Origin of the sequence: Streptomyces sp. NBC_01591, assembly GCF_035918155.1 — a bacterium.
GTDB lineage: Bacteria > Actinomycetota > Actinomycetes > Streptomycetales > Streptomycetaceae > Streptomyces.
This window is the reverse complement of record NZ_CP109327.1, coordinates 1,037,862-1,095,532: the sequence shown is the minus strand read 5'-3', so window position 1 is coordinate 1,095,532 and position 57,671 is coordinate 1,037,862. Positions and strand designations below refer to the sequence as shown.

Below are 57,671 nucleotides of genomic sequence, written 5' to 3'. Positions count from 1 at the left end.
CGGCGTTGCCGCGGCGGCCCCCGACATCCAGGGCGCCGGCCAGCTCATCGGCGCCGACGGCAGACCCATCGGCGGTCAGGGCCCGCCGACCCTCGCCGGCAACTGGATCGACGACCCGGAGCTCAACCCGTACCGGCTCGCCGCCGGACGCGCCCCGGCCGCCCCCGGTGAGGTCGTCGTCAACCGGGGCACCGCCGACCGGGGAGGGCTCAGGATCGGCGACAGGACCGTGCTGCGCACCCCCGACCCCGTACACGTCACGATCGTCGGACTGGCCACCTTCGGCGGCCAGGACGGCATGGGGCAGGTCACCTACACGGCCATGACACAGGCCGACGCCGAGAAGTACCTCACGCCGAAGCCCGGCGAGGCGTCGGCCATCCAGGTCCGCGCCGGCCCCGGCATCAGCCAGCGGGAACTCGTCGACGCGCTGCGGCCCGTACTGCCCGCGGGCGTCGAGGCCATCACCGGACAGGCCTCGGCCGCCGAGAACCGGGACATGATCTCCGGCGCCTTCCTCGGCCTGTTCACCACACTGCTGCTGGTGTTCTCCGGGATCGTGCTGCTCGTCGCCACCTTCTCCATCCACAACACCTTCGCGATCGTCGTCGCCCAGCGGACCCGCGAGAACGCCCTGCTGCGCGCCCTCGGTGCCGTACGCCGTCAGGTGGTCGCCTCGACCCTCGTCGAGGCGACCGCGGTCGCCGTGATCGCCTCCGCCGCGGGTCTGGCCGGTGGCATCGGCATCGCCGCAGGACTGCGGGCCCTCTTCCCCGCCGTCGGATTCCCGTTCCCCGACGGGGCGCTGGTGATCGGCGCCGTCTCCCTGCTGCTGCCGCTCGCCGTGGGGATCCTCGTCTGTGTCGGCTCCGCCCTGCTGCCCGCCGTCCGGGCGGGACGCACCGCTCCGCTCGCCGCCCTGCGCGAGAGCGCCGTCGACGACTCCGGGGCGTCCCGGACACGGGCCCTCGCCGGGCTCGTACTGCTGGTGGCCTCGGTCGGGGTCATCCTGACCGGGGCCCTGGCCGTCCCGTCCGTCTGGCTGTCGGCCGCCGGTGCGGTATCGGCACTGGCCGCGTTCGTGGTCCTCGGCCCGGTCGCCGCCACGTACGCGGTACGGGTCCTCGGCGCCCCGCTCGACCGGCTGCGCGGTGTCACCGGCCGACTGGCCGCGCGCAACGCGCTGCGCAGCCCCCGGCGGACCGCGTCCACCGCGACCGCGCTGATGATCGGCGTCGCCGTGGTCTCCCTCTTCACGGTCTTCGGCGCATCGCTGAAGGCGACCATGAACCAGACCGTCGACCGCTCCTTCGCGGGCGATGTCGCCATCAGCGCCCCCGCCTTCGGGGCGGGTGGCAGCGGCCTCAGCCCCCGGCTCGCCCCGGCCGTCGACCGGCTGCCGCAGGTCGCGACCGCCGTCGGCCTCGGCAAGGGGGTCGCGGAGGTCGACGGTGCGGGGCGCGCCCTGACCGTGACCGACCCGGCCGCGCTCGGCAGGGTCTTCGACCTCGGCCGGGTCGACGGCTTGCTGACGGGGCTGGGTACGGACGGGATCGCCGTCTCCGGCACCGAGGCCGCGAAGCGCGGTCTGCACCCCGGCTCCGTTGCCCGGCTCGCCTTCACCGACGGCACGCAGCGCGACTTCACCGTCCGCGCCGTCTACGAGCGGTCGGAACTGGCAGGCGACTACGTCATCACCCGCCAGGCCTGGGCCCCGCACCGTGCGCAGGACTCCGACTCGCTGATCGCCGTCTCCTTCGAGCCCGGCGTGTCCACCGCCGACGGCAGGGCGGCGGTCGCGAAGACCGCGGCGGCGTACGGCAATCCGGAGGTGCAGACCCGGAGCGAGTACGCGCAGTCCTCGGCCGGCGGCATCGACATGATGCTCACCCTGGTCTACGCCCTGCTGGCACTCGCCGTGCTGATCGCCCTGCTGGGCATCGCCAACACGCTCACCCTGGCCCTCCACGAACGCACCAGGGAGATGGGCCTGTTGCGGGCGGTGGGACAGACCAGGAGCCAGTTGCGCTCGATGGTCCGCTGGGAGTCCGTCCTGGTGGCCGCGTTCGGCACGACGGGCGGACTGCTGCTCGGCGGCTTCCTCGGCTGGGTGCTGGTCGAGGCGTCCGCGGGCGACACCGCAGTCGCCTTCGACCTGCCGCCGCTGCGACTCCTGGCGGTCGCCCTCGTGGGGATCGCCGCCGGAGCACTGGCGGGGCGGCGCCCGGCCCGCCGGGCCGCACGGCTGAACGTGCTCCGCGCGATCGCCGCCGAGTAGCGCACGGCGGGGGAGGGACGGGACGCCGTCCGGCGCCTCGCCCCTCCCGTTCCGCCACGGGCGCCCGTCGGGACCGGGCAGGTCAGCCGACCACCGCCGACCGTGCGACGGAAGGCGTGCCGCTCTCCAGGTAGGTGATGCCGTCCAGCTCGAACGGCCCGTCGGTGGTGGCCCCGTACACGGGATGCGGCGGAAGCGGGGCGCACCGGAGTGGCGCCGGAAGGGTGAACCAGACAACCTTCCCGGCCCCGCCCCTCGGACGGACCCCCCAGCTCTCGCTGACCGCGGCGATCAGTGCGAGCCCGCGCCCCGATGTACTGGACGCGCTGGGTTCGCGCACGGTCGGCAGCCGTGGATCGTGGTCGTGGACGGAAACCGTCAGCCGTTCGAGCAGTAACTCGATCTCGACGGTGCATGATTTGTCCGGCTGGGCATGCCGGTGGACATTGGTCAGCAGTTCGGTGACGCCGAGCGCGGCCTGGTCGACCAAAGGATCGAGATGCCAGTAGCGCAACTGCGCCGAGATGATTCTGCGGACCTGACCGATCCGCGACGGCAGGGCCTGGAGCTCCACCGTGCAGTGCCTGCTTGGCTCGCTGATCACGGCTGCGACTCCCCGAAATAGGTCCGGAAGAAGACGAAGGAACGGATCCAGCAGCTGGCCGGCTGCTGATTGGCGCCCCGACGGCGTGGATCACAGTGTCACCGCCGGTTAACCATGAGTGACGTGTCCAATGTCGCCCAGGGTTCACTGCTCCGCAACTCGCGGTCTCCCGGTGCCGCCGCCCGCGTCAGGTCATCCGGCCGCCCGCGCTGCGCAGCGTCTCCAGGAACCGGCGGGCCGGCCCGGCCCGGTCCGGACCGCGGTTGCGCTGGCCCATGGTCAGCCGGTACCGCGTCCCGTTGAGACGGGCCACGGCCGCTCCGGCGCCGGCGAACCACGGCCTGCCCGCGCTCACCGTCACCACCGGGGCACTGTCGATCTCCCGCCCGCTGCTGGTCAGCAGGGCCAGTCTGCCGTCCTTGACGATCACCTGCCCGGCCGTGGTGAGCGAACGGGCCCACCGCTCGATCCGTACCCCCGTCGCACTGAACTCCGTTTCCGGCATGGCTGCTTCGCCCCCTTCGTGACACTTCTGATGGGCAGTGTGCACAAACCGGGACCGACGCGCCAGGCCGCGTCCCGGCCCGGTGCCGCGGTGGCCGGGCCCGTCGACGCCAAGGCAGGGCTATGGAACATCAAAGTGAACGTTTGTGCAGGTAGGGGGAATAGGTTGTGGGTGGAGAGTGACGGTGACACGAGGAGGAACGCGCTGATGGGCACCGAGAAGCACGGACACGAAGGCCGGGCCGCGGCGACGATCGACATCGACCGCTCCGACCCCGGGTACCGGGCCTGGCTGAAGGAGGCGGTGCGCAAGGTCCAGGCCGACGCCAACCGCTCCGCCGACACCCATCTGCTGCGCTTCCCGCTGCCCGAGGCGTGGGGTATCGACCTCTATCTCAAGGACGAGTCGACGCACCCCACCGGCAGTCTCAAGCACCGGCTGGCCCGCTCGCTCTTCCTCTACGGGCTCTGCAACGGCTGGATCCGGCCGGGCAAGCCGGTGATCGAGGCGTCCAGCGGTTCGACGGCCGTCTCGGAGGCGTACTTCGCCAAGCTGATCGGTGTGCCGTTCATCGCCGTGATGCCCCGCACCACCAGCCCCGAGAAGTGCCGGCTCATCGAATTCCACGGCGGCCGCTGTCACTTCGTCGACGACTCGCGGAAGATGTACGAGGAGTCCGCCATGCTCGCCGAGGAGACCGGCGGCCACTACATGGACCAGTTCACCTACGCCGAGCGGGCCACCGACTGGCGCGGCAACAACAACATCGCCGAGTCGATCTACCAGCAGTTGAGGCTGGAGCGCTATCCGGAGCCGACGTGGATCGTCGCCACGGCGGGCACCGGCGGCACCTCGGCGACGATCGCCCGCTATGTGCACTACATGCAATTCGACACCCGGATCTGCGTGCCCGACCCGGAGAACTCCTGCTTCTTCGACGGCTGGACCCACCATGATCCCCTGGCCACCAGCGACTGCGGCTCCCGGATCGAGGGCATCGGAAGGCCCCGGATGGAACCGAGCTTCGTGCCCGGGGCCATCGACCGGATGATGAAGGTGCCGGACGCGGCCAGTGTCGCGGCCGTGCGCGCCCTGGAGAAGGCCATCGGCCGCAAGGCCGGCGGCTCCACCGGCACCGGACTGTGGAGCGCGTTCAAGCTGGTCGCCGAAATGGTCGAGCAGGGCAGCACGGGCAGCATCGTCACCCTGATCTGCGACCCGGGCGACCGCTACCTCGACAAGTACTACTCCGACAGCTGGCTCGCCGGGCAGGGCCTGGACATCGCCCCGTACACGGCGACCATCGACTCCTTCCTGGCCGACGGCAACTGGCCCTGACCGCAGGGCGGAACCGGGTGCGCGCGGCGCGGCGGACCTCAGGCCGCGGATCCGGTCAGCCGCCGGTCGAGATTGCGTACCGCGTCCCGGAAGGACCGGCCCATCCCCGACCGGGCCAGCCGCAGGGCGAACCGGAAGGGTGCGGAACCGTCGGCGGCGAACGTCCACCGCACCCGTGTCCCGGTCCCGGCCGGGGTGAGCCGCCATTCCTCCAGCAGGGCCCGCATCCCGGGGGCGTTGGTCCGGTCGGCCCGGTAGGCGTACCGCGTGCCGGGCTCCGCCGCCATGATCGTCTCGCGGATCACGAAGCCGCCTTTGAGCCGGACCTCGCGGCCCGCGCCCTCCTCGGTGGTCCGGGCGGCCGTCACCGCCGTGAACCAGCCCGGCCAGCCCGGCACATCATCGGCGAGCGCACGGTAGACCACCTCGGGAGCCGCGGACACCTCGGCGGCGAAGACCAGTCGCAGCGGAGCGGAATCGACGAACTCGAGTTCCACGGAACGGAGCCGGCGTGGCATGGAACGCACCTCCCGTGCGGTCGGGGTCGCGCACACCATAGCTGACGTATTATCAGATGTCGCTGTTCGCACCGGCAATGCGGTGTCGTGCGCCAGGGCGTGCCACAGGCTACGGACGGTGCCGCGCCGGACGGTCCAGCATGCTGTCGAGCACCCGGCCGAAAACCCGGCGACCCGCTCCGGCGATCAGCGGATCGCCCCACCGCGGCAGCAGCCGGAGGCCCAGCTCCTCCACCCACACCACATGGGAACCGGAATCCGTCGGATACACATCGATCGACGCCCGGCCCAGCACCAGCGAACCGCGCTTCTCCAGCCGGCAGAGCCCCGCACGCCCGCCGGCGGGCGGCGTCCACCGCACCACTTCCATGGGGTCGTCGAACGCCAGCGGCCCCACGCCCGTGCGCGCCACGAAGACGGTCCCGACCCTGGTCGGCAGCCCCGCGGGGACGGTGATCGTGGTCAGCGGTACATGCGCGGCGTGCCGTTCCCAGTCCGTCACCCGGCGCCAGGACTCGGCGGCGGGCAAGGAGGTGAAACGCTCGATCCGGAAGACGGCCACACCACGATCCTAAAGGCTCGACCGCAGGGCCCCGGCCCCGTGCGCCGCCCGGCGCGAGCCGAACGGAATCCGCGCACGGTCCGGCGGCTCAGGAGTCGCTCTCCGCGACCGGGCCCGTCACCACCAGGCCCGGCAGATGCTCCTCGATCTCCTCGCGGGCGGCGGCCGACAGACCCGCGTCCGTCACGAACGTGTCCACCTGCTCCAGCGTCGCGAACGAACTCAGGCCCACCGTGCCCCACTTGGTGTGGTCGGCGACCACCACCACCCGCCGGGCCGACTGGACGAAACGGCGATTGGTCTCGGCCTCCGCCAGATTCGGCGTCGAGAGCCCGGCCTCCACCGAGATCCCGTGCACCCCGAGGAACAGCACATCGAAGTGGAGGGAGGCGATCGCCTGATCGGCTACCGGACCGACCAGCGAGTCCGAAGGAGTCCGCACCCCACCGGTGAGCACCACCGTCGCGGCCCCGGGCCGTGTCCCGGCCGCGCCCCCCGGCCGCTGGGCGGCGTGGAAGACATCGGCGACCCGTACCGAGTTGGTCACCACGGTCAGATCCGGTACATCCAGCAGCTGCTGGGCCAGCGCGTACGTCGTCGTGCCGCCGGAGAGCGCGATCGCGCTGCCGGGCACCGCCATGGCCGCCGCCGCTCGCGCGATGTCCTCCTTGGCGGTCAGCTCCAGCGCCGACTTGGCCTCGAAACCGGGCTCGTGCGTACTGGCCTCGACCACCGGAACGGCCCCGCCGTGCACCTTCTCGATGACCCCCAGGCGGGACAACGCGTCCAGATCCCGGCGCACCGTCATGTCGGAGACATTCAGCTTGCGGGTCAGCTCGTTGACCCGGACCCCGCCGCGTCTGCGCACCTCGTCGAGGATCAGGGCGCGCCGCTGCTCCGCGAGCAGGTTCTGATTGTCGCTCAACGCCGGGTCCGGTCCTTCCCTCTGGCCGTGCAGCAGTCCCTTCGAACGGGGTCATCCTGCCACGCGGTGTCGCCGGCCGCCGCACTGGGGAGATTTCGGTAAGAGCGGTGCGGCCACCGGCCCCCTTCCGCGATTCTGGTGACCGCGCAACGACACTCCCCCCACAACCGAGAGAGCGAGTCACTCCAGTGCCACCTGCCACCCAGACCCCGCCGAGTCCCGGGCCCGCGCTGGAACTGCTGGTCCACGGCGTGGGCGGCGCCACCCCCCAGGAGATGCTCGACGATCCTCGTACGGTCCGGATCACCGGCGACGCGACCGCCGCCATCTACCGGCGGGCCGGGGACACGGACGCCGAACAGCACCCGGAGCGGTACCGCGACCGGCCCATCGCCGAGGCCTACTGCTGGTCCAACCTGACCTCCGGCAACGGCTCCCGCGCCCTGTGGCTGCTGCTGCTCCCGTTCATGGTGGTCAACCTCGCCCACTGGATGCGCCCCACCGCCCGGTCCCGCACCCGCACGGTGCGCTTCTACGGCGTCCTCGTCCGGCTCATCGCGCTCAGCCTCACGGTCCTGCTGACCGCGGCGGCCTGCGAGGTCGCGCTCGACCTGACGGCCTGGCAGTGCGCGGGCGTGCAGGACTGCTCGAACCAGCGGTCCTGGCTCGGCTTCCTGTCGACGGCACAGGGCGGCTGGTGGTCCCAGCCGGGCCGCAGGCTCGCCCTCGCCGCACTGGTGCCCACCGCCCTGGTGGCGCTCCTCTGGTTCCTCTCGAACCGGACATGGAGCGCGTACGAGTCACAGCGCCCGCTCACCGGAATCGAACCGGACGACGGCCTCGACCCCGCGCCCGCACCCGCCCCGGCCACCACCGGCACCGCGCCCGTCGTCCGTCCCGCCCTCGGCCGGCCCGGATTCTGGTACGGCCGCCGGCTGGTCGCCCGGCTGCGCGCCGCCCACACCGCCGCCGGATTCCTGACCGTCGCCGCGTCGGTCGCGGGCGCCGCGGCCCGCCACGACCGCGCCGCCGGCGGCCCCGTGCCCGACATCCTCGGCCGGCTGATCGAGGCGGCACTGGTCCTGGGCGGAATCGTCGTGCTCTGGGTGGTCTGCCGCCGCGGCCGCAGCGAACGACGCCTCGACAACCGGCTCGACCGCGCCCTCATCACCTATCTGCCCGGCGCGGCCCTCGCCCTGCTCGTCCTCGCCGCGGCGTACGCCGCCTGGTCCCGTCCCGACTGGATCTCGGCCGGCGCCCTGCCCGGCGACGTCACCTTCAGCGTCATCGCCCTCGGCCAGGGGACACTCGTCGTCGTACTCGCCGCGGTGTCACTGGATCTGTACCGCCGGACCCCCGAACCCCGCACCGTCATGTACGGACTCGGCGGGCCCGTGGTCGCGATGCTCGCCTGCGCCCTGGGCGGCGTCATGAGCGGCGGGGTCTCCCAGCGGGTCGCCGACTGGCTCGACGGCCCCGGCACCCCCGGCATGGGCCGGGGCTCCGCCATCGAGGGGCCGCCGGTGCTGCTCAGCTGGCAGGCATCTGTCATCCCCGTCCTCCTGGTGCTGCTGGCCGTCCCCGCCCTCCTGCTGCTCGTACGGACCTGGCTCGCCGCCCGCGCCCTGGAGCCCGGGATCGACCGGGCGTACGAGGAGGAACGGCCGGACCCCGCCCGGACCCGGCAGATCGCCCGCATCCAGGCCACGGCCGCCCTCACCGACTCCGCGCCCTGGATCCTCGGCCCGGTCTGCGGTGCCGCCCTGCTGCTCGGCGCGGCGGCGGTCTGCGGGGCCTGGGTGAGCGGAGAGGTTCCCGGGCTCGCGATGAGGGGCAGCGGCCCGTTCATCGAGTCCATCGCACAGGCCGCGCAGTCGACCGGCTCCTGGATGGTCGGCCTCGGCTTCGTACTCTTCGTCACCTGGGGCCGCCGCGCCTACCGCGACGCCTCGGCCCGGCGCACCATCGGCATCCTCTGGGACGTCGGTACGTTCTGGCCGCGCGCCGCCCACCCCTTCGCGCCGCCGTGCTATGCCGAGCGGGCCGTCCCCGACCTGGCGTCACGGATGTCCAGCTGGACCGCGCTCACCCGCGGCAGGCTCGTCATCTCCGGGCACTCCCAGGGCAGTGTCCTCGCCGCGTCCGCGGTCTGGCAGCTGCCCGCCGAGACCCGCAGCCGGGTCGCCCTGCTCACCTACGGTTCGCCGATCGAGCGACTGTACGGGCGCTGGTTCCCGGCCTACTTCGGCCCCGGGCCGCTGCACGCGCTGCACCGGTCCGTGCACTGCTGGCGCAACCTGTGGCGGGCCACCGACCCGATCGGCGGCCGGGTCCGGCTCGACGAGGCACCGGGGCCCGAGGTGGACCGCGGGCCACTGAAGGACCCCCTGGCGTACGGGCGGACCCGCGAACATCCGCTGCCCGAAGCCGTTCTGGGGCACTCGGACTACCAGGCCGACCCGGTCTTCGCCCAGGAGCGGGCCGCGCTGCTGGAGCGGCTGGATCCGGTCCTGCCCCGCCAGGCCGGCGGGGAGGACGGTTCCGAGGCCCCGCGGACTCAGGGCAGTTCCGGCAAGTCCTCGGGGTAGAGCAGGGTGAGGTCGTCCGTGCTCGGCTCGGCGAGCTGGGCGACCCGGCCGGCATGCCGCTCCACCATCGACTCGAAGGTCTGGCGCGCGGTGCGGCCGTTGCCGAACGCCGGACCCTTGGGAAGCTCGGTGAAGTACTTCAGCAGCGCCTCCCCGGTCCCGGAGGCCAGGCTGTACTCGTGCTCGTCGGACTGCTGCTCCACGATCCGCAGCAGTTCGGCGGGCTCATAATCGCTGAAGGTGATGGTCCGCGAGAAACGGGATGCCACACCGGGGTTGACGGTGAGGAACCGCTCCATCTCGTGGGTGTAGCCGGCGACGATGACGACCACCGCGTCCCGGTGGTCCTCCATCAGCTTCACCAGTGTGTCGATCGCCTCCCGGCCGAAGTCCCGGCCGGAGTCCTCGGGCGACAGGGCGTACGCCTCGTCGACGAACAGCACCCCGCCGCGCGCCCGGTCGAAGGCCTCCTGGGTACGGATGGCGGTCGAGCCGATGTGCTCGCCGACCAGATCGACGCGGGACACCTCGATCAGATGGCCCCGCTCCAGCACCCCGAGCGAGGCGAGGATCTCGCCGTACAGCCGGGCCACGGTGGTCTTGCCGGTGCCGGGGGAGCCGGTGAAGACGAGGTGGCGCCGGACCGACGCGGCCTTGAGCCCGGCCTCCCGGCGCCGGCGGCCCACCTCGATCATGTCGGTGAGGGCGCGCACCTCCCGCTTGACGCTGTCCAGGCCCACCAGCGCGTCCAGTTCCCCGAGCACCGCGTCCGACGCGCGCGCCGGCTCGGTGGCGGGCACCTCGGCCGGGGCGGGCTCGACGGCGCGCTGTCCGGGAACTCCGCCGAGCAGTCCGGGGGCCGACTGGGTCGCCGTCAGCACGGTGGGCGCCGGGGGAGCGGGGGAGCGCAGCGCGCTCTCGTCGCTCGTGCAGTCCTCCACGACGGGGCCGGTTCCCGGGCCGTCACCGTGCGCGGCGGCCGGCTCGGCGAACTCGTATCCGCCGCGTGCGCACCGCTCGGTCCGGCAACGCGTCAGCGTCGTACGGCAACCGTCCATCACATGGAAGCCGTAGCCGTCGCTGCCGGTGACCCGGCAGCTGTTGAACGTGCCGCGGCCCTCGGCGGAGACGTAGAAACCGGCCTCGGCGGGCGAGGTGACCGTGCAGCGCTCGATCGTCGGGTCGGCGCCCTTGGTGACGATCACTCCGGTCTGTGCCATGTCGATGGTGCAGTTGTTCAGCGTGCCGCCGCTGCCGTGGTCGCGGAACCAGGCGCCGGTGGACGCCTCGCGGATGCGGCAGTCGTCCAGCTGCGCGGTCGCCCCGTCGCTCACCGACACCGCGGTGTTGCGGACCTGGGACAGATCGCTGTCGACGACATCGGCGCGTGAGCCCCGGTCGAGCACGAAGATGGCGTCCGGCACGTCATGGACCCGGCAGGAGTCCAGTATCACGGTCGCCCCGTCGCTCACCCAGACCGCCGGGTAGTCGCCCGTACTGTCGTGGATCTCGCACTGGTTGGCGTCGACACGGGTGCCGGGATCCCAGACCGAGAGGCCGTTGCGGCCGAAGCGGCGCACTGTGGAGCGGGTCAGGGTGAGGACCGAACGGGAGCGCAGATCCACCGCGTTCTCCGGGATGTCGTGGATGTCGCAGTCGGCGAGTGTCAGCACCGCGTCGGTGTCGAGCGTGACGCCGTCCGCCGAAGTGCGGTGCACCGTGCAGTCGGTGAGGTGGGCGGCCGCGCGGGCGGTCACCTGTATCCCGCTGCCCTTGATCTCGTACACCTCGCAGCCGACGCCCTCCAGGCCGCTGCCCTCTCCGGTGACGCTCAGGCCCGCGCCCGACGCGTGGTGGATCCGGCAGCGTTCCAGCCGCGGATGCGCGCCGTCGCGTACCGAGACACCGGACTGCCCGGCGGAGACGACCTCGCACTCCTCGAACACGCCGCCCGCGCCGTCGAGTACGGCGATGCCGACCCCGGCGGGGTTGTCGACCGTGCAGCGGCGCACGGTCGGCCGGGCCGCGCCGCGCACCTCGATCCCGGCGGCGGAACGGGTGACGATCCGCAGATCCGCGATCTCCGGTGCGCAGTCCTCGATCAGCAGCGCGGGGGCCGTCGAGTCCTGGCCCTCCACATGCAGGTCCGAGACGACGGCGGAGGCACGGACGGTCAGCGGCACGCCGTCGGCCGGCGCGATCCGCACGGATCCGACGGAACCTTCGGGGCCGCGCAGGGTCACCGCGCGGTGCAGGACCAGATTCTCCCGGTAGGTGCCCGGCGCGATGGTGAGGACATCGCCGTCGGCCGCGGCCTCCAGGGCTGCCGTGAGGGAGGCGTATTCGCCTGTGCGGCGCCGCCACCGCGATGTGCCGGTGTGCGTCACCTGGACCGTGCCCTGTGCCATGGCGCTGTTGTGCCCCCACCTCGTGCGTGTGTGATGCCCGGGTCACCGGCCTTCCGGCAGCGGCGAATCCAGGGACCGCCCACCGGGAAAGCGGGCGGGCCGGTCCACCGTAGCGCGCGCGGCGGGCGGGAGTTGCCCCGATCAGCAGCTGATCAGCTGCCGGCCCCTGTCCTGCCCCAGTCCGGACCGGCCTTGGCCCAGTCCTGGTCGATCCGGGTGTATCGCCCCCGCATCATGCGCCGGACGATCAGCCGCCGGCCGCCCTCGATCAGTCCGACGCCGAGCAGCGTCGCCCCGAACCCGGCCAGCACCGCATGCGTACGGGCCGTCGGGGCGTCCATGGGGCGCGATACGGGGCGGCCGTGGAGGTCCGTCCAGATCTCCACCTCGGAGCCGGGGCCGGTCTTCCGGGAGGAGGTCAGCACCGTGCCGCGGCGGTTCGTGCCGTCCGGGGCCTTCCAGCGCGCCACCACCGAGGTCTGCGAAGCGCGCTCCGAGGAAACCTCGGGGTCGGTGACGAAACGCGGCGCTCGCGGTGTCCGGCGCACCACGACCGCGGTGGTGGCATGACGCCCGGCCCGCTGGGCCCGCACCGACTTCTGCAGGGCGTCGTCGGTGTGCGACCCGCACAACCAACCCAGTGCTGGCGCCGCCAGCACCATGAGGAGCAACGCGACAAGAGCCACCCATGCCTCGCGCCGGTCAGTGGCGCGGCGCAGGGAATTGTGCCGCCAACGCCACACACCCGTAACCGCTCGTACAGTCCTGCACCCCCTTCCGTATCCGTCTTAGCCTGATACGGCACGCTTCGCGCGCTGAAGGGGTGAAGAGAGAGCAACTTCACCCCGGCCAACGCACGGACCACCCCCGTGAGTTCCCGCGCACCGGGCCGGACTGACGGCCCGTCCGGGGCGGGAACGCCGAAGTCGCCGTCGAGTCCCCATGGCTCGACGACGACTTCGTGCGACCGTGCGTGATGTCGGCTCAGTACCCCCGGCCCTGGTACGGGCGGTTGTACGGGTCCTCGTAGGGCGAGGGCGCCGGGGCCGGAGCCGGGCGCGGTGACGCCGGGCGCATCGCCTCGTAACCGGTGCCCGGCGCGGGCCGCTGCGGTTGCTGCCGCTGCTGTTGCGGCGGATAGGGCGCCTGGTAACCGCCGCGGGCAGCGGTCGGCTGCTGCGGGATGTACGGCGCCGGGGCGTGCTGCAGCTGCGCGGGCTGCATCGGCGCGTAACCCTGCTGAGCCGTCGGCTGCTGGTAGCCGTACGACGGATTGGGCTGGGAAGGTGCCGCGGGAAGAGCCGGCAGCGCCGCCGGGAGAGCCGGCAGATAGCTGTTGCCGGTGTCATAGGCGGCAGGCACTCGGATCGGAGCGATCTGAGGGGTGCCCCGCTCCGCGACCAGGGAGTCGTAGATCGGAGTGTCGGGGAACGACGGTGCGGCGTGGTAGCCGCCGCCGTAGGTCGAGCGGGGGGAGGTCATAACACCTAAGTTAAGCCCACGATGTGCTGGTTGGGGAGTCCCAATCTTGGGGTCATCCGTTTTGCGCCGGTTCTGTCCGCCTGACCTGCTAAAACATCGATAAAGGTTCCGTTAGTAGCGGGGGCTTTTTCGTTGGAGGGCCCTATGAACACGCCTGTGGAGAATTTCATCGCCGTCCCCGCAAGATCTGGGAGCGCGGTGGCCTCTTCCCTCACGTCCGCGTCCTGTTCAGCGAATGTCCCGTGCCGCCCGCGACAGCGGCGGCGGCAGACGGCTGTAGGCGGCTGTTCCTGTCCACGGCATACTGGGCCGCCGCGCGAACAGAAAGGCTCAGCGGTGACCCGACAGCACACGGAGTACGACGTCCTGGTCGTCGGAGGCAGTGGGGTGGACACCATCGTGCGGGTCGACGCCCTGCCCGTCCCGCTCGCCGACTCGGTCCATGTCGGGCCGGTCGAGGAATGGCCGGGCCACACCGGAGGGAACGTGGCCCTCGGCGCCCGGGCGCTCGGACTTGAGGTCGCACTCCTCGACTGCATCGGCGACGACTGGATCGGTGCTCAGGTGCGCGAGCGACTGGCCGCGGGGGATGTGGAGTTCGCCCCACTGATTTCCTCAGCGGGCACCCGCCGCGCCGTGAACCTGGTGGATGCGACCGGACGCCGGATGTCGTTCTACGACGCCCGCGACCCGGCCGATCTGAGGATGCCCCGGGATTTCTATCTGCCGAGGCTGCGGCGTACCCGTCACGTTCACCTGTCCATCATGAATTTCGCCCGCTTCCTCTACGACGACATCGAGGAGCTCGGCGTTCCCGTCTCCACGGACCTGCACGACTGGGACGGACTGGCAGACCATCACCGGGAGTTCGCACTCCGCTCCGATCTCGTCTTCCTCAGCGCGGCGGGCACGGGCGAAGGCGAAGGAACCTTCGCCCTGATGCGGGAGATCCTCCGCGAGGGCCGTGCTGACACCGTGGTCGCCACGGCGGGCTCGGGCGGCTCCCACGTACTCACCCGGGACGGCGGCTCCACCCCGCACCACATCCCGGCGACCGCCCCGCCCGCACCGGTGGTGGACTCCAACGGCGCGGGGGACGCCTACGTCTGCGGCTTCCTGTACGGGAGACTCGTCGGCCGGGATCCACTGGAATGCGCCCGCCTGGGAGCCGTGGCGGGGGCGTACGCCTGCACCGCGCCGGGTTCCACCGCCCTCGTCCCGCAGGAAGTCCTGCTGGCATCGGACCACGCCCGGAACGGGAGTTCGTAGTCCGTGCCGGCCCGGAGCGCCGTCCCTTCATCCACTACGGATCACGGCACCGCTCTCAGTCCCCCAGGCCCCGAGCGGTGAACCCCGCACGGCCGGCGAGCGCCGTCAACTCCTCGGCCCGCGCCGCGCGCAGACACACCACCGGGTAGCAGTCCGAATCGATGTCGAGGACGGCGAGCGCCGCGCCGACATCGCGATAATGCCGACCGCAGGCCGCCAGGAAATCGTCGGTCGGCAGGGACATCTCGTCGGCGTCGAACAACACCCAGGGGTCCACGGACGGCCGGGAGACGAGCCTCCCCAACTGGGCCCGGATCTCCTGCGGATCCTCCTTCCAGTCGAATTCCGCGAGCAGCCGGTGATCGCAGAGCGCATCCACGAGCGCTATCCATGCGAGGTCCGCGACGGGCTCGTCGATGCCGCGATCCGCCAGCCGGCCCGCATGCGTCCGCACATAGCCCTCGGGATCGTCGTGGGCGTGCAACACCCGCTCGACGACGTCCGGATGGGCCGGGGCGAGAAGCGATGCCGTGGCTTCCAACGACGTTCGGACAGTGTCGGTGCCGGACATGATGTGTGCTCCTTGGGCAGTGGTGCGGCTGAGGTCGTCGCCGAGGCGAGGACACCCTCTCGGGCGCTCATGAAGAAGCCTGGCACAGGGGTATGACAACGGACGCACAAGGCGGACGGCTACTCCGCCGTCATGGACTGGGAAATCCGCGCCCCCCAAACGCCGTCGTCCGCTGGGGCGCCACCTTCAACGCTGACGGCGCCGGCACCACCCGCTACAAGAACAAGGATTTCCCCGAGGGCTACACCATCGTCTTCCGCACCTGCCTCGGCCAGGTGAACGCCGTCCCCGGCGGGGCGGCGGGCAGCCCCCCGAACGACGTCACCGGCTGCGTGGCAGCCTCGGGCCCCACGGAGTGGTCCAGGACCAGCAGGTCGATCACGTCTGCCTCCTCGGTACCCCGGGCGCTGTCGGACGGGCGCTCCTCGCCGCACACTGTGACCATGCACCGGCACGCTACGGCGCATAGCTTCGTCGATGACCTAGCGAGGTCACCGGCGGATCCCGGGGACCGGACCGGACGTCTGTGGCACCTGTGACGGTCCGGGGGATTAGGTTGGCGGAGAAAAGTTTTCGGGCAGCCGGACTCGCGATGGGGGCGAGCATGACCATGCTAAAAGGAGCCAATGTTCCGGTGGCGGCTCAGGCCGTGCGGGTCGAATTGGGGTGGCGCACCTCCCCGGGGACACCGGACGTGGATGGCTCGGCGCTCCTCCTCGTGGCGTCGGGAAAGGTGCGCAGTGACGCCGACTTCGTCTTCTACAACCAGCCCTCCCACGCATCCGGCGCGGTGCGCCACGAGGGCAAGCGGACCGCCGGTGACGGGATGACGGACAACCTCGCGGTCGACCTGGCGCGCATCGAGCCGGCCATCGACCGCGTGGTCCTGGCGGCCTCCGCGGACGGCGGCACGTTCGGCCGGGTGACCGGGCTGTACGTACGGATCACGGACGCGGCGAACGGCCGGGAGATCGCGCGCTTCGACAGCGCGGACGCGACGGTCGAGACCGCGTTCATTCTCGGGGAGCTCTACCGGCGCCAGGGCGCCTGGAAATTCCGCGCCGTCGGCCAGGGATACGGCACCGGTCTCGAAGGGCTCGCGACCGACTTCGGAATTTCCGTCGATGAACCACAGCAGACACAGCAGCCTCAGCAGACACAGCCGTATCACCAACCCCAAACGCCTCAACAGCCTCAGAGCGCAACGCGGGTTGACCACCGGCCGTCTGCCCCGCCAGCACCGCCGATGGCGCCGTCGGCGCCTCCCGCACCCCCTCTCACCGCGCCCGTCCGCCTGTCCAAGGTGACACTCACCAAGGACGCGCCCTCGGTCTCCCTCGCCAAACAGGGCGGTACTTCGGGAGCGCTTCGCGTCAATCTCAACTGGGAAGTGCGCAAACAGTTCAAGGGCTGGGGAAGCAAACTCGGCCGAGCGGTCGCCAACCACTCGGACCTCGATCTTGATCTCTGCGCTCTCTACGAACTGACCGACGGCCGCAAGGGAGTCGTGCAGGCGTTGGGGAACGCGTTCGGCGCACTCCAGCACCCTCCCTATATCCATCTCGACGGAGACGACCGCACAGGCGCCATCGCCACCGGCGAAAACCTCACCGTCAACCTCGACCACAAGAACAAGCTGCGGCGGGTCCTGATCTTCGTCACGATCTATGAAGGCGCCCGGAGTTTCGCCGACCTCCATGCGACTGTCACTCTCCAGCCCCAGCACGGCGCGCCGATCGACTTCTCGCTCGACGAATGCACCGTCCCGTCCACCGTCTGCGCACTGGCGCTCCTCACCAACAACGGGGGAGATTTCATGGTGCAGCGCGAGGCCCGCTATCTCGTCCCCGAGCGCGGAGTGAGCCCGCAGCGCACCATCGACTACGCATACGGGTGGGGCATGAACTGGACGCCCGGCCGTAAATGACCCCCTGGCGGTCCGGCCGGCCCTGCGGCCATCGGCCCACCGCGGGCTCCGCTCACCGGTCCGGCGCGGCCTCGGGACGGGCGTACGTACGCCCCTTCCAGGCCGCGCCACGGCCCCGGTGGTGCTGCACCGCCGAATCGACCGTCATCAGCAGATAGAGCACAGCGGTGAACGGCAGCAACGGCGCCTGCCACAGCGACTGCCGGTAGTAGCCCAGCATCGGCAGATACGTCCCGGCCATCACCGCCCACGCCGCGCCGCCCGCCCATGCCGTCACCGGGTCACCGGTCAGCAGCCCGGTGACGAGCGCGACCGGCGGCACGAGATAGACCAGCGCGAGCCCCAGCACCGTCCCCAGCAACAGCGCCGGACTGTGCCGCAACTGGGCGTACGCGCTCCGCGACACCATCCGCCACAGATCCGCCAGCCGCGGATACGGCCGCACGCTGTCCACCCGCTCGGCGAGCCCCAGCCAGATCCGCCCGCCGCTGCGCTGTACCGCCCGCGCCAGCGACACGTCGTCGATCACCGCCTGCCGGATCGACTCCGGCACCCGCGCCCGCTCCGCCGCCCCGGTCCGCAGCAGCACGCAGCCACCGGCTGCCGCGGCCGTCCGCGCACCCGCCCGGTTCACCCACCGGAACGGATAGAGCTGCGAGAAGAAGTACACGAAGGCTGGTACGACCAGCCGCTCCCAGACACTCGACACCCGCAGCCTGGCCATCTGCGAGACCAGGTCGAAGCCGCCCGACACGGCAGCGGCGACCAGCTCCCGCAGACTGTCCGGCTCATGCGCGATGTCGGCGTCCGTCAGCAGCAGATACTCCGGCTCCCTGGTCCGGGCCAGGGACATCCCGTGCCGGACCGCCCAGAGCTTGCCCGTCCAGCCCGGCTCGGGCTCACCCGGCGAAACCACCGTCACCGGCAGTCCTCCGTACCTCACGGACAGCGCACGCCCCACGTCCCCGGTCCCGTCCTTGCTGCAGTCGTCGACGAGGAAGATCTCCGCTCTCCCCGGATAGTCCTGCGCCAGCAGCGACGGCAGACTCACCGGCAGCAATTCGGCCTCGTCACGTGCGGGCACCACGATCGCGACGGACGGCCATCGATCGGGGGCCTCCCGGCGGGGCAGCCGCTGGGCGGTCCGCCAGAAGAACCCCTGTCCCAGCAGCAGCCACACCCATGCGGCCAGCGAACCCACGGCGATCCAGGCAACGGCGCTCATTCGCCGCAGTCTGCCCCACCGGGACGGAACCGCAAGGGCGGTCGACTATGGTGACCGGGTGAAGATCGCGCTCATGGACTCAGGAATCGGCCTGCTCGCGGCAGCGGCCGTGGTACGCCGACTGAGGCCCGACGCCGATCTGGTGCTCTCCTCGGACGCCCCCGAAGGCATGCCCTGGGGACCGCGCACGCCGGAGTACGTGACCGCCCACGCGCTCGACGTGGCCCGCGCGGCCGCCGACCATCGGCCGGACGCACTGATCGTCGCCTGCAACACGGCCTCCGTGCACGCCCTGCCGGCGCTCCGCGCCGAGCTCGAACCCACGCTGCCGGTCATCGGCACCGTCCCCGCCATCAAGCCATCCGTGGCCGGTGGCGGCCCCGTCGCGATCTGGGCCACGCCCGCCACCACGGGCAGCCCGTACCAGCGCGGACTCATCGGCGAATTCGCCCGCTCCGTCGATGTCACCGAGGTCCCCTGCCCGGGCCTGGCCGACGCCGTGCAGAACGCTGACGAGACCGCGATCGACCTGGCCATCGCCGCAGCCGCCGCTCGCACCCCGCGCGATGTCCGGGCCGTCGTCCTGGGCTGCACCCACTACGAACTGGTCGCCGAACGCATCCGTGCCGCCGTGCGGCAGCCGGGTCTGCCGCACGTCGCGCTGCACGGTTCCGCCGGTGCCGTCGCCGCCCAGGCGTTGCGCCGGATCGGGGCCGAACCCGCTCCGTCGGCCGAACCGTCCGGCGGTCTCGCCGTGCTTCTCGGCGGCCGGCCCGCCGACCTGCCGACGGCCGCTCTGGCCTACGCCGAAGGGCAGCTGCTGGGGGCCGTCAGCCCGGCCCGCTGACCCGGCGGAGGCTGTTCGACCCATCCCCGGCGTGCGGAATCTTAAGTACGCTGCTTGACATGAGGGACCACCTCCGAAATCCCCGACACACGGGAGCCGACCCCCACTCCGCCGTCTGGATCGGCCGGGCCACCAACCGGGCCCAGTGGGTACTCGCGGCCGCGGGCGCGGCCTGTCTGGCACTGGGCATCCAGCTGGCCGTCACGTCCAACTGGTCCTCTGGGATCGCCCCGCTGCTGATGTCCGTGATCGGCTGTGTCGCCGCCGGACTGCTCATGCTGTTCGGCACCCTCGCCTTCGTGAACGTCGCCGTCCGGATCGACGGGGACGCCCTGGAGGTGCGCTGCGGCCACATGGGCCTGCCGCGCCGCCGGATTCTGCTCACCCATGTGGTGGGCGCGGAGTTCGCACCCGAGGTCACCCCGCGCCAGTGGGGCGGCTGGGGCTACCGCTGGCGCCCCGAGCAGGGCACGGCCGTGGTGGTCCGCAGGGGCGAGGGCTTGGTGCTCCGGCTCGGTGACGGCAGGACGTTCACCATCACGGTCGACGACGCGGAGGCGGGCGTACGGTTCATCCGCGAACGCCTGCACCTGCCGGCGACCGGAGCGACGGCCGGAGCCTGACACCGGGACGGCAGGGAACCGGATCTGTGCGGGAAAGCGACGGAACGATCCGGTACGAAGGGTTCCAGCAAGCGGGCGGGGCTGCCGGACCCACAGCTGACCACCGTAGACTCCGCCGGGTGAGCGCCACCATCACCCCAGTCGAAGCCGCGCAGCCGGCCTCAGCCCCCGTTTCCCGGAAGCGGCGCCTGGTACGGCCCGCCGCCGCCCTGATCGCGGGTGTACTGCTGTATCTGAGCTTCCCGCCGCGCCCTCTGTGGTGGCTGGTTCTGCCCGGTTTCGCCCTGCTCGGCTGGGTGCTGCACCGACGACGGCTCCGCGCCGGGTTCGGGCTCGGCCTCCTCGCCGGGCTGGGCTTCATGCTGCCGCTGCTGCACTGGACCGGCGAGGAGGTCGGACCGGTGCCGTGGCTGGCCCTCGCCGCCGCCGAGGCGCTGTTCATCGCGGTCGGCTGCATCGGGATCGCCGCCGTCAGCCGCCTCACCTGGTGGCCGGTGTGGGCCGCCGCGGTCTGGGCACTCGACGAGGCGGTCCGGGCCAGGGTGCCGTTCGGCGGCTTCCCATGGGGGAAGATCGCGTTCGGACAGGCGGACAGCGTGTTCCTGCCGCTCGCGGCCGTGGGGGGCACGCCGCTGCTCTCCTTCGCGGTGGTGCTGTGCGGCTTCGGTCTCTGCGAAGCGGTACGCCAGTTCCGCGCCTACCGCCGTACGGGCACGCTGCCGCGGGCGGCCGTCGCCGCCGCTGCCGCGACCGTCCTCGTACCCGTCGCCGGTGCGATCGCCGCGCTGCCCCTGGTCGACGACTCGGCGGAGGACGGCACCGCGACCGTCGCCGCGATCCAGGGCAATGTGCCGCGGCTCGGACTCGACTTCAACTCCCAGCGCCGTGCCGTCCTGGACAACCATGTGCGCCGCACGGAACAGCTCGCCCAGGAGGTGAAGGAGGGCAAGGTCCCGCAGCCGGACTTCGTCCTGTGGCCCGAGAACTCCTCCGACCTCGACCCGTACCGGAACGCCGACGCCCGGATCGTGATCGACGACGCGGTGAAGGCGATCGGCGTGCCCACCGTGATCGGGGCGGTGGTCGAGCCCGACAGCGGGAACCTGCGCAACACCCTCATCCAGTGGGATCCGAAGAAGGGCCCGGTCGACACGTACGACAAGCGCCACATCCAGCCGTTCGGCGAGTACATGCCGATGCGCTCCGTCGCACGGATCTTCAGCTCCGACGTGGACCGGGTGCAGCGCGACTTCGGCCCCGGGAAGAAGGTCGGGGTCTTCGACCTGGCGGGGACGAACGTGGGGCTCGTGACCTGCTACGAGGCCGCGTTCGACGACGCCGTACGGGACACCGTCATGCACGGCGGCCAGCTGATCGCCGTACCCAGCAACAACGCCACGTTCGGCCGCAGCGAGATGACCTACCAGCAGCTGGCCATGTCCAGGGTGCGGGCGGTCGAGCACAGCAGGTCGGTCGTCGTCCCCGTCACCAGCGGGGTCAGCGCCGTCATCCGCCCGGACGGGAAGATCGTCGAGAAGACGAAGCTGTTCACCCCGGACGCGCTCGTGGACGAGGCGCCGCTGAGGTCCTCGCTGACGCCCGCGACCCGGATGGGCACGCTCCCCGAAGGAGTGCTCGTGCTGATCGCCGTGGCCGGGCTCGGCCTGGTCACCGTCCGTTCGGTACGGAGCCGGCGCAGTCGGTGACTCCCCGTTGCGCCACGTAGGGTCGGACCATGGCTACTCCTGATTTCATCCGCGAGATCCGCGCCACCGCGGGCCAACAGCTGCTCCTGCTGCCGGGAGTCACCGCCATCGTCTTCGACGACGAGGGCAGAGTGCTGCTCGGACGCCGTTCCGACACCGGTAAGTGGTCGGTCATCGGCGGCATCTGCGAGCCGGGCGAGCAGCCGGCGATGACCGCGGAGCGCGAGGTGTACGAAGAGACCGCCGTGCACTGCGTGGCGGAGCGGGTGGTGCTCACCCAGGCCCTGGAGCCCGTGCAGTACGCGAACGGCGACCGCTGCCAGTACCTCGACGTCACCTTCCGCTGCCGGGCGACCGGCGGCGAGGCGCGCGTCAACGACGACGAGTCGCTGGAGGTGGGCTGGTTCCCGGTGGACGCGCTGCCGCCGCTGAACGAGTTCGCGCTCTTCAGGATCAAGCAGTCCATGACCGACGGACCCACCTGGTTCGAACCCACCGCCCGGCAGTGAACACGGTTGTCCGCCGGACGGGCCCGGTCTCCAGGCCCGCCCGGCGGACAACGTTCCGACTCAGACGGTACGGGCGTCGGCCTTCAGCGCCCCGGAGGCGTCCGGGGCGGCCGTGGAGCCCTCGATGTCCGTGAGATCCCGGTGCCTGGTCTCCTTGGCACACCCGACCGCGAGCAGCGTGATGAGCACGGCGGCGATGACGTACAGCGAGATGGGTACCGAGCTGTCGAAGTCCGCGAGCAGCGCGGTGGCGATGAGCGGCGCCGGAGCACCGGCCGCGACCGACGCGAACTGCGCGCCGATCGAAGCGCCCGAGTACCGCATCCGGGTCGCGAACATCTCCGAGAAGAAGGCTGCCTGCGGTGCGTACATCGCCCCGTGGAAGACGAGCCCGACGGTGACGGCGAGCAGCACACTTCCGAAGTTCCGCGTGTCGATCAGCGCGAAGAACGGGAAGGTCCACAGCCCGACACCGATCGCGCCGACCAGATAGACCGGCTTGCGCCCGACCCGGTCCGACAGCGCGCCCCACATCGGAATGACCGCAAAGTGGACGGCCGAGGCGATGAGCACCGCGTTGAGCGCCGTCTGCTTGCTCAGATCCGCTGCCGTGGTCGCGTAGACGAGCACGAACGCCGTGATCACGTAGTAGCTGATGTTCTCCGCCATCCTGGCACCCATGGCGATCAGCACATCGCGCCAGTGATGCCGCAACACGGCGACGAGCGGCATCTTCTCCGTCGCCCCGGCAGCGGACCTGCGCTCCTCGGCCTGCGCCAGCGCGGCCTTGAAGACCGGTGATTCATCGACGGAGAGACGAATCCACAGACCGATGATCACCAGGACACCGGAGAGCAGGAAGGGGATTCGCCAGCCCCAGGCCCCGAAGGCGGATTCCGACATCAGCGCGGTGAGCGCGGACAGCACCCCGGTGGCGAGCAACTGCCCGGCCGGCGCCCCCGTCTGAGGCCAGGAGGCCCAGAAACCGCGCCGCTCGGCGTCCCCGTGCTCCGAGACCAGCAGCACGGCCCCGCCCCACTCGCCCCCGAGCGCGAAGCCCTGCACCAGCCGCAGGATGGTGAGCAGTACGGGGGCGGCGGCCCCGACCGTGGCGTGCGTCGGCAGCAGCCCGATCGCGAACGTCGCCCCGCCCATCATCAGCAGACTGAGCACCAGCAGTTTCTTGCGGCCGAGCCGGTCGCCGTAGTGCCCGAACACCAGGGCACCCAGAGGGCGGGCGGCGAAGCCGACCGCGTAGGTGAGGAAGGACAGGAGCGTTCCGACGAGCGGGTCGGACTCGGGGAAGAACAGCTTGTTGAAGACCAGCGCGGCGGCTGACCCGTACAGGAAGAAGTCGTACCACTCGATGGTGGTGCCGATGAGACTTGCGGTGACGATGCGTTTGAGCGAGCGGGTGGTAGGCGGGGCGGATGCCGAGGCAGCCATGAACACCACTTCCGGGCGGTTGGCGGGGACGGTTTCGTGTCGCCACACCGTAGGAATGGGCAGGTCAGAGGCACATGTGGCGGGACACCATAGTTCTCGGGCCGGGTGTGCGCGGGGCCACTATGACAGGCACGTCGAGACTGCTTCGAGGACCGTATTGAAGGCCGGCAGGCGCCTGTCAGGATTGCGCTATTAGGCATGGTTTATTGCCCTGGTGCTGACTCCCGTGCTGGTTTGGTGCTGACCTGAAACCGTATGTCAGCACCCCTGATCACCTGTCCCGTGCTGACTTGGTGCTGACTTGGTGCTGACTACGCAGCGTTGAACTTCGGCATTCGGGGCGGATCGGGCGGGTAGTGTTCTCCCCTTCCGCGCGCCTGCGGTCGTCGGCTCGGAGCCGAGGACGTCCAACAGCGAGACATGCTGTACGAGGTGTCCGTCACCGCCGTCCAGGAGGGTCACCGCATTGTCGAGGACGGTGAACCGGCCGTGGTCCACGGTGATCCGGCGCGGTGCCTCGGTCAGCACCAACACAGTTCCGTCCGCACGGATGTGGAGGTCATGATGGGCGGACACGTCTGCCTGCCACAGCAGTGTCGAATCCCGGTCGAGCCTGAGGAGTGCTCGCAGTGGGACCTGGGCGAACAGGCCGCCGTCCGGGGTGACTTCGACGTGGTTCCAGCCGCGCAGAAAGCTCGGCGGGTCCTCCTCTGCAGGAGGTTGCCCGGCGTTGTGGCTCCACAAGTGGACCTCTGCGCCGGACCGGTCGATCAGCCGTGCGTAGGGCTTGGGATACGAGGAAGCGGGGGAGTAGACGAAGTGGTCGACGGCGCAGGCTGCTTCGGACGCATGTGTACCAGGGCTGCGGGCGGGCAAGGGATGCTCCTTACGGCAAGGATTCGGCACGGCACACGTTGCTTCGGCACTGCGCGTGCTACTGGGGGTTGTCGGTATTGCCGGCGCCGTAGTCGGGCACCGCGGCTGCCAGGACGTCCTCGGTGACCTTCCAAAGTTCCGGGAGGTACTCCCGGGTTGCCTGACCGCGTCGCCGCAGGTCCTTGCTGTCGCGGATGCCCAGGTCGGCCAAGAGGTCGGAGAAGGCGGGGGTGAGTTCCTCGTGCAGGGCAGGGGCGTCGGCGGCGAGGATCTTATGGCAGCGGGCGAACGTGGCCACCAGCCAGAACACGATTTCGCGGTGGTCCCCGCGCTGTACCAGTTCGCGGCTCGCGTCGATCGAGATCGGCCGAGCAGCCGGCGTGATGTCGGAGCTGAAGAAGAAGGGGGTCCGGGCCACTTCCGCGGTGGCGTCGAAGGTGATCGCGAGCCGGTCGATGTGATGGGCAGCGCGCCGGCCGGTCAGTTCCTCGCAACCCAGTTGGCGCAGGACGGCCGGGTAGTGGTCCGCCAGGTCCAGCTCCGTGAGCAGCTGCCTGGTCCGCAGGTACCGCAGTCGTACGGTCGGGTTGCGCAGCGCGGCGACGAGCAGGAGGTGGGTGGTGATCCCGGTGGGAAACAGCCAGTTGGTCACCTGGTCATACCAGGGTTCACGGTCGTCCAGAGTCGCCAGCGCGTTGTCGATCTTGCCTCGGAGTCCGGCGCACCGGCGCCGTACCTGATCCGGTTCCGCGAACCGTGCGGCGACCTCTTGATGGAGCCGACGCAGTTCGCCGGTTGGATCGTCCAGGATCAGGCCGCGGTTGAGGCCGTGCGCGAGATGGTGGTTCTCCAGGGCCCGGTCGATGGGAGTGATCGCTTCGTGGGCCAGGTAGGTGACCTCCAGCAGCGCGCCGTTGTGTAGGAACTTCCCCAGCTTGAGCCCTGAGGGCGGCTGCCTGGTAACCAGCATGATGTCCACGTCGGTGCCGACGGGCAGTTCACTGTCACCCGACAGGGCCGTGGTGGATCCGCTGAGGTAGGCACCGAGGTATCCCTCGGTGGTGCGGCCCACCTGGTGCACCCAGTCCCGTGCGGCAGCACGGGCTTCGTCGATATTCATTGCTGCCTTACTTGCTTGGGGTCGGTCGGTGTAGATGCGTGCTACACGCCACGGCCGGAGCATTTGCGCAGGGCGTACTCCAGCGACGCGACCCAGAGGAGTGTCTGCTCAGGCCGTCGCCGGGCACTGTCACGTTGTTGGGTGTTTGGGTGTCTGACGGCTTGTCGGGGTGTGGTGGTGCCGGGTTCCGGGCCTGTGGTCAGGCCGTGGTGGGTCGGCTGGCAGCGCCGGTGACCTGGTCCCAGATGGTGAAGCGGACGGTCATCTCGGCTCGGTAGTGATGTGCGGTCATCAGGTGGCGGTGAGGCCGGAAGTGAGGCGAGATGCCGCTGAACGCGGACAGGAACCTTTGGGCCCCGCCCACGCTGCGGAAGCCCTTCCACGAAGGGCATGACCTCGCGGTGGGCGGCGGCGTAGGAGCGGAGCTTGTCCGTGACGACCACCCGCGGCACCGCCCGGGTCTTCTTCAACAGGCGGCGGAAGAAACGCCTGGCCGCGGCCTTGTCCCGCCGGTTCTGCATCAGGATGTCCAGCACGTTCCCGTCCTGGTCGACGGCCCGCCACAGATACTTCAGCTCACCGTTGATCCTGATGAAGACCTCGTCCAAGTGCCATTTATCCCCCGGCGGTGGCCGGCGGCGGCGCAGTCCGTCGGCGTAGGCCTGCCCGAACTTCACACACCAGCGGCGAACGGTCTCATACGAGACGATCACGCCGCGCTGGAGTATCAGCTCCTCCACCTCACGGAAGCTGAGCGGGAAACGGAAATACAACCACACGCAATGGGAGATCACCTCGACCGGGTACCGGTGCCCCCTGTATGACGGCGTGCCTTTCACGGACGACCCCCTCCACCATGACCAACCCGAAGACCATCTCACCCGGTCAACCAACGTGACAGTGCCGGCCCGCCGGATCACCGGGCGGGCGCCCGGCCCTCGACTGCTCGACCGACTTGAGCTGGCTACGGGCAACCCCCTGTACGTACGCGAGATCATGGACGCTCTCACGCGTGCGGGGGCGCTGGGGAACAACGAGGAGGAGACCGAACTCGGACCTGCGACCCCGGCCCGGTCCGGAACCGACGGAGGGTGGGCCGAGGTCGAGCAGATGTCGCTGTCGGAGGCGATCGCCGACCGGCTGGCCTTCCTCACCGCCGACACCCGCGACATGCTTCGCACCGCTGCCCTGCTCGGTCCCGCTTTCGGGATCACCGACCTCACGCTGCTGCTCGGCCTCCCGGCGATGGCATTGGCCGCACCTGTGCATGAGGCTGTGGCCGCCGGCGTGCTCGAACCGGCCGACGGGAACCGGCTGCGCTTCCGGCACGGCCTGATCAAGCAGGTGCTCTACCAATCCGTGCCCGCCGCGTTGCGTATAGCTATACACCGGGACGCAGCCCAGACGCTGATCGCTCAGCGGACTTCGGTGGAACGCGTCGCCGAGCTGCTGCTCTCGGCAGCCGATGCCGCGGATGGTTGGGAGGTGGACTGGCTGGTGGACAATGCCGCAACTCTTATCCGCCGCGCTCCCGAGGCCGCGACGTCCCTCCTCAAACGCGCCGTGGCGCACACCTCCGACGACGACGTACGCGTCGTGGAATTGCTGGACCACCTCGCCTCGGCGGCCTTCCTCGTCAGCGACTACGAGCAGGCCGTTCCCGTCGCACAACGGGTTCTGGCCCGCCACCGCGCCCCGGAGCGGAGGGGACGGACGGCCTGGATTCTGGCCTACGCCCTGCTGCGCACCGATCGGGCGGAGGAGTCGATCACCACCGTCGAGAAGGTGATGGCGGACCTGGAACCGGACACGCCGTGGCATGCGCGCCTGCGTGTCTTCGCCGCCATGGCCCTGCTGCATCTGGGCCGAGACGATGAAGCCGCCGCGCAAGCCGCTGCCGTCCTCACCACCGGCACAAGTCTGACCGACGCCATGTCGTCCGGCTACGCCCGGCACACGCTGGCGATGACGCACTGGGCCCGTCAAGACCCCGAGAGTGCCCTCGACCACGGCACACGTGGCATAGCTCTGACCGGCTCTGACCCCGAGTTGAGCGATCTGCTCCTGTTGATGCAGGGCAACCAGGTCTCCGTGCTGCTCATCATGGACCGGTTGACACAGTGCCAGGAGGTCCTCGCCGACACGCACGGTCTGGCGGAGCGGACGGGTTCCTTCCGCCTCGGCATGTTCGTGGCGATGGCCGGTGAACTCGCCTTCCACACCGGACGCTGGGACGACGCACTCACCGCATTCGACACGCTGTCCGACTACCACCCGACGTGGGCTCACTCGCTCCCGGCCGTCGTGCACGGCATCGCCGCCGTCATCGCCGCACACCGCGACGAACAGACGACAGCACGCCGGCATCTGCGCGTGCTGGAGGAGCTGCCCGACGGTCCGTACAAAACGCGCAACCTCGCATACGACTTTCGCGCGCGCCATGATCGCCGAGCGGTCGAACGACCTCGCCTCTGCCCTCGGCGGACTCCAGGACGTTCTCGACCCTTCCTTCGATGTGATGGACGAACGGGCAGGGGTGCTTCCTCTGCTCGTACGACTCGCTCTCGCGGCAGGTGACCGCGAGGTCGCCGATCGGGCCGCTGCCTGCGCCGAGGAGGAAGAGGCGAAAAGCCGGTTGCCGCGTGGCACGGCCGCCCGCATGTGGTGCCACGGACTGCTGCGTTCCGACCCGGCGCTGCTGCTCGTCGCAGCCGACTACTACCGCAGGGTCGGTCGTCCGGCCGAGATGGCTCAGGCACTCGAGGACGCCGCGGACCTGTTGGCTGCGGCAGGACAGACTGGCCCGGCCCGGGAAGCGCTGAACGACGCGATGCTGACCTACACCGCTCTCGGCGCCGTGTGGGACTCTCGCCGTGCCGCGGCCCGTTTGCGTGCCCGCGGTGTGCGGCTCGGGGTGCGCGGTGCACGGGGACGCCCCCGCACGGGTTGGAAAGCACTGACCGACACGGAGCTGAAGATCGCGGAACTGGTCGCCGAGGGCTTGTCCAACCCCGACATCGCCGACGCCTTCATCATGTCCCGACGCACCGTCGAAACCCACGTCTCCCACATTCTGGCCAAACTGGGAGTCAAATCACGACGCGAGGTGGCAGGGGTGGCCGAAGCGCACCGCTCCTGACCTCGCCCCCCAGCAGCGAGGACCGTCCAGCGTCCGTATCGACCGCAACCAGCTTTTCGGAGTCCTCGCCGACACTTTTTGCGCGAGTCCGGGTTCGGGGGTGACGAACCGCCACCCGCGGGGGCGCAGCTCACGTATCGACGGGGACCGGAGTTGGAACATCCCGAAGTGGTTCAACGTCACTCCACACCCGACGCGGCAAGAGCGGCGCTGCTCGGGAGTGAGTTGTCGCGGTGGCCCTTGGCGTTGGAGACCCGTACGCCGAGCTCCAGGGTCACCGGTTCCGCCGCTTCGTCGACGGCGTTTTCGTCACAGTGTCCGCGTGGCACGCCCGGTCCGTGCCCTCCCGTTCTACCTGCCTGGCGAGAGCCATGAGACTCCGCTGGAACGCATGCTGCGCCTTGCTCGGCCCCCTTCGCCGCGCGCGTGGTTGTCGCGGCGGGAGACTGCGCCTGGGCGGGCTGCATACTCAGCCGGATCAGCGGGAGGTGGGGGAGCGGCGTCGTTCGTGTTCTCCGTGCCTGAGAGGGTGTCGATGATGTCGCGGATGCCGGGTCGGTCTGCAGGGTTCTTGGCCAGGAGGGGGCGACCAGCTGGTCGCCGTCGACCGGAATGTCGACGCGCGTCGAGCGCAGGCGTGGTGGCACGTCTTCCAGATATCGGCGCATCAGGGCCCATGCCTGCTCGGTGGCGGGGAATGGCAGGCGGCCGGTCAGCGGCGTACAGCACGCATCCGAAGACGTACAGATCACATCGGGCATCGACGTTCTCTCCGCGGCATTGCTCAGGTGCGATGTAGGGGGAGTGCCGAACGGTTGGCCGGTGAGGGTCAGGCCGGCGGTGACCTCTGCGGTACGGGCGATGCCGAAGTCACAGATCTTCAGCCGGCCGTCGGTAAGCAGGAAGAGGATGGCCGGCTTGAGATCGCGGTGTATCACCTGCTGGGCATGCGCGGCGTCGAGCGCAATTGCGGCTTGCGCCGCGATCCTGAGGGCCTCTGACACGGCAAGGCCGTTGAGTGTCCGCGTCAGGATGCTCTCAAGGTCCGCGCCCTCCAGCAGTTCTATTGGAGAGGGCCGGAGCCTCTAGGAAGACGAGCAGCCGAACGCACAAGAGAGGCGCTGACGTGCGGAAACGTGACCGATGTGCCCGCGTCGGGGAATCACTTGGGCCAGTCCTCGGCATGATCGGTCGGGCGAGGCCGGGGCGAGGGAGCAGGGCGGCTGTCACAAACCGGGCTGTCGTCCGGTCCTAGGGGATGACTGAACGGTGTGACCCATCACGCCGTCGATGTCTTCGGTTAACGCTCTTCAAGAGGAGAACAACATGAGCCGGGTCAACATCGCACGCCCCGATGCACCAGGGTTTGACGAATTGGTACCGTCGCGCTACGCGCTGAAGGTCGGCGACATCGACGTGATGGTGATCAGCGACGGGGTGCTGCCCATTCCCGCCGTGACGATGGCCACCAACGCCGCCAAGGCCGACCTGGCGGCCTGGCTCCAAGACATGTTCCTGCCACCGGAGACGCTCGACTGGCCACTGAATGTGGCCGTGGTGCGCAGCGGTGGCCGGACCATTCTCATCGATTCCGGGCTGGGGACAGAGTTTCCGGGCTTCCCGCGGGCCGGGCAGTTGGCCATGCGACTGGACGCCGCCGGGATCGATCCCGCATCCGTGACCGACGTGGTGCTCACCCACTTGCACATGGACCACATCGGCGGGCTGCTCGTCGACGGGCTGAGGGGCCGGCTGCGCCCGGACCTGCGGGTCCACCTGGCGTCCGCCGAGGCCGAGTTCTGGGAAGCGCCTGATTTCTCCCGCACCGCCATGCCGACACCGGTGCCGGACGTGCTTCGAACGACCGCCTCGCGGTTCCTGGACGTGTACCGCAGCCAGTTGCGGCCGTTCGAGACGGAGTACGAGGTGGCGCCAGGAGTCATGGTCTGTCGCACCGGCGGTCACACCCCCGGCCACAGCATCGTCCGTCTGGAGTCCGGCGGCGAACGGCTGATGTTTGCCGGTGATGCCGTGTTCCAGCCCGGGTTCGAATGCCCCGATTGGCACAACGGCTTCGACCACGACCCCGAGGAATCAGCCCGCGTCCGGATCCGTCTCTTGAAGGAGCTGGCGGCGAGCGGCGAGCAACTGGTGGCCACTCACCTGCCGTTCCCGTCCATCTGTCACGTGGCGGTCGCCGGCAACGCCTTCCGTTTCGTACCGGTCGTCTGGGACTACTGACTGCACTTCGGCGGGGGCCGACGCGAGAGCAGCGCGTGAGAGGCAGCCCTGATATGTAGCCCTGGTTGTCAAGTGAACAGGGTGGAGCGGTGCCCACTAGCCATGGCTGTGGGCATCGCTTCGGGACCGGAAGATTCTGTCGGCGCTGATCTGCGACGTCTCAGTCCGATGCCGCATTGGTTTCCGGAGTCGCCCTCACCACCGCCCCGCCCGTGACAGCCGCGTCGTCGACAGCCACCGTCACGGTGACCCCCGACCCCTCGTACCAGCAGCAGAAGTTCGGAAGGCCCCCGAGGGCACCACCCGCGACGACACCGACTGGTGGAGCGCCGACGACCCGGCGGACTGGAACCCGAACGCCGACGCGACGCAGCGCTGGTGGGTCGACCGGATCAAGGACGACATCGACCACTGGGAGACGTTCAGCAACTCACCGCCGTACTTCATGACGGAGAGCGGGTACGTCTCCGGGGGCTTCGACGCGACCGAGGACCAGCTCAAGGCCGAATCGGTCGACGACTTCGCCGCGTACGTCGCAGGCGCCACGAAGCATCTGGAGAAGGCGGAGGGCATCGAGGTCGACACCGTCGACCCGTTCAACGAGCCCAACACCGGTTACTGGAAAACCACGTTGGGCGCCGACGGCGAGCCGAACGGCGGCCGTCAGGAAGGCGCGCACATAGGCCCCGAGCTTCAGCAGAAGGTCATACGCGCCCTCGCACCCGCGCTGAAGAAGGCGAAGACCGGTGCGGAGATCTCGGCCATGGACGAGACCAACCCGGGCATCTTCTCGACGAACTGGAACAGCTACCCGGCCGACGTGAAGAACCTCGTCGGGCAGATGAACGTCCACACGTACGGAACGGGCGGCCGCACCACCGTCCGCGACCTCGCCAAGGCGGCCGACAAGCCGCTGTGGATGAGCGAGGTCGAGGGCGACTGGGGCGACGGACAGTCCTTCACCGACATGCGGCCCGGCCTCGGCCTCGCCCAGCAGATGGTGGACGATCTGCGCGAACTGGAGCCCACCGCCTGGGTGTTCTGGCAACCGGTCGAGGACTACGACAACATGAAGCCCGGCGGCGAGTCCGCCAAGGGTGGCAACTGGGGCAGCATCCAGGTCCTGTTCAGCTGCACCTCCAAGGACACCCTTGCCAGCTGCCCGGTCCACACGAACACGAAGTTCGACACCGGCCGCAACTTCACGCACTACATCAAGCCGGGCGACCGGCTGATCAAGACGGACGAAACCTCCAGCGCCGCCGCCGTCGCGCAGTCCGGCAAGGGCGCCACCGTCGTCCATGTCAACCGCACCACGGACGCCCGCACCGTGACGCTGGACCTGTCGAAGTTCGCCCGGATCGATCGGGACGCCACGGTCACACCCGTCGTGACCAGCGCCGCCGGCAAGCTGGAACGGCACCAAGCCGTTCCGGTCGGTGACAAGAAGGCCACCTTCACGGTGCCCGCGCAGTCGGTGACCTCGTTCGTCGTCGACGGAGTGTCCGGTGCGGCGAAGGACGCGGCGACCCTGCGCCGGGGCCACACCTACGAGCTGACCGGCGTGCAGAGCGGCAAGGGCCTGACCGTCGCCGACGACGGCAGCGAGCTCGTCATCAAGGCCGGAGCCTTCGCCGAGGACCGGCAGCTCCAGCAGATCAGCGGCGACGCCGCGGACAATCGCAAGCGGTACGTGTTCACCAGCGCGGCGAGCGGCAAGCGTCTTGCCGTACGCAACGGCGCACCGGTCGTCGAACCCGACACCGGCCGGCGCGACGCGGCCACCCGGTGGATCATGTCGACGACCGGCGACGGCACCTGGACGCTCGTCAACAGCGGGACCGGCAAGCTCCTGGAAGTCGGGGGCCAGGCCACGAACGACGGCGCCGCCGTCACCACCTGGCAGCCCAACTCCGGGGCGAACCAGCTGTGGAAAGTCACCGACGTGACTCCGTAGACGTACTGGGCCCCACGGTGATCCGCCGTGGGGCCCAAGTTCTGCCACGCCCTGGGCAAGGCCTGTCAGTGGTGGCGTCTACGCTCTCCTCCATGCGATTCCCCAGAACTATGATCGGCGTGTCCGCGGTGGCCCTGCTCAGCGCGGGCTGCAGCTCCGCCGAAACCGCCCAGGGCGGTGCCGCGGCCGATGCGGCGAAGGCCCTCCCGGTGGCCGTCACCGGTGCACAGCCGGACGTGCACATGCGCGGCGGCGACGCCCTCCGGGTCACCCCGGCCCCCGAGGCCGGCGCTCCCCTTGCGCAGAAGGTGGAGCACGCGCTGCGCGAGGACGTGCTCAGCATCGCCAAGGTCGCCGGTGAGACCAGCGCCAAGTGCCCTGCGGGCGTGACCCGGAAGGCGGGCGCGGTCAGCCAGTGCGTGGTGACGTACGCGGGGGCCGAGATACCCTACGAGGTCAAGATCAGCGACAGCTACACAGCGGGCAGCAGCTTCATCTCGTACACCAAGGAGCCCAAGAAGGGCCTGCTGGTCGACAAGCTCGTCTACCAGATGATCAACGAGAGCTACGGCTCCGAGTCCGGGCGCACCGACGCGAGCAAGCTTGCCTGCGACAAGCTCCCCGCGGCGAAGGCATTCGACTTCGGAGCCGACACCGGCTACAAGTGCCAGTACTGGGGCGAGCACGCCGACAACGGCGAGCCCGGTTTCCGGACCGTGCAGGTCGGGATCGGCCGCAAGGGCTACAGCTACAGTTTCGAGGAAGTCGAGTAGCCGCTGCCGGGGTGGAGCAGGCCCTGCTGCTCGTAGTACCGCAGTGCCCTGATGGTGGTGCCGATTCAGGCGGAGAATGACCTCATGGATCGCTTGCTGCATCTCGACCGCGCGCTCGATGAGCTGGACCCGCCCCGATGGGCGGCTCCGGACGCCGACGCGACTCACCTGGTCCGCAAGGTTCATGAGTTGCGGTGCACGCCGCTGGGTCAACTCCGCCCGGCGGATCTGCGCACGCTGGTCAGCCAGCAGGTGTCCCTGCCGCACGTCCTCCCACTCGCGGTGCGCTTGCTGCTCGAGGACCCACTGCTGGAGGCGTACTTCTACGAGGGGGACCTGCTGCTCGCGGCCGTCGAAGCCCCGGGCTCGGCCTGGGCCGTGCTGCCGGACCTTGCCGCGCGGCTGCGCGCCGTGATCACGACTCTGCCGGCGGCGCTGGTCGCCGACCTGCCGAGCGGCGCCGCCGAGGAACTCACCCGCTTCGTCACGCGTCCCTGATCACCTACGGAGCCTGAAGCGGAGGTCGGTCTCGTCGCTCGCGGCGGCGTTGCCGTCCGCATCCGTGACGGAAACCACCCGCAGGCCGACGGCCGCAGCAAGGGACTCGAAGCCGGTGCGGGTGTACCAGTGCAACAGCCACGGCCGGTCCTCGACGGTACTGATGCCGTCGAGGTGCCGTTCGTAACGCAGCACGGTTGTCTGGGTGCGCGTGGTCTCGTCACGCTCCTCGGACACCACGGACACGCGGAGATCGGCGCCGTCATCCGCCGTGGCGCGGCGTATCTGCCCCAACTGCCCGGCCGGAGTGGGTTCCGGGACGAACACGGACACCAGCGCGGTACCGCCCTCCACGAGGTGGGCGGCGATGCCGGTCAGGGCCGCCAGGGCAGTGGCATCGTCGGGAAGCAGTGTGAACGTCGGTCCGGCGAGGAAGATCGCCCCGTAGCGGTGTGGCAGGTCGAGAGCCTCCATCCGCTGGTGGTGGACCACGACGTCGATGCCTTCCTCGCGAGCCCGCCGACGGCAACCGGCCAACATGTCCGCCGACGAATCGACGCCCTCGACCTCCAGGCCCCGCCTGCGCAGCTCGATCAGCGGATCGCCGTCCCCACACCCCAATTCCAGCGCCGGCTCCCCGGCTTCACGGATGAAGTCAGCATACGTTCGAGGGTCCGGACGGTGGCTCTTCAACGGCCCGTAGAGCTGCGCGACGATACCCGTGTAGAAGTCTGCTGGAAGCATGCGCGTCACACTACGCGCCACCACTCACTTGGTCATTGGGATGCATTCCGAGGCGTGCCGCCAGTGGTGAGCCACCGTCAGGATCGGGACAACGGCCGGGGAACACTTCTCCTACTTCAGCACGGTCACCACCACAGCCATCACCGCGCTGACAACGGTCAGGGTCGTCGCGAGCGCCTTGCCCGACCTGGCGAGGGCCTCGGGCACCTGGGCGCCGCCCCAGCGAGCGACGGCGAACGCGATACCGGCCACGAGGCACGCGAAGATCACCGCCAGCGCGACTGCCATGAGCAGCACCGCCGTATGGGTGAGGTTCACAACAACTCCTCCTTCGAGCTCACATGCATGGTGCGGGCGCGCTGTCGAGCGCGGCACGAAACAACGATCCACCTGCATGAGGGCCGGTCGAGAGGGTTGGATGTTGTCCACGCGACAACATGGGGTTGTCCGGGGAACAACTTGGCCTGAGAGAGATGACGTGGGGACTTTGAAGCGGCCCGGCCGGCCTTGGGCGCCCGCACGCGGCTCGTGCAAGGAGATCAACGATCTCGTTCACATCCTGCGGACCTGGCTCGACACCTCCAACGTGTCGGTGACCCAGCTGCGTACCCGATTTACCTCCGAGCACTTCCGTTCGGGTGTGGTCCCCGATCTGCGCAAGCTGCGTGAGCAACTCTCCGGAGTCGCCCTGACATGGGACCTCGTCGAAGCCGTTGCCGATGTGTGCTTCCCCGACGAGACCGGACCGCGGGCCGCCGAGCGGCTCAAGGAGCTGCAACCGCTGTGGAGCGCCGCTCACACGACTCCCACGCCCGTCACCGCCGGCGGGAAGCCGGCCGTCCCGGCGCACGAACTCGTCGAGGCCCAGCAACGCACCATCGCCGCGCTGGAGGATCTCAATCGCGTACGGCAGGCCTTCGAGGTCAGTGAGCAGGCCAGGCAGCAGGCTCTCCAGGTGGCCACCGTGCTCTTCGCGCTGCTCGGCCAGACGCAAGCGCAAGTCGCTCAGCTCACAAGGCGGTTGGACGCACTGCGCAGCGCGGACGATTCATTCCCCGTCGATGTGGAGATGGCGGAGAACCGCCTTGAGCGCGCTGTGCGGCAGTCGGAGGACCTTCGCTCGCAGCTCGGCCGGGCCGAGGCCGAACGGGACACGGCGCAGCGCGTGGCCGATCACGCCGCCCGCCGTATCAAGGCGTTGGAGGACGAACTCCGTGATCTCAGGAGCGGCTCGGCTCTGGGCGGTCAGCCCCGGGCAGGAACCGACCTGCAGATTCCCGGCCCGCTGACCGGCACCGCCGATGACGCCGCGCTCGACCAGGTCGACGCCACTCTGCGCAAGGCCCGGGACGTCCTCGACCGGGAACACGAGGCCGTGCAGGAGGCGGCCGAGGACATGGGCTGGAGGGAAACCCGGAACGCGGAGAAGGAACACGGCGGCACAGTCATTCCCGGGCAGCCAGTGCGAAGCGGAACCGGCTATGGCCCTCAGTCCGCTCCTGGCGATGGCGGGTTGTTCCGCACAACCCCGAACAACCCTGCCACCAGCACGGACGGGCCGGGCAGCGAGGTCGAGCTGCGGCGAGCGGACGACTCCATGCGGTTCGTGGGAGCGGCGACCCGGCGGATCGCCCGCGGTATGGATCTGGACGAGATCGTGCTCGGGCTGTGCCGAGCGACCGTTCCGTCGTTCTCCGACGAGATCTTCGTATATCTGCGCGACCCGCTTCCGGTGGGCGACGAACGACCGGTCTCCCCGTTCATGCTGCGGCTGCGCCGCAACGACCGGCTGCGCCCGGCGGACGAGCGCGACGGGCTCTTCGCACCCGATGCCGATCCGGCCGTGCTGCGTGAGGTTCATCCGGGCGGCGGGCTCGCCGAGGTGTTACGCGGGGTGCGTCCGGTCTTCGGCGGCTCGGCCGCCGGCCGGGACGCACTGCCCTGGCTGCTCGGCACCGACCACCCACTGCCCGACGGGCACCGGGCGATTCTCGCCCCGCTGCGCGGCCGGCGCCGGGTCATCGGGGTCGCCGTCTTCCTGCGCGGGTACGAGCGACCGGGTTTCGATCCCAACGACCTGCTGGTCGCCGCCCAGTTGGTCACGCATACGGCGATCTCCCTGGACAAGGCCGTACTGTACGGGCGCGAGGCGTACATCGCGGGTGAGTTGCAGCGAGCGATGCTGCCGCGGTCCCTTCCGCAGCCGCCCGGCGTGAAGCTCGCCTCCCGGTACCTGCCCGCCGCCGATACGGCCCGGATCGGCGGCGACTGGTACGACGCGATCCCGCTGCCCGGGAGCAGGGTCGCCCTGGTCGTCGGCGACGTCATGGGCCACTCCATGACGTCCGCGGCGATCATGGGTCAGCTGCACACCACCGCGCAGACCCTCGTCGGCCTCGACCTGCCGCCCCATGAGGTGCTGCGAAGGCTCGACGAGCAGGCACGACGGCTGGGGGACGACCGGATGGCGACCTGCCAGTGCGCGGTGTACGACCCGGTCGCGCACACGATCACCATCGCCAACGCGGGCCACCCGCCGCCCGTACTCCTGCATCCCGGCGGCCGGACAGAGGTGCTGAGGGTGCCCCCGGGCGCCCCGATCGGGGTGGGCGGTGTCGACTTCGAGGCCGTGGAGCTGGACGCGCCCACGGGCGCGACGCTGCTTCTCTACACGGACGGACTGGTCGAGTCGCGGATGCGGGATGTCTGGTTGGGCATCGAGCAGCTCAGGGAACGGGTGGCCGCCACTGCACGGCTGACCGGGCCGGACCGCGCGCCGTCGCTGGAGGCCCTCTGCGACGATGTGCTGGGCATGCTCGGCCCGGGCGACCGGGACGACGACATCGTGATTCTCGCGACGCGGTTCGACGGGATCGCGCCGAGTGACGTGGCGCACTGGTTCCTGGAACCGGTGCACGAGGCCCCGGGGCGGGCCCGGCGGCTCGTACGGAGGACGCTTGCCGGCTGGGGTCTGGAGGAACTCGCGGACTCGGCGGAGCTCCTGGTGAGCGAGATCGTGACGAACGCCGTGCGGTACGCGGAACGGCCCGTGAGCCTGCGGCTGTTGCGGACCGATTCGCTGCGCTGCGAGGTCGGCGACGACTCGGCGCAACTGCCCCGGCGGCGCAGGGCACGGCTTACCGACGAAACCGGCCGTGGGATGCACGTCGTCAACGCACTGGCACAGCGGTGGGGCGCAGCCGATGTCTCCGGAGGCAAGGTGGTGTGGTTCGAGCTGGACCTGCCCCGGGGACGACGGTCCCTGCCGGATACGGGAGTTCCGGCGGGCTGATCCCGTTCGGCCGATGCCGGCACCGGGCGCTCCGCGCCCGGGCACGGGTGCCCGATGACAGGGCGTGGGCCCCGCAGGACCGCCCCACCAGATGGGGCGTCCCGCGGGGCCCACGCCCCGGCGCGCGTCAGGACTTGGGGGAGAAGCGCAGCCGTGTGGCAGCCAGGGCGCCGAGGGCCAGCAGGACGATGGACACCCACAGGCCGGACAGGTGGTTGCCGGTGGCGTCCTCGGCGTAGCCCATGATGTAGGGGCCCACGAAGCCGCCGGTGATGCCGATGGTGTTGAGCAGTGCCAGGCCGCCCGCGAGGGTCTTGCCCGAGAGCCGGGTGGCGGGGAAGTTGAACAGCAGGGGCTGGACGACGAAGAACGCCAGGCCGGTGAAGCAGAAGCCGAGCAGGGCGATCACGGGACCGGCGACGGCGGCGACGACGAGGCCGGTGAACATCATCAGCAGGCCGACCACCACGAAGTTGCGGGAGCGCCGGGGTGTGGTCGCGCGGGGCGGCACCAGTACGGCACCGACGGCCGCGGTGAGCCAGGGCAGTCCGGTCAGCAGGCCGATGGTGAACGGCGAGAGATCGCCCCAGCCGCCGATGATGCCGGGCAGGAAGTAGACGACGGAGTACAGGGCGACCTGGTGCGTCCAGTTGGCGAAGATGGCCAGCAGCATCTGCTTGTCGCGCAGGACCGTCAGCAGCGAGCCGGACCCGGAGCCGTTGCCGGCCGCCTCGGCGCCCTCGGTCTGCTCGCGGGTGACCGCGTCCTGGACCAGCCGGGCCTCGTCCGCCGTCAGCCAGGGCGCCTCGGCCGGGCTGTCGGGCAGGAACCGGAAGATGACGAACGCCAGGAAGAGACAGGGGACGCCCTCGATGACGAACATCCACTGCCAGCCGTGCCAGCCGCCGATCCCGTCCATCTCCATCAGCAGTCCGCCGAGCGGGTTTCCGACGACGCTGGCGATGGAGGCGCCGAGCAGGAGGAGCCCGATCGCCCTGCCGCGGATCTCGGAGCGGAACCAGTAGGTGAAGTAGAGCAGGATGCCCGGCAGCAGCCCGGCCTCGGCGGCGCCGAGCAGCAGCCGCATGGCGTAGAAGGACTTCTCACCCTGTACGAAGGCCATGCAGGCGGAGATGACGCCCCAGGTCAGCATGATCCGGGTGATCCACCAGCGGGCGCCCACGCGGTACATGATCAGGTTGCTGGGCACCTCGGAGATCGCGTAGGTGAGGAAGAACAGCCCGGCGCCCAGCCCGTAGGCCGCGGCGGAGATGCCGAGGTCGACCTCCAGGCGTTCCTTGGCCAGGCCGATGTTGGTCCGGTCCAGGAACGACATGATGTAGGCGGCCAGCAGCAGCGGCATCAGCCGCCGCAGATTGCGCTGGTCCAGCTCGCCGAGCGCATCGCGCGGGGTTTCGTTGGGTATGGCCGCACTGGGCGTGCGGGAACCGCGGATCAAAGACATCGGTGTCCTCTTGGAGTGCTCTGGCAGCCGTCGGACGCGGACTGCGGCCTGGGGGGCGGGGTCGGGCGGCCTACGACGGTGACGCCGCGGGCCGCCCGGCCGCCGGGGTGGGTTCAGACGACGAGCCGGACCGGGTTCTCCACGGCCTCGGTGAAGGCTGCGAGCCAGCGCGCCGCCACGGCGCCGTCCGCCGGACGGTGGTCCACGGAAAGGACCACCCCGAGCACCTTGGCCGCGGTGACCGCACCGTCGCGGACCACCGCCTCGTCACGTGCGGCGCCGATGGCCAGAATCGCGGCCTGCGGCGGGTTGATGATGGCGGCGAACTCCTCGACCCCGTACATGCCGAGGTTCGACACGGTGATCGAGCCGCCTTCGAGGTCGGCGGGGCGCAGCGCCCCGGAGCGAGCCTGCTCCGCGTACGCCCGGGTCCGCGTGGCGATCGCCGACACCGACAGGTTCTCGATACCGCGCAGCACCGGGGTCACCAGGCCCGTGTCGGTGGCGATCGCGACCGACACGTCGACGGTACGGAACCGGCGGACGGCGTCCGGCCGCCACACCGCGTTCATCTCCGGCACCTGTGTGTGTGCCGTGGCGACGGCCTTGATCAGCAGGTCGTTGACCGAGATCTTGACCGGGCTGACGGCGTTGATCCGCTGCCGCAGGGCGAGCAGCTCGTCCACGGCGCAGGTCGCCCGCAGATAGAAGTGCGGGGTGTGCTGCTTGCTCTCCGTCAGGCGCCTGGCGATCGCCCGGCGCATACGGCTGTGCGGGATGTCCTCGTGGTCGCCGCTGTCGATGGTGTCGGCGTGGGCGGCGGCCTGCGGCACGGAGGCGGCCACCGGGAGTGCCGGGGCCACGGGCGCCTCCGTCGCCGGAGTCCGCCGGACCGCGACCGCGGCCTCGACGTCACGCCTGACGATGCGGCCGCCGGGCCCGGTGCCGGTGAGGACCTCGATGTCGAGATCCGCCTCCCGGGCCAGCCTGCGGGCCAGCGGACTGCTGAAGACGCGCCCGCCGCGATCCGGCTCCCCGGAGGACGGCGCGGCGGAGGGTGCAGGGGATTCCGGAGCGGCCGGGCGCTCGGCGATCGGCTCCTCCGGCACGTCCCGGCGCACCGCCTGCCGGGCCTCGCCGGGCGCGGTGACACCGACGCCGAGTTCCGCCAGCAGCGCGTCGAGGTCACCGGCCTGCTCGCCGACGGCGCCGAGCACGGCGATCGGGTCGCCGACCTCGATCTCGACACCGGCCTCGTACAGCGTCTTGAGCAGCACGCCGTCCCGCTCGGCGGAGACGTCCACCTCGGCCTTGTCGGTCTCGATGGAGACCAGCGCGTCGTCCTTCGTGAACGACGCTCCCTCCGCCACCTGCCAGGCGGACAGCACGGCCGTTGCCGCATCGGCGGCCACGGCGGGCATTCGGAACAGTTCTGCCATGATCAACCCTCCTGGGTGTTCTCTCGTACGGGGAGGGTCAGTTCCCGGTGACCCGCTGGAGCGCGGCCACGACCTCTTCGGTCCGTGCGATGGCCGCCCGCTCCAGCACCTTGCTGATGCTGGGCGAGGACTCGCCGGCCTGGACGCGCTCGACCGGCTGGTCGAGCCAGTCGAAGTAGCGGCGCTGGATCTCGTCGGACAGCCAGCCGCCGTACGAGGTGCCGATGGGGCCCTGCTCGGCGATGAGCACGTTGTTGGTCTTGCGGATGCTCGCGCCGAGGGTGTCCCAGTCGAGACTGGCGCGGTCCAGCCACCGCAGGTCGATGACCTCGGCGTCCAGGCCCAGCTGCTCGACGGCCTCCAGGACGTAGTTGGTCATCGCGAGGTACGACACGACGGTGATCCGCGATCCGGTGCGGCGCACGGCCGCCCTCCCCACCGGAAGGCAGTAGTCGAAGTCGTCGACCGGGCCCGGACCGACCGAGTTGTACAGGTCGGTGTGCTCCAGTACGACGACCGGGTCCTTGCAGGTCAGCGCGGAGTTCATCAGGCCCACGTAGTCGAAGGGCGTGGACGGGGCGACGATCCGCCAGCCGGGGGCCGTGGCGAGGATTCCCGCCGGGTCCATGGAGTGCTGGGAGCCGTAGCCGGTGCCCATGGCGACCTTGCTGCGCAGGACGAGCGGGACTCCGGACCCCTGTCCGTCGCCGCCGAACATGTGCCGGGCCTTGCCGATCTGGTTGAAGATCTGGTCGGCCGCGACCCACATGAAGTCGGCGTACATGAACTCCACCACCGGCTTGTACCGGCCGTCGAGCGCGATGCCGCCGGCGAGCCCGGCGAAGGCGTTCTCGCTGATCGGCGTGCCCAGGACGCGATCCGGATGGGCCTCGGCCAGACCCTTGGTCGCGCCGTTGGTGCCGCCCTTGAGCCGGTGTACGTCCTCGCCCATGACGACGACCGACGAGTCCTCGGCCATGCGCCGGCTCATCACCTCGGCCACGACGTCGATGAACTTCCGCTGCTCCAGGCGCCCTTGGAAGGCATCCGGCCCGGTGCCGGTGTCGGCGACGCGTACGTCTTCGAACTCGCTGAGGTCGCCCCGTATGCCGACGTCGCGGAAGGACGGGTCGGGCCATTCGGCGGGCCTGATGCGGCGGGTGCCCGGCTTGCCGTCGGGGTCGGGCTCCAGCAGTTCGTCGCCGATGGCGGCCATGACCGCCTTGGCCCGCGCGGTGCACTCCTCGATCTCGGCGGCGCTCAGGACGCCGTTCTCGACGAGCTGCTGCGAGACGAGGGCCAGCGGGTCGCGGGCCCGCCACTCCTTCTCCTCGTCCTTGGTGCGGTAGCCGAACGCGCTGCCGGGGAACGGGCCGTTCTGGTGGAAGAAGCGGTAGACCTCGGCCTCGACGATGGTCGGCCCGCCACCGGCGCGCATGTGGTCCACGGCCTCGCTCATGGCGAGGTACGTGGCGAGCGGGTCCATGCCGTCCACGCGCCAGCTGGGGATGTTGAAGCCCAGGCCGCGCGCCGACAGCCGGGGCTCGGCCGTCGCCTCGTCCACGTGGGTGGAGACGGCGTACTTGTTGTTCTCGATGAAGAAGCAGACCGGCAGCTTCCAGGCCGCGGCGAGGTTCATCGTCTCCAGCACGGAGCCGATGTTGACCGCGCCGTCCCCGAAGTAGCTCACCGAGACGGCATCGGTGCCGGCCTGCCGCGCCGACCAGGCGAACCCGGCCGCCTGCGGCACGCCGCCGCCGACGATCGCGTTGGTGCCCATGGCCCCGGCCTCGCGCCACTGCAGATGCATGGATCCGCCCCGCCCCCGGCAGAAGCCCCTGGCCAGGCCGCAGATCTCGGCCAGGCTGCGCTGCAGGACGGTGCGCACCTCCTCGTCGACGGGCCGGCGCAGGTCGATGCCGTCGGGTGCGACGTAACCCAGTGCCTTGGCGAGGAACTGGTGGTGTCCCCGGTGCGAGCCGCCGACGAAGTCGGCGCCGGTCAGTGGCAGCACGGATCCGACGGCGCCGCCCTCCTGGCCGATGCTGGAGTGCGCCGGCCCGTGGACCAGCCCCTGGCCCGCGAGGTCGAGGACGTATTCCTCGAAGGTCCTGATCAGCAGGGTCTGGGCGAACATCGAGGTCAGTAGCCGCGGGTCCGCGCCGTGCCAGTCCTTCTTGGTCGCCGTCACCTCGGTCCAGGGTGAGGCGGGGGCCAGTTTCCGGTGTGTGGGCATGAGCACTCTCCTGTGTGATTCGGTGAGCACTGTCGCAGCGAATGGATCCATAGCCAATACCTCGTTACCGGACCGTTACGTTCAGATTTCGGGAATGTCCATTGACTACGGCACCTACGGCGGCGCAATGTGAGAGGCATGGCGGATAGATGGATCCATTCCACGAGTGACCGGAGGCAGGGACTTCCCGGACTGGCCGGCGTCGAGCACATCGGCTTCACCGTTCCCGACCTCGAAGAGGCGACCCGGTTCTTCGTCGAGGTGATCGGCTGCGAGCACGTCTACTCGCTCGGGCCGTTCCGCTCCGACGACACCTGGATGAGCGACCACCTCGGCGTCCATTCGCGCGCCGTGATGCGCGAGCTGCGCTTCTTCCGCTGCGCCGGCGGTCCGAACTTCGAGATCTTCGAGTACGAGGCCCCCGGCCAGGAGACGCGACCGCCGCGCAACAGTGACGTAGGCGGCCACCATCTCGCCTTCTACGTCACCGACCTCGACGCCGCCGTGGCGTACCTGCGGCGGTACGGCGTACGGATCCTGGGCGAACCCACGGCCAGCTCGGGCCCGAGCGAGGGGCAGCGCTGGGTCTACTTCCTCACTCCCTGGGGGATGCAGCTGGAGCTGGTCTCCTACCCGGGCGGAAAGCGGTACGAAGCCGACTCACCCGTACTGCTGTGGCAGCCTTCCGTCTGAACACGCTGCCGCGACACCGCACCAGGGAGAACCATGTCACCCAAGCCGACCACCGGATCCGGCCCGACCGGATCCAGCACGTCGGGATCAGGTACGTCCGGATCCAGCGCCGCCGTCGCCAGCCAGCGCGTCGCGGACCATCTGCGTGCCGCCATCCTGAACGGTGAACTGCGCCCCGGCGCCCGGATCATGCAGGAGCAGGTCGCCGCGCAGCTCGGCGCCAGCCGGCTGCCCGTACGCGAGGCACTGCGGATACTGGCGGCCGAGGGCCTGACCGTCGTGAAGTCCAACAGCGGTGCCTGGGTCTCCAGGATGGACATGGCGGAGTGCGAGGGCGTCTACAAGATCCGCGAACGCCTGGAACCGCTCGCCCTCAGCGAGAGCATCCCTCATCTGTCCGCCGATCAGGTCGCCGAACTGGAGACGATCGCGCGGCAGATCGAGCTCACCACCGACGTGGACCGCTTCCTGGCCCTCGACCGCCGGCTGCACCTGCTCACCTACGCCGGATGCCGGGTCGCCCAGATCACCGACATGGTCGACCGGTTCTGGAACACCACACAGCACTACCGCCGCGCCTTCGCCCGGCTCGCCGGCGACAGCGGCTGGGAACTGATCCACGCCGAACACCGCCTGATCATCGAGGCGATCAAGCGGGCCGACACCGTCGACGCCGAACGCTTTCTCACCGGCCACATCCGCCGTACGCGGCTGGAACTGGCCCAACATCCCGAACTGTTCACAGAGGACGACCATGACAGCGACCACACAGCAGACGCAGCAGGCTCCGCGGACTGACGCCCGCCCCTTCGAGGGCCGGACCCTCCTCCTGTCCGGCGCGGGCGGCGGCATCGCCCGCGAGGTGGCCCGCCAGTTCCACGCCGCCGGTGCCAACCTGGTGCTCGGCGACCTGAACGCCGGGGCACTGGAGGCGTTCGCCGCGACACTCGACCCCACGGGTGCCACCGTGATCACCCGCACCCTGGATGCGGCCTCGCCGGAGAGCAACAACGCCTTCGTCGCCGCCGCGGTCGAGGCATTCGGCTCGGTCGACTTCCTCGTACCCGCTGCCGGGATCTATCCCGAACAGGCCGTCGCCGACATGACCGACGAGCAGTGGAACACCGTCATCTCGGTCAACCTCAACGGCGTCTTCTACCTCACCCGCGCCGTGCTGCCCCACCTCAACGAGGGCGGCAGCATCGTCAATCTGACCTCCATGGCCGGTCACCGCGGCAGCGTCCGGCACGCGCACTACGCGGCGACCAAGGGCGCACTGCTCGCCTTCTCCCGCAGCCTCGCCTGGGAACTCGGCTCCAGGGCACGGATCAACATGGTCTCGCCCGGAATCATCGAGACCTCCATGACCCGCGACTACGTCGCCACCCGCGGCGACAACGCGCTCGCCGCCACCCCCCTCGGCCGGCTGGGCAGGCCGGAGGAAGTGGCCTCCGTCGTCACCTTCCTGTGCTCGCCCGCGGCGAGCTTCGTACAGGGCGAGGTCATCCATGTGAACGGCGGCATGCACATGGTGTGAGCGCGGCCGGGAACACCGGCGGAGAGCAGGGCGGAGCGAGTGGGAACGGAACGGAACATGACGACCGAAGCGGCGATCTACCCCGACCTGAGCGGCAGGTCCGTATGCGTCACCGGCGCCGCGCGCGGCCTGGGCCTGGCGATGGCCGACGCCTTCGCGCGCGCCGGCTGCCATGTGCTGCTGCTCGACATCGACAGCGACGAACTGGACCGGGTGCGGCCCGCACTGGCGGCGCGCCACCCCGAGCAGGTGATCGCGGCGGCCACCGCCCCGGTGAGCGACCAGGACGCCGTGACGGCGGCGCTCACCGCGTTCACCGCCCGGACGGGAGAGCTGTCCGTCATGGTCGCCAACGCCGGTGTATCCGCCAACGCGCCCTCCCTCGATCTCGAACTGGACCGCTGGAACACCGCGTTGGACGTCAACCTCACCGGAGTCTTCGTCTGCGCGCGCGCCGCCGCCCACGTCATGCGCGAGGGCGACGGAGGCGTCATCCTCACCACCTCGTCGATGTACGGCGTGACGGCCGGGCCCGAGCGCGCGGCGTACTGCGCGACCAAGGCCGCCGTCGCCGCCCTCACCAAGGTCCTGGCCGTCGAGTGGGCCCCGTTCGGCATCCGGGTCAACGCGCTCGCGCCCGGCTACGTCGAGACCGACCTGCTGACCCGGCTCTCCGACGCCGGACGGCTGGACACCCAGGCGCTGCGCCGCCGCACCCCGCGCGGCCGCCTCGGCAGCCCGCAGGACATCGCGCATCTCGCCCTCTTCCTGTCCTCCGGGGTGTCCGCGAACATCACGGGCCAGGTGATGGTCAGCGACGGCGGCTGGACGGCCGACGGGTACGCGGTGGCGCCGGGCTGACGGTGTACGGGCCGACCGCCCCGTACACCCGCCTCGACCGTGTGGCCCCGGGCAGTGAACTCATCGCGCCGTCGCCTCCGTCACGTGCCCCGTCCGTCGGTCCGGCAACTTCGCTTCGCCTTATCCGCCCATTCTCAACCACCCGGTCCCGGCACGATGACCAGCTGATCTAAAGTGCTCAGGCCAGATTCCAGCCCGCGGACCTGAGAAGGAATCACGGATTATGCCCACTGAGACGTTCGAGTTTCAGGTGGAAGCGCGCCAGCTTCTGCAGATGATGATCCACTCGATCTACTCGAACAAGGACGTGTTCTTGCGTGAACTCGTCTCCAACGCCTCCGACGCGCTCGACAAGCTGCGACTCGAAGCACTGCGCGACGACTCGCTGGACGCGGACGTGTCCGACCTCCACATCGCCATCGAGACCGACCGGCAGGACCGCACGCTGACCGTGCGGGACAACGGCATCGGGATGTCTCACGACGAAGTGGTCCAGCTCATCGGCACCATTGCGAACTCGGGCACCGCGAAGTTCCTGCGGGAACTCAAGGAGGCCGAGGAGACCGCCGCGGCCGAAGGACTGATCGGTCAGTTCGGTGTCGGGTTCTACTCCAGCTTCATGGTGGCCGACGAGGTCACGCTGCTGACCCGGCGCGCGGGCGAGAGCCAGGGCACCCGGTGGACGTCGACCGGCGAGGGCACGTACACGATCGAGACCGTCGACGGCGCTCCCCAGGGAACCGCCGTCACGCTCCGGCTCAAGCCGGAGGACACCGACGACCAGCTCCACGACTACATCTCCCCGTGGAAGATCAAGGAGATCGTCAAGCGGTACTCGGACTTCATCACCTGGCCGGTCAGGATGGCCGCGGAGGCCGCGGCCGATGACGCCGGGGAGGGGGCCGACGACGCCCCGCGCGAGCCCGAGACGCTCAACTCGATGAAGGCCCTGTGGGCGCGCTCGCGCGACGAGGTCACCGACGACGAGTACCACGAGCTGTACAAGCACATCAGCCACGACTGGAGTGCCCCTCTCGAGACCATCCGCCTGCAGGCGGAAGGCACCTTCGAGTACCAGGCACTGCTCTTCATCCCGTCGCACGCGCCCCAGGACCTGTTCATGCAGGGGTACCAGCGCGGCATCCAGCTCTATGTGAAGCGCGTCTTCATCATGGACGACTGCGAAGCGCTGATGCCGCCGTACCTGCGCTTCGTCAAGGGTGTCGTCGACGCACAGGACCTGTCGCTCAACGTGTCGCGCGAGATTCTCCAGCAGGACCGCCAGATCCAGCTGATGCACCGGCGCCTGGCGAAGAAGGTGCTGTCGACGGTCAAGGACATGATGTCCGCCGAACCGGAGCGGTACGCCACGTTCTGGCGGGAGTTCGGCCGCGTCCTCAAGGAAGGGCTGCTGAGCGACTTCGAGAACCGCGAGGCCATCCTCGGCGTCTCGTCCTTCGCCACCACCCACGACAAGGACGAGCCGACCACTCTGCGGCAGTACGTGGAGCGGATGAAGGAAGGCCAGGAGCACATCTTCTACCTGACGGGCGAGTCCCGCCAGGCCATCGAGAACTCCCCGCACATGGAGGCGTTCCGCGCCAAGGGGGTCGAGGTGCTGCTGCTGACCGATCCCGTCGACGAGGTGTGGGTCGAGGCGGAGCCCGCCTTCGACGGCAAGCAGCTGCGGTCCGTCGCCAAGGGCGAGGTCGACCTCGGCACCGAGGAGGAGAAGAAGGAGGCCGCGACCGAGCGCGAGGGCCGGCAGCAGGAGTACGCGGATCTGCTCGGCTGGATGACGGACCGGCTGAGCGAGACCGTCAAGGAGGTACGGCTCTCCTCGCGCCTCACCGTCTCGCCGGCGTGCATCGTCTCGGACATGCACGACGTGACGCCGGCCCTGGAGAACATGTACCGCGCCATGGGCCAGACCGTTCCCCAGGTCAAGCGCATCCTCGAGCTCAACCCGGGGCACCCGCTGGTCAGCGGTCTCAACCGGGCACACGCCGAACGCGGCGGCGACGACGGCACCGGTCTCCAGGAGACGGCCGAACTCCTCCACGATCTGGCGCTGTTGGCCGAGGGCGGCGAACTGGGCGATCCCTCGCGCTTCGTCAGGCTGATGGCCGACCGCCTCGAACGCACCCTGTGATCGCAACCGCTCCCGCGCCTCGGGGCAACGCCTCCTCGGCCCCGGGGCGGTGACCGGCCTCCGCACCTTCCTCGGGGGCCGGTGACCCGGCAGCGGCGCACTCCTCGTGGTGGGCCACGCCTCGCGCAGCCGAGGCGTGGCCCACCGGCCGCATCCCCGCGAAGGCCCGGCGCCACGTCCGTTACCGGTCGGGCGTCACGGGGGCGATCCAGAGTCCGGTGATCACGTCCACGAGCCCGGTGGCGTACGCGGGCCGGCCCGAGTCAGCAGATCGGGAAGGCACCGGTCGAGCCCGTCGAAAGCTGACGGGCACACCGACGGCGGTGGGCTGATCAGGATGCGAACCGTGCGGTCCGGCGCGAGGATCGAGGTACGGGCAGTGGCCCGGCTGCGCCCCGACTCCCTGTGGGTCGGACCCTTCCCCGGCGCTCCGGTCCGCTTCCCGGCACAGCGGGGAACCCTTCGCGCAGCGTTGCGCCGCGCCTCGTGAAGTGTGGGTCGGGTGCTTCGGGTGCGGGCATCGCGGCCGACTCCGTACGCGGAAAACGAGTGGCACGCGGTCGTGCGGTCGGCATAGCTTGTGCGCCCGTGACTGATGCCCCGAAGCACTCATCGCGTGACGCACCTGCGATGTCCACGGAACCGGCCACGACGGTATGCGGCGAGCGGACGACGGCGGACCTTCCGCCGGTACGGTCCGAAGCCGCCGAGGGACTGTTCTCCAGAACGTACGCGGCAGCCACCGCCAGCTTCGCCGCAGTGATGTTCCTGACCGGGCTGGCCGCACTGGCCGTGGTACCCACACTCCCGACGGCCGCACGGGATCTGGACGGGGTGTCGCTCTTCCCGCTGGTGGCGGGCTGCTTCGTGGCCGCGAGTCTGCTGGGCGGGGTGCTGGGCGGCCACTGGGCGGACCGCGCGGGGGCACACCGTCCGCTGGCGGCGGGCATGGTGCTGGCGGTGGTCACCCTGCTCGTCTCGGCCGCCAGTACCTCGATCTGGCAACTGGCCGCCGGTCGCTTCGTGGACGGGGTGGCGGGCGGGATGGTCGCGGTGTCGATCAACGCCGCGATCGGCCAGGCGTACCCCGACCGTCTGCAACCGCGCGCCCTGGCACTGATGAGCGCCTGTTGGATCATTCCGTCACTGGTCGGCCCTCCGCTGGCGGGGCTGGTGGCCGAGTGGTGGTCCTGGCGTGCGGTGTTCTACGATCTGGCAGCGCTGACGGCGCTTCCGGCGCTGGCGGTTGTGGCCGTGCTGCGCCGCCGTTCCTGGCCGGCCGCGTCCGCGCCGTCGGAGGACAGGACACCGCGCCCCGCCCTGATGGTCGCGGTGGCGGTGAGCGTGGGTGCGGCGCTGGGCCAGTACGGCGCATCGGGCTGGGACACCCGCCATCTGCTGTTCGCGGCGGGGGGACTCGCCCTGATGGTGCTGTTCGCCTCACGGCTGTTGCCGGCCGGCACCTGGCGTGCCGCGCGCGGCCTGCCGGCCACGGTGCTGCTGCGCGGGCTGAGTTCAGGAGTGTTCTTCACGCTGGAGGCATTGGTGCCGCTGATGCTCGTCACCGGCCGGGACGTGGCCCCCGTCGTGACGGGTCTGGCCTTCACGGGCGCCGCCGTGGCCTGGGCAGCCTCTTCCTGGGTGCAGGGCCGCCTGCCGGAACGGACCCCGCGCCACCGCCTGGTCGTGGTCGGTGCGCTTGTGCAGGCGGCGGCGGTGGTGATCGCCCTCGTCGGGTCGCTGCCCGGGATGCCGGCGGTCACGGCCGCGTCGTCGATGGTCGTCGCCGCGGTCGGCATGGGCCTGCTCGCCCCGTCCCTCACCGTGCTGTCGCTCGCCCATGCCCCGACCGGCCGGCAGGGCTATGCCAGCAGCGCGATGCAGACCAACCAGAATCTGGGCCAGATCCTGGTGCTGGGCGTCGCCTCCGCCGTCTTCAACGCCTTCCTGGGCGCCGGCTCGAACGACCACGTCGGCTACGCCGCCGCCTTCGGACTGCTGCTCGTGCCGGGCATCCTGGCCGCCGTGCTCGCCACCCGGGCCCGCGGCGCGTGAGACGAGCGTCGGTGCCGGGGCGCGCGAGCCGGGCCGGTGATGGAGAAGCCGGTCGCGCCCACCGCCGGCACCACGGCTGGTAATCCGGCCGAAATCAGGCGGAAAGCGGTCCTGTGGTCAGAGGACGGACATCCCTAGGCTCGACCCCATGCGTGTACTTTTCGCCTCGACCCGCGGATCGGGCCACTTCCACCCACTCATCCCCCTCATCGACGCGTGCACGGCACGGGGCGACGACGTCCTCGTCGTCGCCCCGCCGGCGCTCGAACCGTTACTGGCGACCCGGAAACAGCCGTACCGCATCGGCGGGGAGCCGTCCCAGGAGGAACTCGCGCAGGTCATGGCGCGCGTGCTGGCACTGCCCCCGGACGACGGCGTCTCCCTGATGGTCAGGGAGGTGTTCGGCCGGCTCGGTACCGCCGCGATGCTTCCCGCGCTGGAGGAGGCGTGCCGCGACTGGCGGCCCGACCTCGTCCTGCACGAGGCATTCGAGTTCGCGTCGGTGGTGGCCGCCGAGCGCCATGGAATCCCGCATGCCAGGGTCGCGGTCTCGGCCGCGCGGTTCACCCGGTCCACCGACCCGCTCATGGGCCTCGCGCTCGACGCGTACGGACCCGGCATCGCGGAGCGGCTCCTCGCTTCCCCGTATCTGACCCGCCTGCCGGCTTCCCTGGACCCCTCGCCGTACGCCGTGACCCACCGCTACCACGGAGCGCTTCGGCCGGGTGCGCTGCCGGACTGGTGGGGCGGAGCGGAGGAACCGCTGGTCCACGTCACGCTCGGCACCGAGGCGGGCGCCCTGCCGACGGCGGCGGGCCTGTACCGGGCGGTTGTCGAGGCGGTGAGCGTACTGCCGGTGCGGGTACTGCTCACGACGGGCCACCTCATCGACGCGACGGACCTCGGACCGCTGCCGCCCCATGTCCATGCGGAGCCGTGGGTGCCGCAGGAGGACGTCCTGCGCCGTGCCTCCCTCGTGGTCTGCCACGGCGGTTCGGGCACGGTCTTCGGCGCCCTGGCGGCCGGCGTCCCGGTGATCTGCGTCCCCCTCTTCGCCGACCAGCCGGTGAACGCCCGACTGGTGGCCGGGGCGGGGGCGGGGACGGCCGTCACCCCGACCGGCAGCCCGGCGGACGAGCCGCCGGTGCTGGGCCCCGACGACGTACGGAGCATCCGTGCGGCCGCCGAAATGATCCTCGGGGAACCCTCGTACCGTGCGCGGGCCGAGTGCCTGGCCGAGGAGATGCGGGCCACCCCCACGGCCGGGGAGCTGCTCGACACCCTCGAACTGTGATCCCGGGAACCATGCTCCCGGACCATGACGGGGCCGCCCGCCCGCACCTCCGTACGGTGGGTGTCGCCGTGCCGGGGCGCTGGCGCGGCGCACGGGCGGGCATGGGAAGGAAATGGCACGCGTATCCGCACCCGTGATCGAGCTCGTCCGGCGAACGACCGAGCCCGTCGGAGCGCAGACCCTGCGTTCCACGGCCGCTGCCGTCATCGCCTATGCCGTGGCGGTGTGGGCCCTGCCGCATCCCGCACCGCTCACGGCCCCGCTCACCGCACTCCTCGTCGTGCAGGTCACCCTCTACGCGACCCTCACCACGGGGATCCGCCGGGTGAACTCGGTCGTGGTCGGGGTGCTCATCGCCAGTGCGTTCACCGCGTTGGTGGGGCTCAACTGGTGGAGCCTCGGGCTGACGATCTTCGCCTCGCTGATCATCGGGCGGCTGGTGCGCGTCGGCGAGTTCGTACCCGAGGTGGCGATCAGCGCGATGCTCGTGCTGGGCGTCTCGCAGGTCGCGTCGACCGCCTGGGACCGGGTGCTGGAGACCCTGATCGGCGCGGGCGTGGGGCTGCTGTTCAACCTGCTCCTGGCGCCTCCCGTGTGGGTGCAGCCCGCGGGCGCCTCCATCGACGGCCTGGCCCGCGAGATGGGACAGATGTTCCGTGCGATGGGCGAGGACGTGAGCGGTCATGTCTCCGTCGAGCGGGCGGCCGACCGGCTCCACGCGGCCCGCCGCCTCGATCACGACATCGTGGAGGTCGACGCCTCGCTGCGGCAGGCGGAGGACAGCCTCACACTCAATCCGCGGGTCCGGCAGGGGCTGCTCTACCGGGTCGTGCTGCGCACCGGTCTGGACACCCTGGAGATCTGCGCCGTGGTGCTGCGGGTACTGTCGCGCACCCTGACCGACCTGGCCAAGGCCCGTACCGACGAGACGCTGTTCCCCGCCGATGTGGCCGAGTCCCTGACGGAGCTGTTCGGGCAGATGGCCGGTGCCGTCGAGAGCTTCTCGGAGCTGATCACCACTCCGCTCGCAGAGAACGCCGAGGAGGCGGAGGCCCGACTGGCCCACACACTCGCCGTCAGCCGCGCGACCAGGGACCGGGTGGCCGACCTGCTTCTCGAAGACGTCCAGGAACATCCCAGGCAGTGGCAGTTGCACGGCGCGCTGCTCGCCGAGGTCGACCGGATCCTGGACGAGCTCGACATCGACAAGCGCACCGAACGCCTGGGCAAGGAGCTCGACCGGCGGTCCGCGCAACTCCACGAACGTCACCCCTGGCTGCGCGCCGTGTCACGCCGGCTGGGCACCGGGCAGAGCTGAAGGCAGGGCGTGCGGCGGAGCCGAGGGCGCGGGCCCGCGGCGTCATCCGGGGGCCGGCAGGCGCTCGATGGCGACCAGCGCGGCGTCGTCCCCCAGGTGGCCGCCCGCGTGGCGCAGCAGATCGGCGCACAGGGACTCCAGCAGGGCGTCGGGGCCCGCGCCGCACCGCGAGGCGGCCCGCTCCCGCAGCGGATAGAAGTGCCCCGACCGGTCCCGGGACTCGATGACGCCGTCGGTGTACAGGAGCAGGGTGTCACCGGCCTCGAAGCGGAACGTCTCCGCCGTGTGTTCGGTGACCACCAGGCGCGCCAGACCGAGTGGCGGGGCCGGTACCCGTACGCCGAGCGGGATCACCTCACCCGCACGCAGGAGGAGCGGCGGCGGATGGCCGCAGCTGACGAGGCGGATCTCGGCAGCGTCGTCGGGGATGTCGAGAACGGCCGCGGTGACGAAGGACTCCGTGAGGTCCGGACCGCCCTCCCCGTCCTCGCCGTCGCGTGCGGTGTCGTCCGGGTCCGGTGCGATGCTCGTCTCCAGATGAGCCACCAGCTCGGGCAGCCGCCATCGCTGGCGGGACAGAGCGTGGAAGGCACCCAGGACGCTGGCCGCCTCACCGATCGCGGCGAGCCCCTTGCCGCGCACATCGCCGATGATCAGCCGGGTGCCTTCCGCGGTGCGGGCGGCGGCGTAGAGGTCGCCACCGATCTGGGCCTCCGCCTCCGCGGCCAGATAGACCGAGGCGATGCGCAGCGGTCCGCTCCGTCCGGGCAGCGGCCGCAGCACCACACGCTGCGCCGCCTCGGCCACCGAACGCAGCTGGGCCACGGCCTGCTCGTTGCGGACCCTCAGACGGGCGAAGAAGGTGACGAGGACGGAGATGAGAACGAGGGCGATGATCTGGTAGGTGTGGTTGAGGTCGTTGAGGCTGGTGCGCTCCACGGCTACCAGGGCCTGCGCCAGCACGGCGACCGCGCCGACGAGGGCGGTCATGCGCGGTCCGGTGAACGAGGCGGCCACCGCGGGCGCCGCCACCAGGAACGGACCGAGATGGACATCGGGCGGCGCGAAGATGTCGACCACCGTGACGACGACGATCAGCGCGAACGGCATCGCCAGGAGCGCGTCCCCGCGCGTTCGCGACTCACGGATCGACTGCAGGAACCGCCGGGAAGCCATGCTTCCGGGATACCTCACCCGCTCCGTCCCCGCTCCTCGTGCGGCCGGTCGCCGGTCCGGCCGGGCGCTCCCGCGACAGCGCGCCGGGTACCGCGCCGAAGCGTGCGAGGCGTTCGGCCGGCTGTCCGCCGGAGCGCACCACTGCGGTTCGCCGTCGATGTAGCATCCACCATATGGATGGAACGTCTCGGGTCGCGGGAGCCGGTACACAGAGCGTCGAGAGGGCCCTGTCCCTGCTCGCGCACTTCACCGACGAGCAGCCGGAGCGCCGTATCTCCGAACTCGTCGAACTGACGGGACTCGGTCAGTCCACCGTCTCACGGCTGACCGGAGCGCTCGAACAGCTCGGCTATCTCGTACGTGACGAACGCAGCGGACTGCACCGTCTCGGCCCGCGCGTCGTCACCATGGCGGGCATCGCGCTCAACCAGTCGCCCGTCCACCGCGCGGCACGGCAGAGCGCACAGAATCTCGCCCATGACGTGGGTCTCGGCGCCAATGTCGCCGAGCGCCACGGGGACGTGATGTTCTACCTCTGCCACTTCGAAGGCCCCCTGGCCCCACGGTCCTTCACCCTCACCGGCCGCACGGCACCGCTCCACTCGACCGCCATGGGCAAGGCCCTGCTCTCCGGCCTGGCCGCCGACGAGGTGCGCGCGCTGATGGGTGCGCGGTACCCCGCGTACACCCCGCAGACCCTGACCACCGTCGATGCCCTGCTCGACTCGCTCGACGAGGTGCGGTCGCGCGGTTACGCCACCGAGGTGGAGGAGCTGGCCTTCGGCCGGGCCTGTCTCGCCGCACCCGTCCGGGACCGGTCGGGGCAGATCGTCGCGTCGATCTCCGTCTCCGGACCGCTGTCCGCGATGGATCTGGGGGCGCGTCAGGAGACGCTGGCGAGCAAGGTCATCGAGTACGCGGACCAGGTGTCCACCGGACTCGGCTACCTCGCCCACGCCGGCGCTCCGCTCCACTGATCCACCGGCGCGTACGAACCGCGCGCCGGATCAGCGCATGATCAGCGCTTGACCAGGTCCGTGACCGCCTGACCGGCCTCCCGCACGGCGTCCTTGGCCTCGGCCGGGCCGACAGCACCGCCTGCACCCGCTTGGCGACCGCCTCCTCGATCTGGGATTGCGACGGCGTCACCCCTTGAGTGGCACGAATCTGCAGAACGGGCTGCGCGAAGGCTTGACGCGCGCTCATCATATGGACAGTCTTCCTGCATTACGCATCTGAGTTGCACAACTTGAGTGCAACGCGCGCCGATCGGTTCATCGGATGACGAAGGAGTACGGCATGAAGAACGGAAACCGCACCCCGCGCACGCTCGCCGTCGTGGCCGCCGGGCTGCTGGCCCTGGCCGGTGGAATCACCCCGCAGGCCACGGCGGCCGAGGCGTCCCCACCCGGCAGCGGCTGGACGCTCGCCTTCGGCGACGAGTTCGACGACACCACCGTCGACACCGCCAAGTGGAACTTCCGTACCGACGTGAAGGCCTACAGCGCCCAGCGCAAGGAGAACGTCACCGAGTCGGGCGGCAGCCTCAGCATCAACCTCAAGAAGGAGGCCTACGCCGGCAAGGAGTTCACCGGCGGCGGAGTGGTCAGCAAGCAGCGGCTGCGCTACGGCTACTACGAGACCCGCGCCAGGATCAACGACGGCAGCGGCTGGCACTCCTCGTTCTGGCTGATGGGCGGCGACGGCAGCACCACGTTCCCCGCCGACCAGCGCACCGAGGTCGACGGATTCGAGATCGACTCGGTCAACCCCACGAAGCTCGCCCACAATGTGCACAGCTGGAAGGGATCGGGTGCCACCGGCCCGGTGCACTACGGCTCCGGCACCTATGACAGCGGCCTCGACCTGCGCCAGTGGCACACCTACGGGATCGACTGGTCCGAGAGTGGTGTGAAGTTCTACCTCGACGGCACCCTGAAGTACACCGCTGCCTACACCCCCGATCAGTGGACGCACGACTACACCGCCATCTGGCTCACCTCCATCGCCTACGGGACCGTGCCGGACGCGACCAGGCTGCCGTCCGCGATGCAGTTCGACTACGTCCGCTACTGGCAGCGCGACTACTACGTCGACAACGACGGCCCCGCCGCCTACGGCTACTCCACCTCCGGTACCTGGTCGGCCAGTTCGCTCTCCGGATGGACGAAGGACTCGCCGATGACCTACGCCTGCGACGCCGGTGCCACCGCGACCTGGCGGCCCCGTCTCCGCTCCGCCGGAACGTACGAGGTCTTCGTCCGGAAGACGGCCACGCCCGGCGGTGACCCCGCGGCCGGGGTCGCACTCGACAACAACGGCACGGTGACGAGGAGCACCCTCGACGAACGCACCGGCAGCTCCGGCTGGGCCTCCCTCGGCACCCGGTCGTACGCCGAGGGCACCGGCGCCGCCGTGTCCCTCACCGCCAGCGGCACCGGGTGCGTGCACGCCGACGCAGTGAAGTTCGTGCGCCGGTGACCACCGGCCCGGCCGGCTGAACACGCGCACCGCGACCTGGCGGCCGACCGGTTCAGGCGTAGGCGCGCACTGCCACGATCCGTGACGGGACTCCCGGTCGAGCCGCAGCTCGGAGCCCTGCGTGTGCCGAAGCGGCTCTACGAGTCGAGGAAGCGCGCCCGCAGATCGGGCCGCAGTCAGGCGGCGGGGAGGCGATGCCCAGCCCGCCGTCCACGGGCAGAACGGCGCCCGTGATGAACGAGGCCGCCGGAGACGCGAGGAAACGCACCGCCGCGGCGACCTCCTGGGGTGTTCCGGTGCGGCCCAGCCGTATGTGCCGTCCTCCGCGGTGGCCTTGACGAGCACTGTCTCGAACCGGGCCGAGTAGAGGCTGCGCCACGGATCGCGCACCACATAGCCGCGGTCCTCGGTGAGGGTGCTGCCGTCGTCGAGCCCGCCCAGATAGGCCGCTTCGTGCGGGAGTTTCAGTGCATGGACCCGTACATCGGCAATGCGCACGCTGCTCACCATCCGGAGGTCGACCGGACCCGCGTCCGGCCACCGTCGTGCACGGCTGCGGGCGGGTCCCCTTGAGTGCTGCCGGTGCCCACATGATGCAAATTTCATGCAAGGGGTGAATCCAGCTCTCAAATTCTCTGGGAAGAGTGAGGCGGGACGGTGATGTGTGTGCCCACACGGACGCAGCCGGCCGCGTATTGCTCGTGCGGCCGGCTGCGATCGGAGCGGAGCGAAGGCCCCGTACGCCTACGGAACCAGCAGGGAATCCGAAAGGCGGGGCGACGGCGGCGCGGCGCCGTCCAGCGTCGCGGAGTGCAGTGCGGCGTGCCCCTCGCGGGAGACGACCGACCGGCCGCCGCTCACCGTGAGCCGGCGCCCCTGCGGGGTCGTCCACCGCACCTCGGCGCGGTCACCGGCCACATCCACCTCGGGATCCGGCGTGGGCTCCGCACCCCGCTCCGCGCCGGACGGCACGAGGGACAGGGTCCCCGCCGC

Annotated in this window: 47 protein-coding genes and 3 pseudogenes (2 of these 50 cut by a window edge); 26 read left to right on the top strand and 24 right to left on the bottom strand. The window is 70.3% G+C overall.

What is annotated here, in order from left to right:
- A protein-coding gene (locus tag OG978_RS05265; RefSeq protein WP_442817822.1) for an ABC transporter permease crosses the window boundary here: on the top strand, window positions 1–2,278 show its 3' portion. The gene continues 278 nt to the left of window position 1, outside the view; only the last 2,278 of its 2,556 coding nucleotides appear in the window; its start codon lies beyond the left edge, outside the window; its stop codon occupies window positions 2,276–2,278.
- An 82-nt stretch (window positions 2,279–2,360) separates the two neighbouring features.
- Here OG978_RS05265 and OG978_RS05260 read toward each other — a convergent pair whose 3' ends face one another.
- On the bottom strand, window positions 2,361–2,882 hold the full coding sequence (locus OG978_RS05260) for an ATP-binding protein (protein ID WP_326764056.1): 522 nt from the start codon (window positions 2,880–2,882) through the stop codon (window positions 2,361–2,363).
- A 187-nt stretch (window positions 2,883–3,069) separates the two neighbouring features.
- Window positions 3,070–3,387: a hypothetical protein gene (locus tag OG978_RS05255; RefSeq protein WP_326764055.1), complete on the bottom strand. Its 318-nt coding sequence runs from the start codon at window positions 3,385–3,387 to the stop codon at window positions 3,070–3,072.
- Window positions 3,388–3,594: 207 nt separating this feature from the next.
- On the opposite strand from OG978_RS05255, the gene OG978_RS05250 reads away from it, so the two are divergent.
- Window positions 3,595–4,725, top strand: a complete 1,131-nt coding sequence (locus OG978_RS05250) for a PLP-dependent cysteine synthase family protein (protein WP_326764054.1) — start codon at window positions 3,595–3,597, stop codon at window positions 4,723–4,725.
- Window positions 4,726–4,763: 38 nt separating this feature from the next.
- Here OG978_RS05250 and OG978_RS05245 read toward each other — a convergent pair whose 3' ends face one another.
- From OG978_RS05245 to OG978_RS05235, 3 genes are all read right to left on the bottom strand, one after another.
- Window positions 4,764–5,243 (bottom strand): SRPBCC family protein, encoded by a 480-nt coding sequence (locus OG978_RS05245; protein ID WP_326764053.1) that lies wholly within the window; start codon window positions 5,241–5,243, stop codon window positions 4,764–4,766.
- Between the two features lie 109 nt (window positions 5,244–5,352).
- On the bottom strand, window positions 5,353–5,805 hold the full coding sequence (locus tag OG978_RS05240) for an SRPBCC family protein (RefSeq protein ID WP_326764052.1): 453 nt from the start codon (window positions 5,803–5,805) through the stop codon (window positions 5,353–5,355).
- Window positions 5,806–5,893: 88 nt separating this feature from the next.
- Window positions 5,894–6,730 carry a DeoR/GlpR family DNA-binding transcription regulator gene (locus OG978_RS05235; protein WP_326764051.1) on the bottom strand — a complete coding sequence of 279 codons (837 nt, stop codon included), beginning with the start codon at window positions 6,728–6,730 and terminating at the stop codon, window positions 5,894–5,896.
- 188 nt (window positions 6,731–6,918) lie between these two features.
- Here OG978_RS05235 and OG978_RS05230 point away from each other — a divergent pair, with 188 nt between their 5' ends.
- Window positions 6,919–9,318 carry a hypothetical protein gene (locus tag OG978_RS05230; RefSeq protein ID WP_326764050.1) on the top strand — a complete coding sequence of 800 codons (2,400 nt, stop codon included), beginning with the start codon at window positions 6,919–6,921 and terminating at the stop codon, window positions 9,316–9,318.
- On the opposite strand, the gene OG978_RS05225 is transcribed toward OG978_RS05230, so the two are convergent.
- The 3 genes from OG978_RS05225 to OG978_RS05215 all read right to left on the bottom strand — a co-directional run bounded on the left by OG978_RS05225 (window position 9,288) and on the right by OG978_RS05215 (window position 13,208).
- A complete protein-coding gene (locus OG978_RS05225) occupies window positions 9,288–11,726 on the bottom strand; it encodes a right-handed parallel beta-helix repeat-containing protein (protein ID WP_326764049.1) in 2,439 nt (812 codons plus the stop codon). The genes OG978_RS05230 and OG978_RS05225 overlap by 31 nt on opposite strands.
- 152 nt (window positions 11,727–11,878) lie before the next feature.
- The gene (locus OG978_RS05220) at window positions 11,879–12,469 is read right to left on the bottom strand and encodes an Rv1733c family protein (RefSeq protein WP_442817657.1); all 591 of its coding nucleotides are present in this window, start codon (window positions 12,467–12,469) and stop codon (window positions 11,879–11,881) included.
- A 241-nt stretch (window positions 12,470–12,710) separates the two neighbouring features.
- Window positions 12,711–13,208: a DUF6643 family protein gene (locus OG978_RS05215; protein WP_326764047.1), complete on the bottom strand. Its 498-nt coding sequence runs from the start codon at window positions 13,206–13,208 to the stop codon at window positions 12,711–12,713.
- A gap of 366 nt (window positions 13,209–13,574) precedes the next feature.
- Between OG978_RS05215 and OG978_RS05210 the strand changes: the two genes are divergently transcribed.
- Window positions 13,575–14,477 (top strand): carbohydrate kinase family protein, encoded by a 903-nt coding sequence (locus OG978_RS05210; RefSeq protein ID WP_442817821.1) that lies wholly within the window; start codon window positions 13,575–13,577, stop codon window positions 14,475–14,477.
- Window positions 14,478–14,532: 55 nt separating this feature from the next.
- Here the strand turns inward: OG978_RS05210 and OG978_RS05205 are convergent, their stop codons facing one another.
- A complete protein-coding gene (locus OG978_RS05205; protein WP_326764045.1) occupies window positions 14,533–15,048 on the bottom strand; it encodes a DUF6630 family protein in 516 nt (171 codons plus the stop codon).
- A 241-nt stretch (window positions 15,049–15,289) separates the two neighbouring features.
- On the bottom strand, window positions 15,290–15,493 hold the full coding sequence (locus OG978_RS05200) for a hypothetical protein (protein ID WP_326764044.1): 204 nt from the start codon (window positions 15,491–15,493) through the stop codon (window positions 15,290–15,292).
- A gap of 189 nt (window positions 15,494–15,682) precedes the next feature.
- Here OG978_RS05200 and OG978_RS05195 point away from each other — a divergent pair, with 189 nt between their 5' ends.
- A complete protein-coding gene (locus tag OG978_RS05195; RefSeq protein ID WP_442817656.1) occupies window positions 15,683–16,975 on the top strand; it encodes a TerD family protein in 1,293 nt (430 codons plus the stop codon).
- A 52-nt stretch (window positions 16,976–17,027) separates the two neighbouring features.
- Here the strand turns inward: OG978_RS05195 and OG978_RS05190 are convergent, their stop codons facing one another.
- A complete protein-coding gene (locus OG978_RS05190; protein ID WP_326764043.1) occupies window positions 17,028–18,200 on the bottom strand; it encodes a glycosyltransferase in 1,173 nt (390 codons plus the stop codon).
- Window positions 18,201–18,258: 58 nt separating this feature from the next.
- Between OG978_RS05190 and OG978_RS05185 the strand changes: the two genes are divergently transcribed.
- From OG978_RS05185 to OG978_RS05170, 4 genes are all read left to right on the top strand, one after another.
- A complete protein-coding gene (locus OG978_RS05185; RefSeq protein ID WP_326764042.1) occupies window positions 18,259–19,047 on the top strand; it encodes a glutamate racemase in 789 nt (262 codons plus the stop codon).
- A 59-nt stretch (window positions 19,048–19,106) separates the two neighbouring features.
- Window positions 19,107–19,670, top strand: a complete 564-nt coding sequence (locus OG978_RS05180) for a hypothetical protein (protein WP_326764041.1) — start codon at window positions 19,107–19,109, stop codon at window positions 19,668–19,670.
- A gap of 119 nt (window positions 19,671–19,789) precedes the next feature.
- On the top strand, window positions 19,790–21,376 hold the full coding sequence (lnt, locus tag OG978_RS05175; RefSeq protein ID WP_326764040.1) for an apolipoprotein N-acyltransferase: 1,587 nt from the start codon (window positions 19,790–19,792) through the stop codon (window positions 21,374–21,376).
- 29 nt (window positions 21,377–21,405) lie between these two features.
- The gene (locus tag OG978_RS05170; protein WP_326764039.1) at window positions 21,406–21,885 is read left to right on the top strand and encodes an NUDIX hydrolase; all 480 of its coding nucleotides are present in this window, start codon (window positions 21,406–21,408) and stop codon (window positions 21,883–21,885) included.
- Window positions 21,886–21,945: 60 nt separating this feature from the next.
- Here the strand turns inward: OG978_RS05170 and OG978_RS05165 are convergent, their stop codons facing one another.
- From OG978_RS05165 to OG978_RS05150, 4 genes and pseudogenes are all read right to left on the bottom strand, one after another.
- Window positions 21,946–23,331 carry an MFS transporter gene (locus tag OG978_RS05165; RefSeq protein ID WP_326764038.1) on the bottom strand — a complete coding sequence of 462 codons (1,386 nt, stop codon included), beginning with the start codon at window positions 23,329–23,331 and terminating at the stop codon, window positions 21,946–21,948.
- Window positions 23,332–23,589: 258 nt separating this feature from the next.
- Entirely contained in the window at window positions 23,590–24,207 is a 618-nt protein-coding gene (locus OG978_RS05160) for a hypothetical protein (RefSeq protein ID WP_326764037.1), read from the bottom strand.
- A 58-nt stretch (window positions 24,208–24,265) separates the two neighbouring features.
- On the bottom strand, window positions 24,266–25,327 hold the full coding sequence (locus OG978_RS05155) for a hypothetical protein (protein WP_326764036.1): 1,062 nt from the start codon (window positions 25,325–25,327) through the stop codon (window positions 24,266–24,268).
- A gap of 199 nt (window positions 25,328–25,526) precedes the next feature.
- Window positions 25,527–26,166 (bottom strand): annotated as a pseudogene (locus tag OG978_RS05150) (IS6 family transposase).
- 55 nt (window positions 26,167–26,221) lie between these two features.
- On the opposite strand from OG978_RS05150, the gene OG978_RS05145 reads away from it, so the two are divergent.
- A complete protein-coding gene (locus OG978_RS05145) occupies window positions 26,222–27,904 on the top strand; it encodes a tetratricopeptide repeat protein (RefSeq protein ID WP_326764035.1) in 1,683 nt (560 codons plus the stop codon).
- On the top strand, window positions 27,846–28,466 hold the full coding sequence (locus OG978_RS05140; RefSeq protein WP_326764034.1) for a helix-turn-helix transcriptional regulator: 621 nt from the start codon (window positions 27,846–27,848) through the stop codon (window positions 28,464–28,466). Before OG978_RS05145 ends, OG978_RS05140 begins: the two co-directional genes overlap by 59 nt.
- Window positions 28,467–28,645: 179 nt before the next feature.
- On the opposite strand, the gene OG978_RS05135 is transcribed toward OG978_RS05140, so the two are convergent.
- The gene (locus tag OG978_RS05135; protein WP_326769934.1) at window positions 28,646–29,524 is read right to left on the bottom strand and encodes a protein kinase domain-containing protein; all 879 of its coding nucleotides are present in this window, start codon (window positions 29,522–29,524) and stop codon (window positions 28,646–28,648) included.
- Between the two features lie 268 nt (window positions 29,525–29,792).
- On the opposite strand from OG978_RS05135, the gene OG978_RS05130 reads away from it, so the two are divergent.
- The 4 genes and pseudogenes from OG978_RS05130 (at window position 29,793) to OG978_RS05115 (ending at window position 33,935) form a co-directional block, all read left to right on the top strand.
- Window positions 29,793–30,707 (top strand): MBL fold metallo-hydrolase, encoded by a 915-nt coding sequence (locus OG978_RS05130; protein ID WP_326764033.1) that lies wholly within the window; start codon window positions 29,793–29,795, stop codon window positions 30,705–30,707.
- A 176-nt stretch (window positions 30,708–30,883) separates the two neighbouring features.
- A pseudogene (locus OG978_RS05125) lies at window positions 30,884–32,664 on the top strand (RICIN domain-containing protein).
- Between the two features lie 92 nt (window positions 32,665–32,756).
- Window positions 32,757–33,437 (top strand): hypothetical protein, encoded by a 681-nt coding sequence (locus OG978_RS05120; RefSeq protein ID WP_326764032.1) that lies wholly within the window; start codon window positions 32,757–32,759, stop codon window positions 33,435–33,437.
- A gap of 84 nt (window positions 33,438–33,521) precedes the next feature.
- Window positions 33,522–33,935 carry a contact-dependent growth inhibition system immunity protein gene (locus OG978_RS05115; RefSeq protein ID WP_326764031.1) on the top strand — a complete coding sequence of 138 codons (414 nt, stop codon included), beginning with the start codon at window positions 33,522–33,524 and terminating at the stop codon, window positions 33,933–33,935.
- Here OG978_RS05115 and OG978_RS05110 read toward each other — a convergent pair whose 3' ends face one another.
- Complete coding sequence (locus tag OG978_RS05110) at window positions 33,936–34,679, bottom strand: class I SAM-dependent methyltransferase (RefSeq protein ID WP_326764030.1); 744 nt, start codon at window positions 34,677–34,679, stop codon at window positions 33,936–33,938. It lies immediately after the preceding gene.
- Window positions 34,680–34,790: 111 nt separating this feature from the next.
- Window positions 34,791–34,997, bottom strand: a complete 207-nt coding sequence (locus tag OG978_RS05105; RefSeq protein WP_326764029.1) for a hypothetical protein — start codon at window positions 34,995–34,997, stop codon at window positions 34,791–34,793.
- A 1,078-nt stretch (window positions 34,998–36,075) separates the two neighbouring features.
- Here OG978_RS05105 and OG978_RS05100 point away from each other — a divergent pair.
- On the top strand, window positions 36,076–37,971 hold the full coding sequence (locus tag OG978_RS05100; protein ID WP_326769933.1) for an ATP-binding SpoIIE family protein phosphatase: 1,896 nt from the start codon (window positions 36,076–36,078) through the stop codon (window positions 37,969–37,971).
- 127 nt (window positions 37,972–38,098) lie between these two features.
- Here OG978_RS05100 and OG978_RS05095 read toward each other — a convergent pair whose 3' ends face one another.
- From OG978_RS05095 to OG978_RS05085, 3 genes are all read right to left on the bottom strand, one after another.
- Window positions 38,099–39,436 carry an MFS transporter gene (locus tag OG978_RS05095; RefSeq protein ID WP_326764028.1) on the bottom strand — a complete coding sequence of 446 codons (1,338 nt, stop codon included), beginning with the start codon at window positions 39,434–39,436 and terminating at the stop codon, window positions 38,099–38,101.
- A 113-nt stretch (window positions 39,437–39,549) separates the two neighbouring features.
- Window positions 39,550–40,875, bottom strand: a complete 1,326-nt coding sequence (locus OG978_RS05090) for a 2-oxo acid dehydrogenase subunit E2 (RefSeq protein WP_326764027.1) — start codon at window positions 40,873–40,875, stop codon at window positions 39,550–39,552.
- A 37-nt stretch (window positions 40,876–40,912) separates the two neighbouring features.
- Window positions 40,913–43,111 (bottom strand): alpha-ketoacid dehydrogenase subunit alpha/beta, encoded by a 2,199-nt coding sequence (locus OG978_RS05085; protein ID WP_326764026.1) that lies wholly within the window; start codon window positions 43,109–43,111, stop codon window positions 40,913–40,915.
- A gap of 138 nt (window positions 43,112–43,249) precedes the next feature.
- Here OG978_RS05085 and OG978_RS05080 point away from each other — a divergent pair, with 138 nt between their 5' ends.
- From OG978_RS05080 to OG978_RS05045, 8 genes are all read left to right on the top strand, one after another.
- Entirely contained in the window at window positions 43,250–43,804 is a 555-nt protein-coding gene (locus tag OG978_RS05080; RefSeq protein ID WP_326764025.1) for a VOC family protein, read from the top strand.
- A 33-nt stretch (window positions 43,805–43,837) separates the two neighbouring features.
- Entirely contained in the window at window positions 43,838–44,602 is a 765-nt protein-coding gene (locus OG978_RS05075; RefSeq protein WP_326764024.1) for a GntR family transcriptional regulator, read from the top strand.
- On the top strand, window positions 44,559–45,341 hold the full coding sequence (locus OG978_RS05070) for an SDR family NAD(P)-dependent oxidoreductase (RefSeq protein ID WP_326764023.1): 783 nt from the start codon (window positions 44,559–44,561) through the stop codon (window positions 45,339–45,341). The genes OG978_RS05075 and OG978_RS05070 overlap by 44 nt, the downstream gene beginning before the upstream one ends.
- Window positions 45,342–45,398: 57 nt before the next feature.
- A complete protein-coding gene (locus OG978_RS05065; RefSeq protein WP_326764022.1) occupies window positions 45,399–46,202 on the top strand; it encodes an SDR family NAD(P)-dependent oxidoreductase in 804 nt (267 codons plus the stop codon).
- Between the two features lie 223 nt (window positions 46,203–46,425).
- Complete coding sequence (htpG, locus tag OG978_RS05060) at window positions 46,426–48,354, top strand: molecular chaperone HtpG (RefSeq protein WP_326764021.1); 1,929 nt, start codon at window positions 46,426–46,428, stop codon at window positions 48,352–48,354.
- A gap of 630 nt (window positions 48,355–48,984) precedes the next feature.
- Window positions 48,985–50,409, top strand: a complete 1,425-nt coding sequence (locus tag OG978_RS05055; protein WP_326764020.1) for an MFS transporter — start codon at window positions 48,985–48,987, stop codon at window positions 50,407–50,409.
- 148 nt (window positions 50,410–50,557) lie between these two features.
- Window positions 50,558–51,703 (top strand): glycosyltransferase, encoded by a 1,146-nt coding sequence (locus OG978_RS05050; RefSeq protein WP_326764019.1) that lies wholly within the window; start codon window positions 50,558–50,560, stop codon window positions 51,701–51,703.
- A 112-nt stretch (window positions 51,704–51,815) separates the two neighbouring features.
- Window positions 51,816–53,021 (top strand): FUSC family protein, encoded by a 1,206-nt coding sequence (locus OG978_RS05045; protein WP_326764018.1) that lies wholly within the window; start codon window positions 51,816–51,818, stop codon window positions 53,019–53,021.
- A 42-nt stretch (window positions 53,022–53,063) separates the two neighbouring features.
- On the opposite strand, the gene OG978_RS05040 is transcribed toward OG978_RS05045, so the two are convergent.
- Complete coding sequence (locus tag OG978_RS05040; protein WP_326764017.1) at window positions 53,064–54,197, bottom strand: PP2C family protein-serine/threonine phosphatase; 1,134 nt, start codon at window positions 54,195–54,197, stop codon at window positions 53,064–53,066.
- Between the two features lie 173 nt (window positions 54,198–54,370).
- On the opposite strand from OG978_RS05040, the gene OG978_RS05035 reads away from it, so the two are divergent.
- Both OG978_RS05035 and OG978_RS05030 read left to right on the top strand, forming a co-directional pair.
- The gene (locus OG978_RS05035) at window positions 54,371–55,174 is read left to right on the top strand and encodes an IclR family transcriptional regulator (RefSeq protein WP_326764016.1); all 804 of its coding nucleotides are present in this window, start codon (window positions 54,371–54,373) and stop codon (window positions 55,172–55,174) included.
- Between the two features lie 322 nt (window positions 55,175–55,496).
- A complete protein-coding gene (locus OG978_RS05030) occupies window positions 55,497–56,678 on the top strand; it encodes a glycoside hydrolase family 16 protein (protein ID WP_326764015.1) in 1,182 nt (393 codons plus the stop codon).
- A 193-nt stretch (window positions 56,679–56,871) separates the two neighbouring features.
- Here the strand turns inward: OG978_RS05030 and OG978_RS05025 are convergent.
- Both OG978_RS05025 and OG978_RS05020 read right to left on the bottom strand, forming a co-directional pair.
- A pseudogene (locus OG978_RS05025) lies at window positions 56,872–56,988 on the bottom strand (SDR family oxidoreductase); the annotation flags it as partial.
- 434 nt (window positions 56,989–57,422) lie between these two features.
- A protein-coding gene (locus OG978_RS05020; RefSeq protein ID WP_326764014.1) for a hypothetical protein crosses the window boundary here: on the bottom strand, window positions 57,423–57,671 show its final stretch. 1,563 nt of this gene lie beyond the right edge of the window; 249 of the gene's 1,812 nt are visible here — the last part of the coding sequence; its start codon lies beyond the right edge, outside the window; the stop codon is at window positions 57,423–57,425.

Bases quoted from the DNA above. Each gene is read 5' to 3' on its own strand.
- OG978_RS05255 (WP_326764055.1), bottom strand. From the start codon at position 3,387: ATGCCGGAAACGGAGTTCAGTGCGACGGGGGTACGGATCGAGCGGTGG.
- OG978_RS05250 (WP_326764054.1), top strand. From the start codon at position 3,595: ATGGGCACCGAGAAGCACGGACACGAAGGCCGGGCCGCGGCGACGATC.
- OG978_RS05245 (WP_326764053.1), bottom strand. From the start codon at position 5,243: ATGCCACGCCGGCTCCGTTCCGTGGAACTCGAGTTCGTCGATTCCGCT.
- OG978_RS05225 (WP_326764049.1), bottom strand. From the start codon at position 11,726: ATGGCACAGGGCACGGTCCAGGTGACGCACACCGGCACATCGCGGTGG.
- OG978_RS05215 (WP_326764047.1), bottom strand. From the start codon at position 13,208: ATGACCTCCCCCCGCTCGACCTACGGCGGCGGCTACCACGCCGCACCG.
- OG978_RS05205 (WP_326764045.1), bottom strand. From the start codon at position 15,048: ATGTCCGGCACCGACACTGTCCGAACGTCGTTGGAAGCCACGGCATCG.
- OG978_RS05200 (WP_326764044.1), bottom strand. From the start codon at position 15,493: ATGGTCACAGTGTGCGGCGAGGAGCGCCCGTCCGACAGCGCCCGGGGT.
- OG978_RS05190 (WP_326764043.1), bottom strand. From the start codon at position 18,200: ATGAGCGCCGTTGCCTGGATCGCCGTGGGTTCGCTGGCCGCATGGGTG.
- OG978_RS05180 (WP_326764041.1), top strand. From the start codon at position 19,107: ATGAGGGACCACCTCCGAAATCCCCGACACACGGGAGCCGACCCCCAC.
- OG978_RS05170 (WP_326764039.1), top strand. From the start codon at position 21,406: ATGGCTACTCCTGATTTCATCCGCGAGATCCGCGCCACCGCGGGCCAA.
- OG978_RS05165 (WP_326764038.1), bottom strand. From the start codon at position 23,331: ATGGCTGCCTCGGCATCCGCCCCGCCTACCACCCGCTCGCTCAAACGC.
- OG978_RS05155 (WP_326764036.1), bottom strand. From the start codon at position 25,327: ATGAATATCGACGAAGCCCGTGCTGCCGCACGGGACTGGGTGCACCAG.
- OG978_RS05140 (WP_326764034.1), top strand. From the start codon at position 27,846: ATGGACGAACGGGCAGGGGTGCTTCCTCTGCTCGTACGACTCGCTCTC.
- OG978_RS05130 (WP_326764033.1), top strand. From the start codon at position 29,793: ATGAGCCGGGTCAACATCGCACGCCCCGATGCACCAGGGTTTGACGAA.
- OG978_RS05120 (WP_326764032.1), top strand. From the start codon at position 32,757: ATGCGATTCCCCAGAACTATGATCGGCGTGTCCGCGGTGGCCCTGCTC.
- OG978_RS05115 (WP_326764031.1), top strand. From the start codon at position 33,522: ATGGATCGCTTGCTGCATCTCGACCGCGCGCTCGATGAGCTGGACCCG.
- OG978_RS05110 (WP_326764030.1), bottom strand. From the start codon at position 34,679: ATGCTTCCAGCAGACTTCTACACGGGTATCGTCGCGCAGCTCTACGGG.
- OG978_RS05100 (WP_326769933.1), top strand. From the start codon at position 36,076: ATGGGCTGGAGGGAAACCCGGAACGCGGAGAAGGAACACGGCGGCACA.
- OG978_RS05095 (WP_326764028.1), bottom strand. From the start codon at position 39,436: ATGTCTTTGATCCGCGGTTCCCGCACGCCCAGTGCGGCCATACCCAAC.
- OG978_RS05090 (WP_326764027.1), bottom strand. From the start codon at position 40,875: ATGGCAGAACTGTTCCGAATGCCCGCCGTGGCCGCCGATGCGGCAACG.
- OG978_RS05085 (WP_326764026.1), bottom strand. From the start codon at position 43,111: ATGCCCACACACCGGAAACTGGCCCCCGCCTCACCCTGGACCGAGGTG.
- OG978_RS05080 (WP_326764025.1), top strand. From the start codon at position 43,250: ATGGCGGATAGATGGATCCATTCCACGAGTGACCGGAGGCAGGGACTT.
- OG978_RS05075 (WP_326764024.1), top strand. From the start codon at position 43,838: ATGTCACCCAAGCCGACCACCGGATCCGGCCCGACCGGATCCAGCACG.
- OG978_RS05070 (WP_326764023.1), top strand. From the start codon at position 44,559: ATGACAGCGACCACACAGCAGACGCAGCAGGCTCCGCGGACTGACGCC.
- OG978_RS05065 (WP_326764022.1), top strand. From the start codon at position 45,399: ATGACGACCGAAGCGGCGATCTACCCCGACCTGAGCGGCAGGTCCGTA.
- htpG (WP_326764021.1), top strand. From the start codon at position 46,426: ATGCCCACTGAGACGTTCGAGTTTCAGGTGGAAGCGCGCCAGCTTCTG.
- OG978_RS05055 (WP_326764020.1), top strand. From the start codon at position 48,985: ATGTCCACGGAACCGGCCACGACGGTATGCGGCGAGCGGACGACGGCG.
- OG978_RS05050 (WP_326764019.1), top strand. From the start codon at position 50,558: ATGCGTGTACTTTTCGCCTCGACCCGCGGATCGGGCCACTTCCACCCA.
- OG978_RS05045 (WP_326764018.1), top strand. From the start codon at position 51,816: ATGGCACGCGTATCCGCACCCGTGATCGAGCTCGTCCGGCGAACGACC.
- OG978_RS05040 (WP_326764017.1), bottom strand. From the start codon at position 54,197: ATGGCTTCCCGGCGGTTCCTGCAGTCGATCCGTGAGTCGCGAACGCGC.
- OG978_RS05035 (WP_326764016.1), top strand. From the start codon at position 54,371: ATGGATGGAACGTCTCGGGTCGCGGGAGCCGGTACACAGAGCGTCGAG.
- OG978_RS05030 (WP_326764015.1), top strand. From the start codon at position 55,497: ATGAAGAACGGAAACCGCACCCCGCGCACGCTCGCCGTCGTGGCCGCC.